The sequence below is a fragment of the Streptomyces sp. NPDC058685 genome, from assembly GCF_042714725.1.
GTDB lineage: Bacteria > Actinomycetota > Actinomycetes > Streptomycetales > Streptomycetaceae > Streptomyces.
In genome coordinates this window covers 1-56,462 of the sequence record NZ_JBHXSL010000047.1, presented here as the reverse complement: position 1 = coordinate 56,462, position 56,462 = coordinate 1, and the positions used below count along the sequence as shown (strand labels likewise).

Annotated in this window: 48 protein-coding genes, 8 tRNA genes and 1 riboswitch (1 of these 57 running past the window's edge); of the genes, 32 read left to right on the top strand and 24 right to left on the bottom strand. The window is 70.9% G+C overall.

The genetic code is table 11. The features are described 5' to 3' along the window. From ACFWU3_RS28960 to ACFWU3_RS28935, 6 genes are all read right to left on the bottom strand, one after another. On the bottom strand, positions 1 to 25 hold the 5' end (the start) of the coding sequence (locus ACFWU3_RS28960) for a sensor histidine kinase (protein ID WP_384443581.1). 1,184 nt of this gene lie to the left of the window's left edge; only the first 25 of its 1,209 coding nucleotides appear in the window; the start codon lies at positions 23 to 25; its stop codon lies beyond the left edge, outside the window. 20 nt (positions 26 to 45) lie between these two features. Further along, positions 46 to 810, bottom strand: coding sequence for an ABC transporter permease (locus ACFWU3_RS28955; protein WP_384443574.1), 765 nt, complete (start codon positions 808 to 810; stop codon positions 46 to 48). Position 811: 1 nt separating this feature from the next. Beyond that, the gene (locus ACFWU3_RS28950) at positions 812 to 1,729 is read right to left on the bottom strand and encodes an ABC transporter ATP-binding protein (protein ID WP_384443572.1); all 918 of its coding nucleotides are present in this window, start codon (positions 1,727 to 1,729) and stop codon (positions 812 to 814) included. A gap of 181 nt (positions 1,730 to 1,910) precedes the next feature. Further along, positions 1,911 to 1,983 (bottom strand) — tRNA-Gly (locus ACFWU3_RS28945). 78 nt (positions 1,984 to 2,061) lie between these two features. Continuing rightward, positions 2,062 to 2,133, bottom strand: a tRNA-Gly gene (locus ACFWU3_RS28940). A 100-nt stretch (positions 2,134 to 2,233) separates the two neighbouring features. Further along, positions 2,234 to 2,569 (bottom strand): Lsr2 family protein, encoded by a 336-nt coding sequence (locus ACFWU3_RS28935; protein WP_352209516.1) that lies wholly within the window; start codon positions 2,567 to 2,569, stop codon positions 2,234 to 2,236. A gap of 292 nt (positions 2,570 to 2,861) precedes the next feature. Here ACFWU3_RS28935 and purS point away from each other — a divergent pair, with 292 nt between their 5' ends. The 9 genes from purS (at position 2,862) to purM (ending at position 12,054) form a co-directional block, all read left to right on the top strand. Further along, positions 2,862 to 3,107: a phosphoribosylformylglycinamidine synthase subunit PurS gene (gene purS / locus ACFWU3_RS28930; RefSeq protein WP_147987130.1), complete on the top strand. Its 246-nt coding sequence runs from the start codon at positions 2,862 to 2,864 to the stop codon at positions 3,105 to 3,107. Next, entirely contained in the window at positions 3,104 to 3,784 is a 681-nt protein-coding gene (purQ, locus tag ACFWU3_RS28925) for a phosphoribosylformylglycinamidine synthase subunit PurQ (RefSeq protein ID WP_340473961.1), read from the top strand. The genes purS and purQ overlap by 4 nt, the downstream gene beginning before the upstream one ends. Beyond that, positions 3,781 to 6,030 carry a phosphoribosylformylglycinamidine synthase subunit PurL gene (gene purL / locus ACFWU3_RS28920; RefSeq protein ID WP_384443569.1) on the top strand — a complete coding sequence of 750 codons (2,250 nt, stop codon included), beginning with the start codon at positions 3,781 to 3,783 and terminating at the stop codon, positions 6,028 to 6,030. The genes purQ and purL overlap by 4 nt, the downstream gene beginning before the upstream one ends. 113 nt (positions 6,031 to 6,143) lie before the next feature. Beyond that, positions 6,144 to 6,644, top strand: a complete 501-nt coding sequence (locus tag ACFWU3_RS28915) for an ArsR family transcriptional regulator (RefSeq protein WP_327682650.1) — start codon at positions 6,144 to 6,146, stop codon at positions 6,642 to 6,644. 60 nt (positions 6,645 to 6,704) lie between these two features. Continuing rightward, positions 6,705 to 7,589: a M23 family metallopeptidase gene (locus tag ACFWU3_RS28910; RefSeq protein WP_384443567.1), complete on the top strand. Its 885-nt coding sequence runs from the start codon at positions 6,705 to 6,707 to the stop codon at positions 7,587 to 7,589. A gap of 13 nt (positions 7,590 to 7,602) precedes the next feature. Beyond that, on the top strand, positions 7,603 to 8,394 hold the full coding sequence (locus tag ACFWU3_RS28905) for a sterol carrier family protein (RefSeq protein ID WP_384443565.1): 792 nt from the start codon (positions 7,603 to 7,605) through the stop codon (positions 8,392 to 8,394). A gap of 120 nt (positions 8,395 to 8,514) precedes the next feature. After that, positions 8,515 to 9,330: an META domain-containing protein gene (locus ACFWU3_RS28900; protein ID WP_384443580.1), complete on the top strand. Its 816-nt coding sequence runs from the start codon at positions 8,515 to 8,517 to the stop codon at positions 9,328 to 9,330. Between the two features lie 72 nt (positions 9,331 to 9,402). Then, on the top strand, positions 9,403 to 10,920 hold the full coding sequence (gene purF, locus ACFWU3_RS28895) for an amidophosphoribosyltransferase (RefSeq protein WP_384443563.1): 1,518 nt from the start codon (positions 9,403 to 9,405) through the stop codon (positions 10,918 to 10,920). 33 nt (positions 10,921 to 10,953) lie between these two features. Next, a complete protein-coding gene (gene purM / locus ACFWU3_RS28890) occupies positions 10,954 to 12,054 on the top strand; it encodes a phosphoribosylformylglycinamidine cyclo-ligase (RefSeq protein ID WP_384443561.1) in 1,101 nt (366 codons plus the stop codon). Between the two features lie 54 nt (positions 12,055 to 12,108). Here purM and ACFWU3_RS28885 read toward each other — a convergent pair whose 3' ends face one another. Beyond that, the gene (locus ACFWU3_RS28885; RefSeq protein WP_313945468.1) at positions 12,109 to 12,372 is read right to left on the bottom strand and encodes a DUF3073 domain-containing protein; all 264 of its coding nucleotides are present in this window, start codon (positions 12,370 to 12,372) and stop codon (positions 12,109 to 12,111) included. Positions 12,373 to 12,649: 277 nt separating this feature from the next. Next, complete coding sequence (locus tag ACFWU3_RS28880; protein ID WP_328861082.1) at positions 12,650 to 13,747, bottom strand: Glu/Leu/Phe/Val dehydrogenase dimerization domain-containing protein; 1,098 nt, start codon at positions 13,745 to 13,747, stop codon at positions 12,650 to 12,652. A gap of 185 nt (positions 13,748 to 13,932) precedes the next feature. Here ACFWU3_RS28880 and ACFWU3_RS28875 point away from each other — a divergent pair, with 185 nt between their 5' ends. Both ACFWU3_RS28875 and bldC read left to right on the top strand, forming a co-directional pair. Beyond that, positions 13,933 to 14,772, top strand: coding sequence for a hypothetical protein (locus tag ACFWU3_RS28875; RefSeq protein ID WP_384443559.1), 840 nt, complete (start codon positions 13,933 to 13,935; stop codon positions 14,770 to 14,772). Positions 14,773 to 15,257: 485 nt separating this feature from the next. After that, positions 15,258 to 15,464, top strand: a complete 207-nt coding sequence (gene bldC / locus ACFWU3_RS28870; protein WP_003949541.1) for a developmental transcriptional regulator BldC — start codon at positions 15,258 to 15,260, stop codon at positions 15,462 to 15,464. Between the two features lie 357 nt (positions 15,465 to 15,821). Here the strand turns inward: bldC and ACFWU3_RS28865 are convergent, their stop codons facing one another. From ACFWU3_RS28865 to hrpA, 3 genes are all read right to left on the bottom strand, one after another. Further along, positions 15,822 to 16,118 (bottom strand): DUF6274 family protein, encoded by a 297-nt coding sequence (locus ACFWU3_RS28865; protein ID WP_384443557.1) that lies wholly within the window; start codon positions 16,116 to 16,118, stop codon positions 15,822 to 15,824. Positions 16,119 to 16,297: 179 nt separating this feature from the next. Continuing rightward, positions 16,298 to 16,372: transfer RNA gene (locus tag ACFWU3_RS28860), tRNA-Asp, on the bottom strand. A 143-nt stretch (positions 16,373 to 16,515) separates the two neighbouring features. Then, positions 16,516 to 20,445 carry an ATP-dependent RNA helicase HrpA gene (gene hrpA, locus ACFWU3_RS28855; RefSeq protein WP_384443555.1) on the bottom strand — a complete coding sequence of 1,310 codons (3,930 nt, stop codon included), beginning with the start codon at positions 20,443 to 20,445 and terminating at the stop codon, positions 16,516 to 16,518. A 110-nt stretch (positions 20,446 to 20,555) separates the two neighbouring features. Between hrpA and ACFWU3_RS28850 the strand changes: the two genes are divergently transcribed. From ACFWU3_RS28850 to ACFWU3_RS28840, 3 genes are all read left to right on the top strand, one after another. Further along, positions 20,556 to 20,918: a hypothetical protein gene (locus ACFWU3_RS28850; RefSeq protein WP_384443553.1), complete on the top strand. Its 363-nt coding sequence runs from the start codon at positions 20,556 to 20,558 to the stop codon at positions 20,916 to 20,918. Positions 20,919 to 20,997: 79 nt separating this feature from the next. Then, positions 20,998 to 21,735, top strand: a complete 738-nt coding sequence (locus ACFWU3_RS28845) for a DsbA family protein (RefSeq protein WP_384443551.1) — start codon at positions 20,998 to 21,000, stop codon at positions 21,733 to 21,735. Continuing rightward, entirely contained in the window at positions 21,732 to 22,556 is an 825-nt protein-coding gene (locus tag ACFWU3_RS28840) for a cytochrome c biogenesis CcdA family protein (RefSeq protein WP_384443549.1), read from the top strand. The genes ACFWU3_RS28845 and ACFWU3_RS28840 overlap by 4 nt, the downstream gene beginning before the upstream one ends. 42 nt (positions 22,557 to 22,598) lie before the next feature. Here the strand turns inward: ACFWU3_RS28840 and ACFWU3_RS28835 are convergent. From ACFWU3_RS28835 to ACFWU3_RS28820, 4 genes are all read right to left on the bottom strand, one after another. Then, positions 22,599 to 22,675, bottom strand: a tRNA-Phe gene (locus ACFWU3_RS28835). Between the two features lie 24 nt (positions 22,676 to 22,699). Further along, positions 22,700 to 22,774 (bottom strand) — tRNA-Asp (locus tag ACFWU3_RS28830). A 38-nt stretch (positions 22,775 to 22,812) separates the two neighbouring features. Continuing rightward, positions 22,813 to 22,885: transfer RNA gene (locus tag ACFWU3_RS28825), tRNA-Glu, on the bottom strand. Positions 22,886 to 22,965: 80 nt separating this feature from the next. Then, the gene (locus tag ACFWU3_RS28820; protein WP_384443547.1) at positions 22,966 to 24,519 is read right to left on the bottom strand and encodes a metallophosphoesterase; all 1,554 of its coding nucleotides are present in this window, start codon (positions 24,517 to 24,519) and stop codon (positions 22,966 to 22,968) included. Between the two features lie 135 nt (positions 24,520 to 24,654). Here ACFWU3_RS28820 and ACFWU3_RS28815 point away from each other — a divergent pair, with 135 nt between their 5' ends. The 6 genes from ACFWU3_RS28815 (at position 24,655) to ACFWU3_RS28790 (ending at position 29,321) form a co-directional block, all read left to right on the top strand. Beyond that, complete coding sequence (locus ACFWU3_RS28815) at positions 24,655 to 25,005, top strand: metallopeptidase family protein (protein WP_313945477.1); 351 nt, start codon at positions 24,655 to 24,657, stop codon at positions 25,003 to 25,005. Beyond that, the gene (locus ACFWU3_RS28810; RefSeq protein WP_384443545.1) at positions 25,002 to 25,565 is read left to right on the top strand and encodes a fluoride efflux transporter FluC; all 564 of its coding nucleotides are present in this window, start codon (positions 25,002 to 25,004) and stop codon (positions 25,563 to 25,565) included. The genes ACFWU3_RS28815 and ACFWU3_RS28810 overlap by 4 nt, the downstream gene beginning before the upstream one ends. Further along, positions 25,562 to 25,924, top strand: coding sequence for a fluoride efflux transporter FluC (locus tag ACFWU3_RS28805; protein ID WP_384443543.1), 363 nt, complete (start codon positions 25,562 to 25,564; stop codon positions 25,922 to 25,924). The genes ACFWU3_RS28810 and ACFWU3_RS28805 overlap by 4 nt, the downstream gene beginning before the upstream one ends. A 138-nt stretch (positions 25,925 to 26,062) precedes the next feature. Then, positions 26,063 to 26,623 (top strand): hypothetical protein, encoded by a 561-nt coding sequence (locus ACFWU3_RS28800; protein WP_384443541.1) that lies wholly within the window; start codon positions 26,063 to 26,065, stop codon positions 26,621 to 26,623. 205 nt (positions 26,624 to 26,828) lie between these two features. Further along, complete coding sequence (locus ACFWU3_RS28795) at positions 26,829 to 29,006, top strand: DEAD/DEAH box helicase (protein WP_384443539.1); 2,178 nt, start codon at positions 26,829 to 26,831, stop codon at positions 29,004 to 29,006. Positions 29,007 to 29,245: 239 nt separating this feature from the next. Continuing rightward, a tRNA-Lys gene (locus ACFWU3_RS28790) sits at positions 29,246 to 29,321 on the top strand. Positions 29,322 to 29,436: 115 nt separating this feature from the next. On the opposite strand, the gene ACFWU3_RS28785 is transcribed toward ACFWU3_RS28790, so the two are convergent. Next, positions 29,437 to 30,369, bottom strand: a complete 933-nt coding sequence (locus ACFWU3_RS28785) for an N-acetylmuramoyl-L-alanine amidase (RefSeq protein WP_384443537.1) — start codon at positions 30,367 to 30,369, stop codon at positions 29,437 to 29,439. A gap of 50 nt (positions 30,370 to 30,419) precedes the next feature. Here ACFWU3_RS28785 and ACFWU3_RS28780 point away from each other — a divergent pair, with 50 nt between their 5' ends. From ACFWU3_RS28780 to ACFWU3_RS28760, 5 genes are all read left to right on the top strand, one after another. After that, positions 30,420 to 31,112, top strand: coding sequence for an endonuclease VII domain-containing protein (locus ACFWU3_RS28780; RefSeq protein ID WP_384443535.1), 693 nt, complete (start codon positions 30,420 to 30,422; stop codon positions 31,110 to 31,112). 441 nt (positions 31,113 to 31,553) lie between these two features. Then, positions 31,554 to 31,763: a hypothetical protein gene (locus tag ACFWU3_RS28775; RefSeq protein WP_384443533.1), complete on the top strand. Its 210-nt coding sequence runs from the start codon at positions 31,554 to 31,556 to the stop codon at positions 31,761 to 31,763. Between the two features lie 184 nt (positions 31,764 to 31,947). Then, positions 31,948 to 32,364: a YciI family protein gene (locus ACFWU3_RS28770; RefSeq protein WP_384443531.1), complete on the top strand. Its 417-nt coding sequence runs from the start codon at positions 31,948 to 31,950 to the stop codon at positions 32,362 to 32,364. Next, the gene (locus ACFWU3_RS28765) at positions 32,361 to 33,593 is read left to right on the top strand and encodes an RNA polymerase sigma factor (RefSeq protein WP_384443529.1); all 1,233 of its coding nucleotides are present in this window, start codon (positions 32,361 to 32,363) and stop codon (positions 33,591 to 33,593) included. The genes ACFWU3_RS28770 and ACFWU3_RS28765 overlap by 4 nt, the downstream gene beginning before the upstream one ends. A gap of 182 nt (positions 33,594 to 33,775) precedes the next feature. After that, on the top strand, positions 33,776 to 34,525 hold the full coding sequence (locus tag ACFWU3_RS28760; protein WP_384443527.1) for a MerR family transcriptional regulator: 750 nt from the start codon (positions 33,776 to 33,778) through the stop codon (positions 34,523 to 34,525). Between the two features lie 81 nt (positions 34,526 to 34,606). Here ACFWU3_RS28760 and ACFWU3_RS28755 read toward each other — a convergent pair whose 3' ends face one another. Next, positions 34,607 to 35,197 (bottom strand): hypothetical protein, encoded by a 591-nt coding sequence (locus ACFWU3_RS28755; RefSeq protein WP_384443525.1) that lies wholly within the window; start codon positions 35,195 to 35,197, stop codon positions 34,607 to 34,609. Between the two features lie 99 nt (positions 35,198 to 35,296). Here ACFWU3_RS28755 and ACFWU3_RS28750 point away from each other — a divergent pair. The 3 genes from ACFWU3_RS28750 (at position 35,297) to ACFWU3_RS28740 (ending at position 38,391) form a co-directional block, all read left to right on the top strand. Further along, positions 35,297 to 35,370: transfer RNA gene (locus tag ACFWU3_RS28750), tRNA-Met, on the top strand. A gap of 176 nt (positions 35,371 to 35,546) precedes the next feature. Next, positions 35,547 to 36,686 (top strand): PP2C family protein-serine/threonine phosphatase, encoded by a 1,140-nt coding sequence (locus tag ACFWU3_RS28745; RefSeq protein ID WP_384443523.1) that lies wholly within the window; start codon positions 35,547 to 35,549, stop codon positions 36,684 to 36,686. Positions 36,687 to 37,182: 496 nt separating this feature from the next. Next, a riboswitch (cyclic di-AMP (ydaO/yuaA leader) is annotated at positions 37,183 to 37,339 on the top strand. An 11-nt stretch (positions 37,340 to 37,350) separates the two neighbouring features. Next, positions 37,351 to 38,391, top strand: coding sequence for a M23 family metallopeptidase (locus ACFWU3_RS28740; RefSeq protein WP_384443521.1), 1,041 nt, complete (start codon positions 37,351 to 37,353; stop codon positions 38,389 to 38,391). Positions 38,392 to 38,525: 134 nt separating this feature from the next. Here the strand turns inward: ACFWU3_RS28740 and ACFWU3_RS28735 are convergent, their stop codons facing one another. The 4 genes from ACFWU3_RS28735 to ACFWU3_RS28720 all read right to left on the bottom strand — a co-directional run bounded on the left by ACFWU3_RS28735 (position 38,526) and on the right by ACFWU3_RS28720 (position 44,338). Next, entirely contained in the window at positions 38,526 to 39,872 is a 1,347-nt protein-coding gene (locus ACFWU3_RS28735) for a PrsW family intramembrane metalloprotease (protein WP_384443519.1), read from the bottom strand. A gap of 146 nt (positions 39,873 to 40,018) precedes the next feature. Beyond that, on the bottom strand, positions 40,019 to 40,795 hold the full coding sequence (trmB, locus tag ACFWU3_RS28730; RefSeq protein ID WP_384443517.1) for a tRNA (guanosine(46)-N7)-methyltransferase TrmB: 777 nt from the start codon (positions 40,793 to 40,795) through the stop codon (positions 40,019 to 40,021). 815 nt (positions 40,796 to 41,610) lie between these two features. Further along, entirely contained in the window at positions 41,611 to 42,819 is a 1,209-nt protein-coding gene (gene lhgO, locus ACFWU3_RS28725) for an L-2-hydroxyglutarate oxidase (RefSeq protein ID WP_384443515.1), read from the bottom strand. 97 nt (positions 42,820 to 42,916) lie between these two features. Then, positions 42,917 to 44,338: an MFS transporter gene (locus ACFWU3_RS28720; protein WP_313945492.1), complete on the bottom strand. Its 1,422-nt coding sequence runs from the start codon at positions 44,336 to 44,338 to the stop codon at positions 42,917 to 42,919. A 705-nt stretch (positions 44,339 to 45,043) separates the two neighbouring features. Between ACFWU3_RS28720 and ACFWU3_RS28715 the strand changes: the two genes are divergently transcribed. Next, a complete protein-coding gene (locus tag ACFWU3_RS28715; protein WP_384443513.1) occupies positions 45,044 to 47,170 on the top strand; it encodes an asparagine synthase-related protein in 2,127 nt (708 codons plus the stop codon). A 158-nt stretch (positions 47,171 to 47,328) separates the two neighbouring features. Here ACFWU3_RS28715 and ACFWU3_RS28710 read toward each other — a convergent pair whose 3' ends face one another. Together ACFWU3_RS28710 and ACFWU3_RS28705 are read right to left on the bottom strand one after the other, a co-directional pair. After that, positions 47,329 to 49,326, bottom strand: a complete 1,998-nt coding sequence (locus ACFWU3_RS28710; protein WP_384443511.1) for a sigma-70 family RNA polymerase sigma factor — start codon at positions 49,324 to 49,326, stop codon at positions 47,329 to 47,331. Positions 49,327 to 49,554: 228 nt separating this feature from the next. Then, on the bottom strand, positions 49,555 to 50,343 hold the full coding sequence (locus tag ACFWU3_RS28705; RefSeq protein ID WP_384443509.1) for a TetR/AcrR family transcriptional regulator: 789 nt from the start codon (positions 50,341 to 50,343) through the stop codon (positions 49,555 to 49,557). A gap of 326 nt (positions 50,344 to 50,669) precedes the next feature. Here ACFWU3_RS28705 and ACFWU3_RS28700 point away from each other — a divergent pair, with 326 nt between their 5' ends. Beyond that, the gene (locus ACFWU3_RS28700; protein ID WP_384443507.1) at positions 50,670 to 52,154 is read left to right on the top strand and encodes an NAD(P)/FAD-dependent oxidoreductase; all 1,485 of its coding nucleotides are present in this window, start codon (positions 50,670 to 50,672) and stop codon (positions 52,152 to 52,154) included. Between the two features lie 107 nt (positions 52,155 to 52,261). Then, positions 52,262 to 53,911, top strand: a complete 1,650-nt coding sequence (locus tag ACFWU3_RS28695; protein ID WP_384443505.1) for a SpoIIE family protein phosphatase — start codon at positions 52,262 to 52,264, stop codon at positions 53,909 to 53,911. Between the two features lie 27 nt (positions 53,912 to 53,938). On the opposite strand, the gene ACFWU3_RS28690 is transcribed toward ACFWU3_RS28695, so the two are convergent. Beyond that, the gene (locus ACFWU3_RS28690) at positions 53,939 to 55,213 is read right to left on the bottom strand and encodes an MFS transporter (protein WP_384443578.1); all 1,275 of its coding nucleotides are present in this window, start codon (positions 55,211 to 55,213) and stop codon (positions 53,939 to 53,941) included. Between the two features lie 145 nt (positions 55,214 to 55,358). On the opposite strand from ACFWU3_RS28690, the gene ACFWU3_RS28685 reads away from it, so the two are divergent. Beyond that, positions 55,359 to 55,934, top strand: a complete 576-nt coding sequence (locus ACFWU3_RS28685; RefSeq protein WP_384443503.1) for a MarR family winged helix-turn-helix transcriptional regulator — start codon at positions 55,359 to 55,361, stop codon at positions 55,932 to 55,934. The last annotated feature ends 528 nt before the right edge of the window (positions 55,935 to 56,462 follow it).

Below are 56,462 nucleotides of genomic sequence, written 5' to 3'. Positions count from 1 at the left end.
CGCTGCGTTTGCTCCATGCCTTCACCGGCACACGTACTCCCGAGGTCAGCGACGGGGTTCCCAGCGGAACCACCGTTGCACAGCGAACACCGAGACCACGACCCAGGCCAGGGCGGTCATCGCGGCGCCCAGCAGTTCCCCGGAGCCGGTGTCGCCGAGCCAGCCCGCCCGTACGAGCGTCATCGCTCCGGTGAGTGGCAGCAGTTCACAGACCGAGGCGATCCTGTCCGGCAGGACGTCCAGCGGAAACAGCAGGCCGGAGCCCGGCAGGGAGATCAGGAACATTGGCATCGTGGTGATCTGCGAGCTCTCCACGGTGCGGGTGAACGCGGAGGTGGCGGCGGCGAGGGCGGCCATCAGCAGTGTCCCCAGCAGGATGCCGACGACGAGCAGGTCGGGCCGCCGGGGTGCCCCGAGATCCAGCAGGGCCATGCCGGCGATCACGATCAGCAGACACTGCGCGAGCGCGAGCCCGACGGCGGGCAGCGCGGTCCCGGTGAGGATCTCGTGGTCCGGCACCTCTCCGGTGCGCAGCCGCTTGAGCACCAGTTCCTCGCGCCGGGCCACATAGGCCGAGACCAGGTTGAGATGGACGACGAGGATCAGCACCATCCCGATCCCGCCGGTCATCGTCGCTTCGCCGATGCTCATCCCGGTCGGGCCGAGGTCCATGCCGTCCAGCGTCGACGCCATCAGCATGATCATCGCCGGGGGCATGAGCAGGGCCACGAAGAGGGTGGTCCGGTTGCGTACGAGGAGGGTCAGCTCCGCGCGCCCGAGCGCGTTGAGCCTGCGTGTGGTGGCGTTCATGTCACACCCCTGCCGTTTCGGTCTGCGCGATGTCGAGGAAGGCGTCCTCGAGGGAGGCGGAGCGGGCGTCGAGCGCTTCGAGGCGTACGTCCGACTCCCGTGCCCAGCGCAGCAGTTCGCCGAGGTCGTCCTGGAGTTCGTGCGTACGGATCTCGACGCGGCGGCCCATGGCCCCGGCCTGGAGGGACAGCGGCAGCCGTCCGGCCGGGAAGCCCTCGGGGAGGAGGAAACGGATCCTGGCGGGCCGGGACGCGGTCACCTCGGCGGGGGTGCCGCCGGTCACGATCCGTCCCTGGTGCATGATCGCCAGCCGGTCGGCCAGCGACTCGGCCTCCTCCAGATAGTGCGTGGTCAGCAGCACGGTGGTGCCGCCCTCCCGCAGGGCGCGCACCAACTCCCAGGTGTCGCGCCGCCCCTCGGCGTCCAGGCCGGTCGTCGGCTCGTCGAGGAAGAGCACCTCGGGCCGTCCGAGCAGCGCCAGCGCCAGATCCAGCCGCCGCCGCTCACCGCCGGAGAGCTGCTTGACGCGGACGCCGGACCGCCTCCCGAGCCCGACGAGCTCCAGGGCTTCCGGGACGGGCCGTGCTCCGGTGGTGCAACCGGCCCACATGCGGGCGGTCTCGGCGACCGTGAGATCGGAAGGGAAGCCGCCTTCCTGGAGCATGACCCCGATCCGGGGCCGCACGGCGGAGCGGTCGCGGTACGGGTCGTGGCCGAGGACCCGCACGGACCCGCCGGTCGGCCGGGCGAGTCCTTCGAGCAGTTCGACGGTGGAGGTCTTGCCGGCGCCGTTCGTCCCGAGCAGCGCGAAGATCTCGCCGCGCGGGACGGAGAAGGAGATCCCGCTCACGGCCTCGAAGCCCCCGGTGTAGGAGCGCCGGACCTGCTCGGCCCGGATCACGTGGTCGTCTGTGGTCATGTCTCAAGGCTTCCGCCCGTACGGGCCGCCGAGCAGTGCGCCCTGTCATCGGCCCCGATGACAAATGTCATGGGCGCGGCAGCCGGTCCGGTCCGGGTCGGCAGGGGTACGGGAATCCGGGCCGGCAGGGGTGCGGGAAAACGACGAAGGCCCTGGTCGATGACCAGGGCCTTCGTTCCGGAGCGGACGACCAGGTTCGAACTGGCGACCTCAACCTTGGCAAGGTTGCGCTCTACCAACTGAGCTACGTCCGCATTGCTCCCGCTCAGCTCTCACTGGGCGGTGCCGCATCACCTTACCCGATCCCCGTGAGAGGACGGTAAAGCGATGAGAGCGGGTGACAGGAATTGCACACTGCGCCTTCCCCCTGGAAGGGGGATGTTCTACTACTGAACTACACCCGCACGCTGCGTGAGGTGGGGCCTTGCGGCCTCGCCCCTCGGCGTGCTCCAGACTCTAGCCGAACAGCAGGGGTGCTGTGCAACTCGGATCGGCGCGCGGCGCTCAACTGGCTTCGCGGAACGCCTCGTAGACCGCCTTCGGGATGCGTCCGCGCGCGGGCACGTCCATCTTGTTGGACTGCGCCCAGGCCCGTACGGCTGCCGGGGCCGGTTCGAGCGAGGTGTGCGTGTAGGCGGTGCGGGCCCTGCCGCGTCTGCCGGTGTCCCTCTGCTTCCGGCCGGCCGCGACGTACGGGGCGAGCGCCTTGCGCAGTTTCTTTGCATTGGCGGGATTGAGGTCGATCTCGTACGACTTCCCGTCCAGGGCGAACGTGACCGTTTCCGCCGCTTCTCCGCCGTCGATGTCGTCGAAGAGCGCGACCACTACTCGCTGAGCCACGGATATCGGTCCTTTCCCTGCGGTGTCACCCGTTCTGACATGCGGTGCCACCGGCTTTCCGGCTGCCGAGGGGCAAAGATGCTTTCCTCTGTATTCCTTTGTACAGCGGCCGACGACACATTGTGAAGCCCACTCAATTACATGCGCGTGTCCGGAGCAATGACGGGCGGGATATTTTTCCTGGATTTTCTCCCTGCGTTACCCAGGATGTTCTCGGGATATCTACGCGAGTAGATTTTCCGGCCGGGTACGCTGAGGGAACCGCCCTCGCAACACACCACCGGGAGTGCCCGTGGCACGCGTCGTAGTCGACGTCATGCTCAAGCCCGAGATCCTCGACCCCCAGGGACAGGCAGTTCAGCGCGCACTGCCCCGTCTCGGATTCGACGGCATCGCGGACGTACGTCAGGGAAAGCGTTTCGAGCTGGAGGTGGACGGGCCGGTCGATGACGCCGCCCTCGCCCGCATCCACGAGATGGCCGAAACGTTCCTCGCCAACACCGTCATCGAGGACTTCGTCGTAAAGGTGGAGTCGTGACAGCTCGCATCGGAGTCGTCACTTTCCCCGGAACGCTGGACGACCGGGACAGCCTGCGCGCCGTGCGTCTCGCCGGCGCCGAGCCCGTCTCCCTCTGGCACCGCGACAAGGACCTCAAGCAGGTCGACGCCGTGGTCCTCGCCGGAGGTTTCTCCTACGGGGACTATCTGCGCGCCGGAGCCATCTCCCGGTTCTCGCCGGTGATGGAGACGCTCATCGAGCAGGCCAGGGCGGGACTTCCGGTCCTCGGTATCTGCAACGGCTTCCAGATCCTCACCGAGTCGCATCTGCTGCCGGGCGCGATGCTGCGCAACAACCACCTCCACTTCATCTGCCGCGACCAGAAGCTCCGGGTGGAGAACGCGACGACCGCGTGGACCGCCGATTACGAGGCGGGCCAGGAGATCTCCGTACCGCTGAAGAACATCGACGGCCGCTACGTCGCCGCCGAGCGTGTCCTCGACGAGCTCGAGGCCGAGGGCCGGGTGGCCTTCCGCTACCTCGACGGGAATCCGAACGGCTCGCTCCGTGACATCGCCGGCATCACCAACGCCGAGGGCAACGTCGTCGGCCTGATGCCGCACCCCGAGCACGCAGTCGAGCCGCTGGTCGGCACCGGCCGCACCGACGGCCTCGCCTTCTTCACCTCGATCATCAAGAAGCTGGTCACCGTATGACCCTCGACACCGTCAAGCACGCCACCGAGACGCCGGACGTCGACCAGCCCTGGGCCGAACTGGGCCTGAAGCAGGACGAGTACGCGCGGATCAACGAGATCCTCGGCCGCCGTCCCACCGGCGCCGAGCTCGCCATGTACTCCGTCATGTGGTCGGAGCACTGCTCGTACAAGTCCAGCAAGGTCCATCTCAAGCAGTTCGGTGAGAAGGTCCCCGAGAACGACGCCATGCTCGTCGGCATCGGCGAGAACGCCGGCGTCGTCGACGTCGGCCAGGGGTACGCGGTCACCTTCAAGGTCGAGTCGCACAACCACCCCAGCTACATCGAGCCCTACCAGGGCGCGGCCACCGGCGTCGGCGGCATCGTCCGCGACATCCTCGCGATGGGCGCGCGCCCCGTGGCCGTCGTCGACCCGCTGCGCTTCGGCGCCGCCGACCACCCCGACACCAAGCGGGTGCTGCCCGGTGTCGTCGCGGGCATCGGCGGCTACGGAAACTGTCTGGGCCTGCCGAACATCGGCGGCGAAGTCGTCTTCGACTCCTGCTACCAGGGCAACCCGCTGGTCAACGCCGGCTGCATCGGCGTGATGAAGCACGAGGACATCCACCTCGCGCAGGCCTCGGGCCCCGGCAACAAGGTCATCCTCTACGGCGCCCGCACCGGCGGCGACGGCATCGGCGGCGTCTCGGTCCTCGCGTCCGAGACCTTCGACGCGACCGGCCCGGCCAAGCGCCCCGCCGTCCAGGTCGGCGACCCCTTCCAGGAGAAGCTCCTCATCGAGTGCACCCTGGAGATCTTCCGCGAGCACCTCGTCGCCGGCATCCAGGACCTCGGCGGTGCCGGGCTGTCCTGCGCCACCAGCGAGCTGGCGAGCGCCGGCTCCGGCGGCATGCGGGTCGAGCTGGACACCGTGCCGCTGCGCGACTCCTCGCTCTCGCCCGAGGAGATCCTCATGAGCGAGTCGCAGGAGCGCATGTGCGCGGTGGTCGAGCCGGACAAGGTCGACCGCTTCCTGGAGATCTGCGAGAAGTGGGACGTCATCGCCACCGTCATCGGTGAGGTGACCGAGGGCGAGCGGCTGGAGATCTTCTGGCACGGCGAGCAGATCGTGGACGTGCCCCCGCGGTCCGTGGCGCACGACGGCCCGGTCTACCACCGGCCGTTCGCCCGCCCGGAGTGGCAGGACGCCCTCCAGGCCGACGACGCGGGCAAGCTGCCCCGTCCGTCGACCTCGCAGGAGCTGCGCGAGCAGGTCCTGAAGCTGGTCGCCTCGCCGAACCAGGCCTCGAAGGCATGGATCACCGACCAGTACGACCGCTTCGTGCAGGGCAACACCGTCCTGGCGCAGCCCGAGGACGCGGGCATGGTCCGGATCGACGAGGAGTCGAACCTGGGCGTGGCCATGGCGACCGACGGCAACGGCCGGTACGCCAAGCTCGACCCGTACACCGGTGCGCAGCTCGCGCTGGCGGAGGCGTACCGCAATGTCGCCGCCTCCGGTGCCAAGCCGCTCGCCATCTCCGACTGCCTGAACTTCGGTTCGCCCGAGGACCCGGCCGTCATGTGGCAGTTCGCCGAGGCCACCCGCGGTCTCGCGGACGGCTGCCTGCAGCTCGGCACCCCGGTCACCGGCGGCAATGTGTCGCTCTACAACCAGACCGGTGAGACGGCGATCCACCCGACGCCGGTCGTGGCGGTGCTCGGTGTGATCGACGACGTCACGCGCCGTACGCCCATCGCGTTCGCGGAGGAGGGGCAGCTGCTGTACCTCCTCGGGGACACGAAGGAGGAGTTCGGCGGGTCGGCCTGGTCCCAGGTCGTCCACGACCACCTCGGCGGCATGCCGCCGGCCGTGGACCTGGACCGCGAGAAGCTGCTCGGCGAGATCCTGATCTCGGCCTCCCGCGACGGCATGATCGACGCGGCGCACGACCTCTCGGACGGCGGTCTGATCCAGGCGGTCGTCGAGTCCTGCCTGCGCGGCCGGACGGGCGCGCGGCTGGTCGTCCCGGACGGTCTGGACGCCTTCACCTTCCTGTTCAGCGAGTCGGCGGGGCGCGCGGTTGTCTCCGTGCCGCGCAGCGAGGAGCTCCGCTTCACCGACATGTGCGGTGCGCGGGGCCTGCCGGTGACCCGTATCGGTGTCGTGGACGGTGACGAGATCGAGGTCCAGGGCGAGTTCGGTATCGCGCTGAGCGAGCTGCGCACGGCGCACGAGGAGACGATCCCGGGTCTGCTGGTCTGACCGCGGCATCCGCCGAGCCCCTGCCCCCTTCCCGGGGGCGGGGGCTCCGTCGTGTCCGGACACCGCACCGCTGCACCGTTGCGCGTGATTACGTAATTACGTATGTTGGCATCATGGAACTGGAAGAACGGGTCGCCGCGCTGGAACGCCGGCTCGCCGCCTTGGAGCAGGCGGACCGCGCGGCTCCCCGGCTGGGCGAGGGCGACTTCTGGGCGCTGGAGGGCCTCAAGGAGCAGCTCGCCGAGGCCGGTGCGCAGACCGGCGGCGTGCTGTTCACCGGGGCCGTACGGCTGCCGACGCAGGAGCAGTACGAATGGCAGTACGGCCTGCTGAGCGAGCAGCTGCTCGACGGCGACTGGTCGGACGCCGCTGACTCCTTCGCCGCTCTCGGCCATGCCGTACGGCTGCGGCTGCTGCGCGAGATCCTCGGCGGCCGGCGCACCGCGGCCGAGCTCACCGAGCTCGAAGGACTCGGCACGACCGGCCAGATCTACCACCATCTGCGCCAGCTGACCGCCGCGGGCTGGCTGCACACCGCGAGCCGTGGCCGCTACGAGGTACCGGGAGCACGGGTGGTGCCCCTGCTGGTCGCGCTTGCCGCGGCCCGCCCCTAGCGCCCCGTCCGATTCCCGGAACCGCCCCGACCGCTCCGAGAGCCCTGAGAGGTGACGACGATGTCCGTCCGGAAGCTGTTGACCGTGGCCCAGCGCGTCTGCTGGGTCGTCTTCTTCGCGCTGGTTGTCACGAGCCTCGTCACCGAGCTGCCCTTCTCCCCGCACTGGGTCTGGCTGCCCGCCGTCCTCGCTCTCGCCATCGTCGTGGAGCTGAGCCGCCGCGCGCGCCGCGCCCACGCCCACCGGCCGCCCGCCGTCGAGGTGGGGCCCCCGGTCGCGGGCCGGTGGACGGCGCTCAACAGCCCCGCGGACAAGGTGCCGAGCCACGGGGTCCACGCCTACGGGCAGACGTACGCCATCGACATCGTCGCCGAGCCCGAGAAGGGCGCGCGCCCCGCGTTCGCGTGGCTCTGGCCCCTCGCCCGCCGCAACAGCGCCTTCCCGGCCTTCGGCGCACCGCTGTTCGCGGTCGCGGACGCCACCGTCGTGCACGCCTCGGACGGACGGCGCGACCATCTGAGCCGCAACTCTCTCGCCATGCTGGTCTACATGCTGCTGGTGGAGGCGAGCGTGCGGGACATCGGCGGTGCCTCCTGGGTCGTGGGCAACCACATCGTCCTGGACCTGGGCGACGGCACCTACGCGATGTACGCCCACGTCCAGCGCGGTTCGCTGAGCGTCCGCGCGGGCGACACCGTCCGTGCCGGGCAGCAGATCGCCCGCTGCGGGAACTCCGGCAACTCCAGTGAGCCTCACGTCCACTTCCAGCTGATGGACGGGCCGGACCTGGACACCGCCCGGGGCGTCCCGTTCGCGTGGCGCGGCATCGGTGTCCCGCGCAACGGCGAGACGTTCACGGCCGACGCTTCCCCTGCCACCTCCCCGGACCCTTCGCGGGCCGCTTCCCCGGCTGGAGAAACAGCCCTGCCGACGCAGGGTGATTGATTACCCTCGGGCCATGCCACCAGCCAGGAAGCGCACCCGCAGCTACGACCCCGCCAAGATCCGTACGGCCGTGCTGACCCAGTTCGGCCACGTACGCGACGGGGTGTCGAAGCTCACGCCGGAGCAGCAGGAGCTGCCCACCCGGCTGGGGGACTGGACCGTACGCGAGCTGGCCGCCCATCTGTCCATGGCCGTCGCCGTCGTCGCCCGCAACCTCGCCCTGCCGGAGCCCGCACGGCAGGAAGTCGCCCTGCTGGACTGGCCGTTCGCCACGGCCTCGGCCGCCGGCCAGGTCGACGAGGACGTCCGCGCACTGGTGGCCGGCGCCACCACCGACGAGCTGTACGAGCAGGCGGCCGTCCGTATCGAGGAAGCGCTGGCGGGTGTTCCCGACGACCGGCTGATCCCGACCCGGTTCGGAGCCATGCGCCTCGGCGACTTCCTCGTCACACGGACCGTCGAACTCATCGTCCACACCGACGATCTGAACGACGCGGCCGGGACGGCGATCCCGTACGACCGGCAGGCGCTCGCCGCCTGCACCCGGCTCCTGGCCGACGCGCTCGCCGTGAAGGCGCCGGGGGGTTCGGTCGAGGTCCGGGTGCCGCCCTACGCGGTCGTCCAGTGTGTCGAGGGCCCCCGGCACACCCGGGGCACCCCGCCCAATGTCGTCGAGACCGACCCGCTGACCTGGATCCGGCTCGCCACCGGACGCACCGGCTGGGCCGATGCACTCGATGCCGCGAAGGTGAGCGCCAGCGGGGAGCGGGCCGACCTCGCCGCGCTGCTGCCGGTCCTGGGCTGATCCGGACAGGCATCCCGCGCCCGGTGTACGGACAGGCATCCCGCGCCCGGTGTACAGACAGGCATCCCGCGCCCGGTGTACGAGCGGGAACCGGAGCGCGGTGTGCTCCGTCACATCGGTATGCGTAACCAGCTGAGCATCCCTGTCACTGCCCTGGCCCTCCTCGCGCTCGCAGCCTGCGGCACGGAATCGGGATCCGGTTCCGGGTCGGGCGGCGACGGGGGCGGATCGGTCACGACCGACCTGCCCCTGACCGGCGTGCACTGGAGCGTCGACAGCGTCACCGTCGACGGCAAGAAGTCCGCGGCCCCGAACGGCGCGCATGTCGAGATCACCGACAAGGGCCGCGCCCAGGGCAACTACGGCTGCAACCAGTTCGGCGCGGCCGTGAAGGTCGAGGGCGACACCGTCACCGTCGGCAAGGGCGAGATGACCGAGATGGGCTGCGCCGAGGACATCCAGGGCTTCGAGGAGGCGATGAAGGACGCCTTCACCGGGAAGCTCAAGGCCAAGCTCGTCGACAAGAACCTCACCCTGACCACCCCGAAGGGCGATTCGATCACCCTGACCTCCGAGCCGGCCGCACCCCTCGCGGGGACCAAGTGGACGGTGAACTCGCTGCTCACGGGCGATGTCGCGACCTCCCTGCCGGCCGGCACCGAGAAGAACGCCTATTTCACCCTCGCCAAGGACGGCTCCGTGCGCGGCAGCCTCGGCTGCAACACCTTCAGCAGCACGGCGAAGGTCTCCGGCTCGATGATCACCTTCGACCGCCTGGCCAGCACCCGGAAGATGTGCGCCGGCACCGCGGGCACGGTGGAGAACCACATGCGCAAGGCGCTCGAGGGAAAGGTGACGTTCACCCTTCAGCACCGCGGTCTCACCCTCACCGCGGCGAATGGAAAAGGCATCTCCGCGAACGCCACCACCGGGTGACCGTGCGGTCACCGAGAGGCCCGGGTACTCCCCAATTCGGACCAGTGGTCGATCTCGCCTACACTCGGTGCCGTGCCACGTGGTGACGGTCGACTCAGTCATGATCTTCTCCCCGGTGAGAAAGGCCCCCAGGACGCTTGTGGCGTCTTCGGTGTCTGGGCTCCGGGCGAAGAGGTCGCAAAGCTCACTTACTTCGGGCTCTACGCCCTTCAGCATCGAGGTCAGGAATCCGCGGGAATCGCGGTGAGCAACGGTTCCCAGATCCTCGTCTTCAAGGACATGGGCCTCGTTTCGCAGGTCTTCGACGAGACGTCCCTCGGATCTCTCCAGGGACACATCGCGGTCGGTCACGCCCGCTACTCGACGACCGGCGCCTCCGTGTGGGAGAACGCGCAGCCGACATTCCGGGCCACGGCCCACGGCTCCATCGCGCTCGGCCACAACGGCAACCTGGTCAACACCGCCGAGCTCGCCGGGCTCGTCGCCGATCTGCCCCGGCAGGACGGACGCTCCACCCAGGTCGCGGCGACCAACGACACCGACCTCGTGACCGCGCTCCTCGCGGGCCAGGTCGACGACGACGGCAAGCCGCTGACCATCGAGGAAGCCGCCGCCAAGATCCTCCCCGACGTCAAGGGCGCCTTCTCGCTCGTCTTCATGGACGAGGGCACCCTGTACGCGGCCCGGGACCCGCAGGGCATCCGCCCGCTCGTCCTCGGCCGCCTGGACCGCGGCTGGGTCGTCGCGAGCGAGTCCGCCGCCCTCGACATCTGCGGCGCGAGCTACGTCCGCGAGATCGAGCCGGGCGAGCTCGTCGCCATCGACGAGAACGGTCTCCGCACCCAGCGATTCGCGGAAGCGAAGCCCAAGGGCTGTGTCTTCGAGTACGTCTACCTGGCTCGCCCCGACACCGACATCGCCGGCCGGAACGTCTACCTCTCCCGGGTGGAGATGGGCCGGAAGCTCGCCAAGGAAGCGCCGGTCGACGCGGACCTGGTGATAGCGACGCCGGAATCCGGCACCCCCGCGGCCATCGGCTACGCCGAGGCCAGCGGCATCCCCTACGGCTCCGGCCTGGTGAAGAACGCCTATGTGGGCCGCACCTTCATCCAGCCCTCACAGACCATTCGCCAGCTGGGCATCCGACTCAAGCTGAATCCCCTCAAGGAAGTCATCCGGGGCAAGCGCCTGGTCGTCGTGGACGACTCGATCGTCCGCGGCAACACCCAGCGCGCCCTGGTCAAGATGCTCCGCGAAGCCGGCGCCGCCGAGGTCCACATCCGGATCTCGTCCCCGCCGGTGAAGTGGCCCTGCTTCTTCGGCATCGACTTCGCCACCCGCGCGGAGCTCATCGCCAACGGCATGACGGTCGACGAGATCGCCACCTCGATGGGTGCCGACTCGCTCTCCTACATCTCCATCGACGGCATGATCGAGGCCACGACCATCGACAAGCCGAACCTCTGCCGCGCCTGCTTCGACGGCGAGTACCCGATGGACCTCCCCGACCCCGAGCTGCTCGGCAAGCAGCTTCTGGAGACCGAGCTTGCGGGCGGCGCCGACGCCGCCGACGCGCTCCGTCGCCCGTGAGACCCAGCTCAACGACACGAAAGTTCTCCAGCAATGTCTGCTGAATCTTCCGAGCGTGCCCCGCACGCGGGCACCGGTGCCAGCTACGCGGCCGCGGGTGTCGACATCGAGGCCGGCGACCGCGCCGTCGAGCTGATGAAGGAGTGGGTGAAGAAGACGCAGCGCCCCGAGACGGCGGGTCTCGGCGGCCTCGGCGGATTCGCCGGCCTCTTCGACGCCTCCGCCCTCAAGCGCTACGAGCGTCCGCTGCTCGCCTCCGCCACGGACGGCGTCGGCACCAAGGTCGATCTCGCCCGGAAGATGGGCGTGTACGACACGATCGGCCACGACCTCGTGGGCATGGTCGTCGACGACCTCGTCGTCTGCGGTGCCGAGCCGCTGTTCATGACCGACTACATCTGCGTCGGCAAGGTCCACCCCGAGCGGGTCGCCGCGATCGTCAAGGGCATCGCCGAAGGCTGTGTGCTGGCCGGCTGCGCCCTGGTCGGCGGAGAGACGGCCGAGCACCCCGGTCTGCTGGGCGAGGACGACTTCGACGTCGCCGGCGCCGGCACCGGAGTGGTGGAGGCCGACCGGGTGCTGGGCCCGGATCGTATCCGTAAGGGTGACGCCGTGATCGCCATGGCGTCCTCGGGCCTTCACTCGAACGGGTACTCGCTCGTCCGTCATGTCCTTTTCGACCGGGCGAACATGTCGCTGGACCAGCAGGTCGAGGAGTTCGGCCGCACGCTCGGCGAGGAGCTGCTGGAGCCCACCAAGATCTACTCGCTGGACTGCCTGGCGCTCACCCGGACCACCGAGGTGCACGCCTTCAGCCACGTCACCGGCGGCGGACTCGCCAACAACCTGGCCCGCGTCGTGCCGGACGACCTGCACGCGGTCGTGGACCGGTCGACCTGGACGCCCGGTCCGGTCTTCGACCTCGTCGGCAGGGCCGGCCAGGTCGAGCGGCTGGAGCTGGAGAAGACGCTGAACATGGGCGTGGGCATGATCGCCGTCGTCCCCGAGGCATCGGTGGACGCGGCGCTGACCACGCTCGCGGACCGCGGTGTGGACGCCTGGGTGACCGGAGAGATCACCGAGCGCGGCGACCGGACCACCGGGGCGGAACTCACCGGCGACTACGCGAGCTGAACAGCACAGAACCCGGTCCGGGGCGAGCCCCGGACCGGGTCGGTGGGTACGACGTCAAGCGCCGCGGCGCTGTGACGACGGGCCGGACTCTTCGTCCTCGTCCTCGTCGTCGTTGTACAGGTCCGCGTACCGTGCGTACGGGTCGTCTTCCTCGTCGTCGTCCTCGAACGGCTCGCTGTTCGGCGGCTGGCTCGAAATCGGACTCGGAGTTGAAGCGCCCAGCTCGTTGGCCAGACGCGACAGGTCAGTCCCGCCGCTGTTGTACTTCAGCTGGCGGGCGACCTTTGTCTGCTTGGCCTTGGCCCGGCCGCGCCCCATGGCTCGACCCCCTCGGTGACGGGGCTCGACGGCCCCAGAGTCTTGACACGCGTTCATGAGTCGGAACGGGCTCTCCGTGGAGAGACCGGTCCGTAGAGCTTCAACGGTACCTGCTTCCGCGGCCATACGGTACGCCGCCCGCATGAGGTGCCACTTCACAGGACCCGCGAGGAGCCCCGTCCTCGCTGGTCAACTGCGATTTTAACCTCTTCTTGGCGGTCGACCCGCCGACCGGGGTGAGTCTTGTCTCCCGAGCGGCGGGCCGGCGTCCGTGCGATCAGCTCCGGCGGGCGTCCGCCATGCGCTGCTCGGCGATCCGGTCGGCTGCGGCAGCCGGCGGAATGCCGTCCTCCTTCGCACGTGCGAATATTGCCAGCGTGGTGTCGAAGATCTTCGACGCCTTGGCCTTGCAGCGGTCGAAGTCGAAGCCGTGGAGCTCGTCGGCGACCTGGATCACTCCGCCGGCGTTCACCACGTAGTCAGGGGCGTAGAGGATGCCGCGGTCCGCGAGGTCCTTCTCGACACCCGGGTGGGCGAGCTGGTTGTTGGCCGCGCCGCAGACCACCGTGGCGGTCAGCGCGGGGACCGAGCCGTCGTTCAAGGCACCACCGAGCGCACAGGGCGCGTAGACGTCCAGGCCCTCGGAGCGGATCAGCGTGTCGGTGTCCGCGACGGCGGTGACCTGCGGGTGCTTGTCACGGATGCGGCGTACGGACTCCTCGCGGACGTCCGTGATCACGACCTCGGCGCCGTCCTCGATCAGATGCTCCACGAGGTGGTGGCCGACCTTGCCGACGCCGGCGATGCCGACCCGGCGGCCGCGCAGCGAGGGCTCGCCCCACAGGTGCTGGGCCGAGGCGCGCATGCCCTGGAAGACGCCGTAGGCGGTGAGGACGGAGGAGTCCCCGGCGCCGCCGTTCTCGGGGGAGCGGCCTGTGGCCCAGCGGGTCTCACGGGCGACGACGTCCATGTCGGCGACATAGGTGCCGACGTCGCAGGCGGTGACGTAGCGGCCGCCGAGCGAGTCGACGAACCGGCCGTACGCCAGCAGCAGCTCCTCGCTCTTGAGGGTCTCGGGGTCACCGATGATGACCGCCTTGCCGCCGCCGTGGTCGAGACCGGCCATGGCGTTCTTGTACGACATCCCGCGGGAGAGGTTCAGCGCGTCGGCGACGGCCTCCGCCTCCGAGGCGTACGGGTAGAAGCGGGTGCCGCCCAGGCCGGGGCCCAGGGCGGTCGAGTGGAGGGCGATGACGGCCTTCAGGCCGGAGGCGCGGTCCTGGCACAGCACGACTTGCTCGTGGCCGCCCTGGTCCGATCGGAACAGAGTGTGCAGCACATCGACGGGGACGGGCGCGCCGGTCAGATCGGTCACTGTGGTGACTCCCAAGTACGAAGCGGCGGATGTGGAGGACCCCCTTGGGGTCTCCCCGTCGCTTGTGGCAGGGGAAGGGGTGGGGAGGTCCGTTTGGGCATGAGGGTAAGTCCTACGTCAGGGTAGATCCGACGCAGTGCCGAGGATCACCCCCTGGCGGAGTACGGGCGTGGAAGGATCGCGGCATGCCAGCGCTGTCCTCGGTCCCCGTTCCCTACGCGGCCTACCTGCGGGTCTACGAACCGCTGGCGGCCTTCCCGGACGCCGAACGGGCGCACTGGACCCGTTACGCCAAGCGGGAGAGCACCCCCACGGCACAGGACGAACTGCGGCGCTCGCTGGCGGACTTGCTGCCCACCCCGCCCGTCCCGGTGCCCGTCCACGAGAGCGGCGACGCCTTCGTCACGGAGATCGACGGCGTGATCTGTGTCTGCCCCTGGCGGACCCGGCTGCGCGGCTGGCTGGCGCTGGAGGAGCTGACCGAGCAGTTGCCGGCGGCGCTGCTGGACGCGGCGCTTCCGCCGGTCGTGCGCGGACAGGCAGCGGCCGACTACGAACAGTGGCGGGAGCGGAATCCGGACGCCCGGCCGTGGATCAGGACCGCGGTCTGGCAGGTGCCGGTGCGCTGGTTCGCGCTGTTCTCGGACGAGGAGCGCGTCTACGAGCCGGCCGGGCCCGAGGCCGCCGTGCTGCGCTACCGCACGCCGATGGTGCAGGCGCGGCGCCGGGTGGCCCGGTCGCTGCGGACGCTGCGGGAGTCGGCCGACGGCGGTCTGCTGACCGACGGGCTGGTGGACGTCGGCAAGTGGCTGGAGGAGTTCCATCCGCGCTCCCTGGTCGAGCTGGACTACGGCGGCCTGGTGCACGCGCTCGGCGGAGCGCACCTGGAGGAGGACCGCTCGGCGGCGGATCTGGCCGCGGGGATCACGGCGTTGGGGGAGGGCGACGGCGACGGCGCGAGCGCGGCGTACGCCCGTCTCGTGGAACGCTGGCGGGCCGTGAGGGACCTTCAGTTCGCAAACTGATCGGTTCTGGGGCTCGATGAGATCGCCGAGCCCCTCCGTCCAGGACGTAGGTCCCGATCCGGGCCTTTGTCTCAAGCGTGACGGACTGCACTAACTGGGCCCTTGCGCCTATCGCCTACCCTCGTGTCAAAATAGGACAAGGAGTCCGGGGAGGGCTCCTTCCGTCCAACTTCGGGCGGATTTCTCGGTATTGCGCTCTATGGGGGGTCTGGTGACTCCTGATCGCTCTGTGACTGATCGTCACTGTGGCGTGACTGTCCGTTATGGCATGGTCCATCGGCTTCCGCCACTGATGAACACCTCAGAGGGCAATTCCATCGGTTTGGCCGACGTGGCTGGACAGATGGTGTAGTTGTAGTGCCGAGGACAAGCCGTTCGTCCTATAACCGACTCGGCCCGCGTCCGCCATTTCGGGCAACGCGGGTCAAGGTGCAGAATTTAGAGGAAAGAACCGAGAAGGTTCGGTTCTCCCGAGGAGGCCGCTCATGACCGCTCGCACCCCTGATGCCGAGCCGCTGCTGACCCCGGCAGAGGTTGCCACGATGTTCCGCGTGGACCCGAAGACGGTCACCCGCTGGGCGAAGGCAGGCAAGCTCACGTCCATCCGAACCCTCGGTGGACATCGCCGGTACCGCGAGGCTGAGGTCCGCGCACTGCTTGCGGGTATCCCGCAGCAGCGCAGCGAGGCCTGAAAGCCCCGTTGAAACGGGCGTATTCGGGACCCCCATCCCGGTAAGCCCACCCATAGCTCCACATGACGGGCTCTGCCCCAACAGACTTCGTCATCGATCGCGCTGGACTCCGCCGGGTCCAGCGCGATCTTTTTGTGCGCTTCTTCGGGGGCCGGCATCTCCCCTGCACAGGGCGCTCCCGGAGGGTGCGGGAGACGCTTCCGGGGCAGTGCAATGGCACATATTAAATTGGTCGGTTGTAGGGAGGGGTTAAGGAGGGGGGTTCTGAAAACCCATGCGGTGACTCCCGTCACACTGCACGACTCTTGCCAACTCCCCGCCCCACGCCCCCGGAACGGGCCACAACCGGGCCCGGTGTCACATGTCGGGGGTGCCTCCGCCTTCCGCGCCGACGGGTGTCGCGGGCAGCTCGGGAGCCTCGGAGGCCCGTCGGGCCCCGGACCCCTCGGATGTCTCGGCGGTCTCGGGCGGCCCGGACGCCACGGACGGGCGGAGGCCGGCGGGTTCGTTGTCCGCCGACGGCTCCATGGCGAGCCTCAGGAGGCGATGACAGATGGGGCAGTTACGGGTGCGGTGCCGATAGCCGGAAGCCGCCGCCAGATGGGCTCGCAGAAGTGCCCTCGTCTCGTGCCGCCTCGCCGTGGACGCCGCCATGCACGTCACCTCCGGTGTGTGCCGTCCCCGCCCGCCCCGCCTGCCCCGTCCGCCTTGTTCGGGCGACGGGCCGGCAACAGGCCCCTAGTCAGTGGGTACCGGCGGCGGATGGCGTCGTCAAGACGGCGAGAACGACGAAGGCCCCGCACCGTGATGGTGCGGGGCCTTCGTCGTCTGTGCGGTCCTGACGGGATTTGAACCCGCGGCCTCCACCTTGACAGGGTGGCGAGCACTCCAAACTGCTCCACAGGACCAGGTTTTGCAGCTCCGAATCGTGCGCTGTGCTGCGAGAAGAGACTCTACAGCAGGCCGGGCCCGCCGGTCGAACTCACCGTGAGCGACGGCCTTGTCACGGCGGTCGCCACGGGCTTCGTCAGGGCGATCGCCCCAGGGTTCGTCACGGCGCGGCCGCGTCGATCGCCTTCACGATCCGCTTGTCGGAGACCGGGTACGCGGTGCCCAGGGCATGGGCGAAGTAGCTCACCCGCAGCTCCTCGATCATCCAGCGGATGTCCAGGACCTCCTGCGGCACCGGCCGCCCCTGGGGCAGCTGCTCCAGGAGCCACGCGTACTCGTCCTGCATGTCGTGGACCTTCTCCATGCGCGTGGTGTCGCGCTGCACCGACGTCGGCATCTGCTGGAGCCTGCGGTCCACGGCGACCAGATACCGCATCAGGTCCGGAAGGCGGCGCAGACCGGTGAGGGTCACGAAGCCCGCCGGCATCAGGGCTGCCAGCTGGGTCCGTACGTCCTGGACATTGGCGACGAGGGTGAGGCTCCTGGTGTCCTTCAGCCGGCGCTCGCACGCCTGCCATGCGGCCAGGATCTGCTGCACCTGGCCCACCGTCCGTACGGTCGCGTCCACGAGGTCGGCACGCACCTTGTCGTAGAGCTTCCGGTACGACTCCTCGTCCCACGCCGGTCCGCCGTGGTCCGCGACCAGCTTGTCCGCGGCGGCGGTGGCGCAGTCGTCGAACAGGGCCTGCACCGAACCGTGCGGATTGCCCGACAGAGCGAGCTTCTGCTGGTTGCTCAGCTTGTCCGAAGCGAACTTGGCGGGGTTGACCGGGATGTTGAGCAGGATCAGCTTCCGCGTCCCCCGCCACATGGCCTGCTGCTGCTCCGCCTCGGTGTCGAAGAGGCGTACGGCGACGCTGTCCCCCTCGTCGACGAGCGCGGGATACGCCTTCACCGGCTGGCCCGCCCGCCGGGTCTCGAAGACCTTCGTCAGCGTCCCGATCGTCCAGTCCGTCAGACCGGTGCGCTCCAGGGACTCGCCCGAGCCCGAGGGGCCCGCCGTGGCGGCCGCTGCCGCCTTGGACAGCGCCTGCCGGGCCTTCGGCTTCAGCTGGAGCTTCAGCGCCTCCAGGTCCTTGTCCTCGGCGAGCTTGCGGCGCCGCTCGTCGACGATGCGGAACGTGATCTTCAAGTGGTCCGGGACCCTGGTGAGATCGAAGTCCTCGGCGCCGACCGGCACGCCCACCATGCGCTTCAGCTCACGCGCCAGCGTCACGGGCAGCGGCTCCTGAAGGGGCACGGCCCTCTCCAGGAACGCCTTCGCGTAGTTCGGCGCGGGTACGTAGTGGCGGCGGACCGGCTTCGGCAGGGAGCGGATCAGCTCGATGACGACCTCTTCGCGCAGGCCCGGGATCTGCCAGTCGAAGCCCTCGTCCGTGACCTGGTTGAGCACCTGGAGGGGGATGTGGACGGTCACACCGTCCGCGTCGGCCCCGGGCTCGAACTGGTACGTCACCCGGAACTTCAGCGGGCCCTGCCGCCAGGAGTCCGGATAGTCGTCCTTCGTGACCCCGGCGGCCTTCTCGTTGATGAGCATCTCGCGCTCGAAGTCGAGGAGTTCGGGCTCCTCGCGCTTCTTGTGCTTCCACCACGAGTCGAAGTGCGCGCCCGACACCACGTGTTCGGGGATGCGCTGGTCGTAGAAGTCGAACAGCGTCTCGTCGTCCACGAGGATGTCGCGCCGGCGGGCCCGGTGCTCCAGCTCCTCGACCTCGGTCAGCAGCTTGCGGTTGTCCGCGAAGAACTTGTGGTGCGTGCGCCAGTCGCCCTCGACCAGGGCGTTGCGGATGAACAGGTCGCGGGAGGTCTCCGGATCGATGCGCCCGTAGTTGACCTTCCGCTGGGCGACGATCGGCACGCCGTACAGGGTGACCTTCTCGAAGGCCATCACCGCCGCCTGGTCCTTCTCCCAGTGCGGCTCGCTGTAGGTGCGCTTGAGCAGATGCTGCGCGAGCGGCTCGATCCACTCCGGTTCGACCTTGGCGTTGACCCGCGCCCACAGCCGGGACGTCTCCACCAGCTCGGCGGACATCACGAACCGCGGCGGCTTCTTGAACAGCGCCGAGCCGGGGAAGACCGCGAACTTGGCGCCGCGCGCGCCCAGGTACTCGTTCTTGTTGTCGGTGTCCTTCAGGCCGATGTGCGAGAGCAGGCCGGCGAGCAGCGAGATGTGGACGCTGGTCTCGGGCGCGTCGTCCTCGTTCACCTGGACGCCCATGGACTTGGTGACCTGGCGCAGCTGGGCGTAGATGTCCTGCCATTCGCGGATGCGCAGGAAGTTCAGGTACTCCTGCTTGCACATCCGGCGGAAGCTGGAGGAGCCGCGCTCCTTCTGCTGCTCGCGGACGTAGCGCCAGAGATTGAGGAAGGCGAGGAAGTCGGACGTCTCGTCCTTGAAGCGTGCGTGCTGCTGATCGGCCTGCGTCTGCTTCTCGGCGGGGCGCTCGCGCGGGTCCTGGATGGAGAGCGCCGCCGCGATCACCATGACCTCGCGTACGCAGCCGTTCTTCTCGGCCTCGACGACCATCCGGGCCAGCCGCGGGTCCACGGGCAGCTGCGAGAGCTTGCGGCCGAGCTGGGTCAGCTTCTTCTTGGGGTCCTTCTGCGCCGGGTCGAACGCGCCCAGCTCCTGGAGGAGCTGCACACCGTCGCGGATGTTGCGGTGGTCCGGCGGGTCGATGAAGGGGAACTTCTCGATGTCCCCGAGGCCGGCGGCGGTCATCTGGAGGATGACGGAGGCCAGGTTGGTCCGCAGGATCTCGGCGTCCGTGAACTCGGGACGGGACTCGAAGTCGTCCTCGGAGTACAGCCGGATGCAGATGCCGTCGGAGGTACGGCCGCAACGGCCCTTGCGCTGGTTGGCGCTGGCCTGGCTGACCGCCTCGATCGGCAGCCGCTGGACCTTGGTGCGATGGCTGTAGCGGGAGATACGGGCGGTGCCCGGGTCGATCACGTACTTGATGCCCGGGACGGTCAGCGAGGTCTCGGCGACGTTCGTGGCGAGCACGATCCGGCGGCCGGTGTGCGGCTGGAAGACGCGGTGCTGCTCGGCGTGCGAGAGCCGCGCGTACAGGGGGAGCACCTCGGTGAATCGGTACTGCTTCTTGTTGAGCGCGTCCGCGGTGTCGCGGATCTCCCGCTCGCCGGAGAGGAAGACCAGGATGTCGCCCTTGCCCTCGCCCTGAAGCTCCTCGACGGCGTCCGTGATCGCGGTGATCTGGTCGCGGTCGCTGTCGTCGCCCTCTTCCTCGAGAAGGGGCCGGTAGCGCACCTCGACCGGGTACGTACGCCCGCTGACCTCGACGATCGGCGCGTCCCCGAAGTGACGCGAGAAGCGCTCGGGATCGATGGTCGCGGAGGTGATGACGACTTTGAGGTCGGGGCGCTTGGGCAGCAGCTGGGCCAGATAGCCGAGCAGGAAGTCGATGTTGAGGGACCGCTCGTGGGCCTCGTCGATGATGATCGTGTCGTAGGCGCGCAGCTCGCGGTCCGTCTGGATCTCCGCGAGGAGGATGCCGTCCGTCATCAGCTTGACGAAGGTGTTGCCGCTGACCTGGTCCGTGAAGCGGACCTTCCAGCCGACCGCCTCGCCGAGCGGGGTGTTCAGTTCCTCGGCGACCCGTTCCGCGACCGTCCGGGCGGCGATCCGTCTCGGCTGCGTATGGCCGATCATGCCGCGCACGCCCCGGCCGAGCTCCATACAGATCTTGGGGATCTGCGTCGTCTTTCCCGAACCGGTCTCGCCCGCGACGATCACGACCTGGTGGTCCCGTATCGCCTCCAGGATCTCGTCCCGCTTCTGGCTGACGGGCAGCTGCTCGGGATACGTGATCGCGGGCACGCGCTCCGCGCGCCGGGCGGTGCGGGCAGCGGACTGCTCGGCCTCGGCGGCGATCTCGTCCAGCACGGCCTGCCGCGCCTCGGGCTTACGGATGCGGCGGGCGCCTTCGAGACGACGTCCCAGCCGGTGGGCGTCGCGCAGCGATGCCCCGGCCAGGAGGGTCTGAAGGTCGGCGAAGGAAGTAGACATACGGATCCCAGGATCGCACCCCCGGGAAAGCACTGGCGAACGCATTTCGCCCACAAGCTGGTGCAGTATGGAGCAGATCCGTTCACCTCCCCACGAAGGGCCGCGCGTTCATGCCCATCGGCCGCCACCGCCGGTACCGCTCCGCGGTGACCGCGACCGCGCTGCTGGGCATGCTGTTCGCGCTGCTGCTGTGCTCCCCGTCGTACGCGAACCCCACCGACGACGTGATCGTTATGACGGCGCAGGGGCAGCCGCCCGGCTGCGGCGAGGGGGCGCCGGACGGGGACCGGGGCGCGCACCCCGCGACCCCGCCGCGTGGTTCGGCGGCGTACGAACTACTGCCCGCGCCGTATGCCGCGCCCTGCTTCACCGGGCCCGCCCCGAGCGCCGCGCCCCTGGCCATCACCCCCGACCGGGCCCCGCCGCCACCCGCACCGCCCACCCCGGTGGACTTGTCCGTCCTGCGCGTCTAGAAGGCGACGGGCCGCTCGCGCGTGTCCGTTCACGGCGTCCTTCTCGCTGTTCCTTCTCGCTCAGGAGTACCGAACCACCATGCCTTCCTCCCTCTCCGCCCGGTCGTCCCGGCCGTCCGGCACGACCGTCGCCATCGCCGCGGGTGTGCTCGTCGCCGCCCTGCTGCTGGGCTTCGCCTCGTACAGCGCGACCCGGCCTCAGACGCCGTCGAAGTCCGGCCCCGCCGCCGAGGTGTCCGCCGAACCGGGCGCCGGCACCTATCCCGAACTGGTGAAACTCGCCCGCCGCGACGCCGGTGACCCCCTCGCCCTGGGCCGCACGGACGCGCCCGTCGTGATGGTCGAGTACGCCGACTTCAAGTGCGGCTACTGCGGCAAGTTCGCCCGCGACACCGAACCGGCGCTGGTGAAGAAGTACGTCGACGCGGGCGTCCTGCGCATCGAGTGGCGCAACTTCCCGATCTTCGGCGCGGAGTCCGAGTCCGCCGCCCGCGCCGCCTGGGCGGCCGGACAGCAGGGCCGGTTCTGGCAGTTCCACGCCGCCGCGTACGCCGAGGGCGCCAAGGAGAAGGGCTTCACCGGCGACCGGCTGGAGGCGCTGGCGCGCGAGGCCGGGGTGAAGGACCTCGCCCGCTTCGGCCGCGACGTGGACAGCGCCGCCGCGAAGAAGGCGGTCAAGAAGGACCAGGACGAGGCATACGGTCTCGGCGCCACCTCGACGCCGTCCTTCCTGATCAACGGCCGGCCGATCGCGGGCGCGCAGTCGGAGCGGACGTTCACCGAGGCGGTCGACGCGGCGGCGAAGGCCGCCCGATGACCGACCTCGGCTATCTGGCCGCCTTCCTCGGCGGCCTGCTCGCTCTGGTGAGTCCGTGCAGCGCCCTGCTGCTCCCGGCGTTCTTCGCGTACTCCCTCGACTCCGCCGGCAGGCTGCTCGCGCGCACCGCGATCTTCTACGCGGGCCTGGCGACCACCCTCGTCCCGCTCGGCGCCGCCGGCTCCCTCGCGGGCCGCTTCTTCTACGGCAACCGCGATCTGCTGGTCACCACCGGCGGCTGGCTGATCATCGTGCTGGGCATCGCCCAGATCCTCGGCCTCGGATTCGCCTCCCGCCGGATGGCCGCGCTCTCGGGCCGCATCCGCCCGACGACGGCCCTCCCGGTCTACGCCCTGGGCCTGGTCTACGGCCTCGCCGGCTTCTGCGCGGGCCCGATCCTCGGCAGCGTGCTGACGGTGTCGGCCCTCAGCGGCAGCCCGGCCTACGGCGGACTGCTGCTCGCGGTCTACGCCGCGGGCATGGCGGTCCCCCTGTTCCTGCTCGCCCTGCTGTGGGACCGCTACGACCTGGGCGGCAGACGCTGGCTCCGCGGCCGCGCACTGACCATCGGCCGCCTGCATCTGCACACCACCTCGCTGGCGTCGGGCCTGTTCTTCGTCGTCCTCGGCACCCTGTTCCTGATCTTCGACGGCGCGACGGCCCTGCCCGGCCTGCTCTCGGTCGACGACTCGTTCGCCGCGGAACAGTGGGCGGGCGACGTGGGCCGTGCGGTCCCGGACTGGGCCCTGCTGATCGCGGTGGTCGCGATCGCGGCGGTGGTGCTGGGGGTACGGGGGTGGCGGAGGCGGGAGGAGGCGTAGGGGAACGACGAAGGCCCCGATCCGGGGATCGGGGCCTTCGGGTGGTGGCTGGGGCCGGGGTCGAACCGGCGACCTATCGCTTTTCAGGCGATCGCTCGTACCAACTGAGCTACCCAGCCACGCGATCACTCGCGTGACCACAGCGGTCCTGACGGGATTTGAACCCGCGGCCTCCACCTTGACAGGGTGGCGAGCACTCCAAACTGCTCCACAGGACCAAGCAATGTGCGAGACAAGTCTCGCACAGGGTGATGCGTGCCCCCAACGGGATTCGAACCCGTGCTACCGCCTTGAAAGGGCGGCGTCCTGGGCCACTAGACGATGAGGGCTAAAGGCCCGCCTGGGCGCCTCTCAGCGCGTCGGGGACGTGAGAAGCATATGGGATGCAGGGAGGTATCGCCAAAACGGTTTAGGGGGTCGCCGAGGGGGAGGGGGAGGAGACGCTCGGGGAGGGCACCGCGCCCGGCTGGTTGTCCTCCGGGAGATGGCGGCTGACCTCGGCCGTCGTCAGTCCCAGGCCGCCCAGCGTGATCTCGTCCCACGCCTGGAGCTTCCTCGTGGAGCGGTCCAGATAGAGCACCGACGCCCGCACCTTCTCCGGCTTCTCGTTCTGCACGGCCCGCAGGCCGCCGCCGCCCGTCGAGCCCTCGATCTTCAGCCGGGTGCCCAGCTTCATCACCTCCGTCTGGCGGCGGTGGACATGGCCGGCCAGGACGAGCGGGACCGTGCCGTCGGTCTGGCGGGCCGCGACCGGGTTGTGGGCGACCGCGATGTCCACCGGGGTGCCCGCGCGCTCCTGGTCGCGCAGGGCGGAGGCGAGGCGGATGCCCGTCATGCGTTCGGCCGGGTCGCCCTGGGCGACGACCGAGCGGTCCGGGGTGAACTGCGGGTCCCCGCTGCCCGCGATCCGGACCCCGGCGACCGTGACCGCCTTGCCGTTGTCGAGGACGTGGACGTTCTTCATCCGGGACAGGTACGCCTGCGTGACGTCGGAGTCGTGGTTTCCGCGGACCCACACATAGGGGGCGCCGAGATCCCGGATGGGGTCCAGGAAACCGTTCTCGGCCGCTGTTCCGTGGTCCATCGTGTCGCCGGAGTCGATGATCACGTCGATGCCGTACTGCTCCACGAGCGAGCTGATGATGTGCCACGACGCCGGGTTGAGATGGATGTCCGAGACATGCAGCACCCGCATGCTCAACGGGTCCGGCTGGTACGTGGGCAGGGTCGACGTCGCGTCGTACAGCTTGGTCACGTTGGTGACCAGCCGCGCCAACTCTTGCTGGTAGACGTCGAATTCGGTGACGATCGAGCGGGCGTTGCCGACCAGCGAGGGGGCGCTGGAGAGCAGCCCGGAGAACTTCGGCTCCAGGACGGACTTCGGGTTCCAGGTGGCGTACGCGGAGACACCGGAGGCCGCCAGCAGCGCCAGGGCCAGGCCGCCGGCGGCGAGGGCGCGGCGCGGGCGGCGGTAGACGGCGAGGCCGAGTGCGGTGGCGCCGGAGACGACGGCGACGCAGGAGCGCACGGCCAGTTCGGTGGTGCCGTCGGCCACGTCGCGGGCCACCTCGTCCTGGAGACCGGCGAGCCGCTCGGGGTGTTCGACCAGTGCCTGGGAACGGGCCGGGTCGAGCTGGTCCACGTCCACGTCCAGGCGGATGGGTGCCACATGGGAGTCGAGTTCCAGTGCGCCCAACGGCGAGACGTTGATCTTCGTGCCGCCGGTCAGGTCGGGGCGCAGCGTCATGCTCGTGTTCATCGGCCCGACCGGGGTGCGGACGCTGCCGACGATCAGCAGGCCGAGCCAGGCGCCGAACAGCACGACGACGGTCAGTCCCAGTGCGCGGGCCCACGGGTGCGGCGTATGGACGAGGGCGCTGGTCGGTTCGGTGTGGCGGGAGCGATAGAGGCGTTGCAGCCGTGTCGTCGCGGCTCGGACCGGTTCCGGGACCTTGCGTGCCATTGGGCGCGTATGCCCAGTGGTGCGGGGCGTCATGCCGGGCCGGCCGGGCGTACGGGGAGGGCTCGGAGGCACACGGGCAGGCGGAGCGGCCCGGCCCGGGGCGACCGGCCGGACGGCGTACGTGACAATGGCCACGTGCTGGAGATGACGCGCGAGGAGTTCGAGGAACTGGTCGCCGAGGCCCTGGACAGGATCCCGCCGGAGCTGACGCGGCTGATGGACAACGTCGCGGTGTTCGTCGAGGACGAGCCGCCCGCGGACGACCCCGAGTTGCTCGGGCTGTACGAGGGGACGCCGCTCACCGACCGCGGCGAGTGGTACGCGGGGGTGCTGCCGGACCGGATCACGATCTACCGGGGGCCCACACTGCGGATCAGCGAGACCCGGCAGGACGTGGTCGAGGAGACCGAGATCACCGTCGTGCACGAGATCGCGCACCACTTCGGCATCGACGACGAGCGGCTGCACGCGCTGGGGTACGGGTGAGCGAGGACCCGCCCTCCGGGGCGCGAGGCGCCGATGCGGGAGACGCCGATGCGACGTCCGGTACGCCTGACGCGTCCGCCGAGGCGATCGACCCGGATGTCGACCTGCACGTGCCCGAGCAGCGCGCGGAGACCGCGCGGGGCCACCGTCTTCCCGTCCTCCTGGCCATCTCCGCGGGCGGAGTGGCCGGGGCGCTCGCCCGCCACGCGGTGAACCGGCAGTGGCCCGCGGCCGACGGCACCTTCCCGTGGGCCACGTTCTGGATCAACGTGCTGGGGTCCGCACTGATCGGCGTCCTGATGGCGCTGATCGCCGAGGGCGGCCGGCGCGCCCATCCGCTGGTCCGGCCGTTCGTCGGAGTCGGGGTGCTCGGCGGTTTCACCACCTTCTCGACGTACGCCCTGGACCTCCGGAACCTCCTGGAACGCGAGGAGGCCGGGCTCGCGCTCGCCTACGCCGGCGGCACCGTGGCCGGCTGCCTCGGCGCCGTGTGGCTCGCCGCGGTGACGACCAGGGCGGCAGCGGCCAGGGCTGCCGCGAGCAGAGCGGTGCCGAAGTGACCTGGCTGCTGGTGGCCCTCGGCGCGGCGGTCGGCGCACCGCTGCGCTATCTGACGGACCGTGCGGTGCAGGCCCGAAGCGACTCGCTGTTCCCGTGGGGCACCTTCGTCGTCAACGCCGCCGGCAGCCTGGTGCTGGGCGCGGTCGCGGGCGCGTCGGTCTCCTCGGGCACCTACGCCTTGCTGGGTACGGGCCTGTGCGGGGCGCTCACGACGTATTCGACCTTCTCCTACGAGACGCTGCGGCTGGCCGAACGCGGCCGGGGGTTCCTCGCCGTGGCGAACGTCGGCGCATCGGTGCTGGTGGGGCTCGGATCGGTGTTCCTGGGCGCGGAGTTGGCGCGCGCCTGGGCGACCTAGGGGGCGACCCGGGACCGCACCACACGGCACCGGACCGCCGGGACGGGTCGTGTACTTGTCAGGCGTCGGGGCGTGTCCCTTGTGGGGCACAGGGAGTTGGGCACGGAAACCGTGCCCTGTGTCCCGGAGGTGCCCCTCGTGCGCCAGTTGTCCGCCCCCCGCCGTCTGGCTGTCGCCATGGTCACCTCGCTGGCCGTCGCAGCCTCGGCCGGCTGTATGAGCGTGAGCGACGATCCGGACGGCAAACCGGCGCCCGGCAAGTCATCCCACCGCCCCGGTGCGGTGGCCGAACCGGACGGCGGGGACGGGGTGTCCGGAGGCCGTCACGCCGACGGCGGACGGAACGGTTCCGGCAAGGCCGGCGACAAGGGCGACGGCCCGGACGCCCCGCCCAGCGCCAGCGGTACGGCCGCGCCCTCGGCGCAGCCCCCGCGCGGCGGTCAGCAGCCCCGGCCGCCCAAAGGGCCCGACCCGACACGAGGCGGATCGTCTCCTTCCGTGCAGCCGTCGCAGCCGCAGCCCCCGGTCGAGCCGTCCGAGCCGCCGCCGGTCGACCCGCCCACCCTGCCGCCGAGCGAGCCCACCGACGTGCCGTCGGCGTCGTCCGCGCCCGAGGTGCACGCCGGTGCGATGCGGCTGGTCGACGGACAGGGCACACTGGAGGTACCCACCGCATCACCGCAGATGGGGCCGATGTAACGGGGGTCACCCCCCGGCGGTTTGCCTTGGGCGGGGGAGGGTGCGTATGGTGGTAGATCGTTTGATCCCATTGCCCGGCGCCGAAAAAGAAGAGCGCCGCGTGGCGCGTACTCTCCCTAGCCGTGGCTGACCGCATCGAGGCGGTCGAATTGCGAATCACGGAGTTTGGGCGCGTGCCGAGACTCCGGAAGGTTTCGCATTTCGCATGTCCACTTTCAGTACTGATCACGCCGTCATGCCCGAGAACGAGTCGGCCGAGGCCGTTGTCGAGACCGTCGAGGTCTCCGACGCCCCCCAGGCCGCGGACGTCTCCGAGGCTCCCTCGACCCCCGAGGTGACGTTCTCCGACCTCGGTCTGCCCGAGGGCGTCGTCCGCAAGCTCGCGCAGAACGGTGTCACCACCCCCTTCCCGATCCAGGCCGCGACCATTCCGGACGCCCTGGCCGGCAAGGACATCCTCGGCCGTGGCCGCACCGGCTCCGGCAAGACCCTCTCCTTCGGTCTTCCGCTGCTCGCGACGCTGGCCGGCGGCCACACCGACAAGAAGAAGCCCCGCGGCGTCATCCTCACCCCGACCCGTGAGCTCGCGATGCAGGTCGCGGACGCCCTCCAGCCGTACGGCGATGTGCTCGGCCTCAAGATGAAGGTCGTCTGCGGCGGTACGTCCATGGGCAACCAGATCTACGCGCTCGAGCGCGGTGTCGACGTCCTCGTCGCCACCCCGGGCCGACTGCGCGACATCATCAACCGCGGTGCCTGCTCGCTGGAGAACATCCAGGTCGCCGTCCTCGACGAGGCCGACCAGATGTCCGACCTGGGCTTCCTGCCCGAGGTCACCGAGCTGTTCGACCAGATCCCGGCCGGCGGTCAGCGGATGCTCTTCTCCGCGACCATGGAGAACGAGATCGGCACCCTCGTGCGCCGCTACCTCGTCGACCCGGTCAGCCACGAGGTCGACAGCGCCCAGGGCAACGTCACGACCATGACGCACCACGTCCTCGTCGTGAAGCCGAAGGACAAGGCGCCCGTCACCGCGGCGATCGCCGCCCGCAAGGGCCGCACCATCATCTTCGTCCGCACCCAGCTGGGCGCCGACCGCATCGCCGAGCAGCTGTGCGACTCGGGCGTGAAGGCCGACGCGCTCCACGGCGGTATGACGCAGGGCGCGCGTACCCGGGTGCTGGAGGACTTCAAGAAGGGCTACGTCAACGCGCTCGTCGCGACCGACGTCGCCGCCCGCGGCATCCACGTCGACGGCATCGACCTGGTCCTGAACGTGGACCCGGCCGGCGACCACAAGGACTACCTGCACCGCTCGGGCCGTACCGCCCGCGCCGGCAAGTCCGGCACGGTCGTGTCGCTGTCGCTGCCGCACCAGCGCCGCCAGATCTTCCGTCTCATGGAGGACGCGGGCGTCGACGCCTCGCGCCACATCGTGGGCGGAGCGGGCGCGTTCGACCCCGAGGTCGCCGAGATCACCGGTGCGCGTTCGCTCACCGAGGTCCAGGCCGACTCCGCGAACAACGCCGCCAAGCAGGCCGAGCGCGAGGCCGCCGACCTGACGAAGCAGCTGGAGCGCGTGCAGCGCCGCGCGGTGGAGCTCCGCGAGGAGGCCGACCGCCTGGTGGCGCGTGCGGCCCGTGAGCGGGGCGACGACCCGGAGACGGCGATCGCCGAGGTGGCCGAGGCCGCCACGGCGGAGGTCGAGGCCGCTGTGGCCGCGGCCGCCGTGCCGGAGCAGACCGAACGCCGCGACGACCGTGGCAACTTCGAGCGTCGTGGCAACGACCGCCGTGACGACCGCGGTGGCTTCAACCGCGACCGTCGCGACGACCGCGGTGGCGACCGTGGCGGCTTCAACCGCGACCGCGGTGGCGACCGTGGCGGCCGTTCCTTCGAGCGTCGTGACGACCGTGGCGGCTTCCGCCGTGACAGCAACGACCGTCCGTCCGGTGGCTTCCGCCGCGACGACCGCCCCTCCGGCGGCTTCAACCGTGACGACCGCGGTGGCGACCGTGGTGGCCGTTCCTTCGAGCGTCGTGACGACCGTGGCGGCTTCCGCCGTGACAGCAACGACCGTCCGTCCGGTGGCTTCCGCCGTGACGACCGCCCCTCCGGCGGCTTCCGTCGCGACAACGAGCGCCGTGACGACCGCCCCTCCGGTGGCTTCCGTCGCGACGACCGTCCCTCCGGCCACCGCGGCAGCGACCGCCCGTTCAACCGTGACCGCCGCGACGACCGCCCCTCCAGCGGCTACCGCGCCGGCTCGGCGGACCGCCCGTACGGCCGCCGTGACGACCACCGCGGCGGCACCGGCACCGGCACGAACACCGGTTCCTTCGGTCGCCGTGACGACAAGCCGCGCTGGAAGCGCAACGGCTGATCCGCCTCCCGGCTCTTGAGCCGGACCCGCTGAACGCTGACAGGGCCCGCACGACACTTCGGTGCCGTGCGGGCCCTGACGCGTTGGGGGGGCGAGGCGCCTCCCGAGGGGGCTGCGCCGAGTGGCACGGCCCACCTCACTGACTCGTGGCACCTCCCAGGAAGAGCGCGACAAGCCGTTGATCGGATACCCGATCGGCTCACGAGTCAGCTCGGGCTATGCTCGGGGTGTCCTGCCGAGGGCCGTTAGCTCAATTGGCAGAGCAGCGGACTTTTAATCCGTTGGTTGTGGGTTCGAGTCCCACACGGCCTACCACCCGGCCGACCGGTCTCCGGTCGGCCACCACCCGAGCGCCCGGACCGGTTCCCCGGCCGGGCGCTTCCGCGTCCGCGGAGGTGGGCACCGGCTTTCCGCCCTCCCCGCCCGTGTCCTACGAGGCCACGTAATCCCCTGTCACCAGCCGGTGGATCAGCGTCACCGGGCTGCCGTCCGGAGTCGTCGCGCAGATCTCGAAGCGCAGGTGCTTGCCCGCCGGGACGTCCACGTTGTGCAGGAACTGGTGGGTCCCCGCACCCCACTTGGTGAGGTCGCCGTAGCCCGAGGGCGACGAGCCGTCCGGGTTGGTGGCGTAGAAGCGGCCGTCCAGGCGGGTGCCCTGCGGGGCGTCGCCGATGGTGAGTTGGACGTAGAGCGGGCCGATCAGTGTGCGGGGGCCGGCGTGGATGACCGCGTCCCGGAAGGCGAGGCCCACCCAGGAGCCGGACGGCAGTTCGACGTCGAAGGCGTTCGACTCGTGCAGTTTGGCGATGGGCATGTCGTCCTCCTCGGGCGGGCTGGGGTTCGCGGCCTCGGCGACGATGCCGGGGAAGACCACCTCACGGAACTGGGTCACCCGGGCGTTGCCGGGGCAGATCGTGCCGCCGACCGCCCATTCCTCGTGCAGCCGGTGGTAGCCGTAGCCGGGGTCGTCGTGGGTGCGGCAGATCCGCAGCGGGATGCCGTGGTGGTGGTGCAGCCAGGCCCCCAACCGGATCAGCCGGTCGACCTGTTCGTCCGTCCACCGGTCGGTGGCACTGGTGTTGCTCGCGGTCTCGATGGAGACCGCGCCGGTCCCGTCGGGGCGCCGGTTGGCCTGATAGTTGGCGTCGGCCCGGGTCTCCGTGCCGATGAACTGGCCGAGGTCGCCGGCGTAACCGAGCCCGAAGTGGGACTCGAGATTCGTAGACTGCCAGTACTCATAGATTCGCTGCGCGTTCCACGGCGCCGCGACGCTGTGGATGATGAATTGCGTCGGCCGGATGGCGGGCTGCTGATCACTCTCTGGCTGAAGCTCCAGCTTCCTCGCGAACGGGCACCAGGCCATCAGGGTGCCTCCTTCTGGTCCAGGAACGTCTTCATGGGGGAAATGACGGCATGGACGGACCGACCTGCACCATCGAGGGGTGCGGCCGCCCAGTGCGCGTGCGCTCTCGGGGGTGGTGCTCCATGCATTACCAGCGGTGGCAGCGCCACGGAGAACCCGGCCCCGGGACCGCGCATCGCCTTCACGGCAGCACGGCGATGGACGCCAGACGGTGCGAGTTTCCCGATTGCACCCGGACATACATCAGCAAGGGGCTGTGTGCGAGCCACAACTGGCAGCGGAATACAGGGCGTGAGCTGACTCCGCTGCTGGACCGGCGGGAGGCCAAGCCCCACGACCGGAACCAGCGGGGCGAGAAGCAGTGCCGCACCTGCCTTCTCTGGCTTGCACCGGACATGTTCAACCGGAACGCCGGTGCCAGGGACGGGCTGCAAGGGAACTGCCGAAGCTGTGGGCGGGACGCGCAGCGCAAGACGCTGTACCGGCTGCCTCCTGACCGCTACGCAGAGATGCTGGCAAGCCAAGGAGGCGTCTGCGCCATCTGCAAGCGGGCCGGTGACACTCGGTTCGGTCTGTCCGTCGACCACGATCACGGCTGCTGTCCAGATGCTGCAGGGTCCTGCGGACAGTGCATCCGCGGCTTGGTGTGCACGGCGTGCAACCACGGACTCGGGAAGTTCCGTGACAGCCCGGAACTCCTGCGCGCCGCAGCGGCGTACCTGGAGGCAAGCACCTCCCGGTAGCCGTTGGGGAACGATCTTCGCCGGTGTGCGGCGACTGCTGGGGGGTCGGACTCCCCGTCACCGAGCGGCACCCGTTCGCACGCCCGCCCGTACTCGTACACCCGCTTCGCCGTCCAGGGCGCCGCGATGCTGTGCAGGATGAACTGCGTTGGCCGGATGGCGGGTTGACTGTCGGACTCGGGCTGAAGTTCGTACTTCGTGGCGTTCGGATACCAGGCCATGCGTCCCCCAATCAGGTCGATGCGTGGGCTCTCACGCCGGTGGACCCTTAGAGGATCTCGGGGGGAGCGGGCCCAGGGATGGTCCAGAACACGCCATAGTCGGCCCGAGTCCTCGTACAGGAGCGCTGTTTCGCCGCTGCGGGGCATCGGTGAGGTCGTCGGTGCGGGTCATCCGGGAGCCGCCCCCGTGACCCCGCGTCCCCTCGGCCGTTGTCCCGGCATGACCAAGACACAGCGCATCCTCGCCGCCGTTGCCCTCGCCGCCGGCGCCACCGCGATGGCCGCCTCCGGTGCCCACGCCTCGGGACACACCGCCGAGCAGGCGGGTTCCGGAGCCCCGTCCCTGAACCAGCTCGACCAGCTCAGCGAGCTGGGACAGCTCACCGGAGTCGTCGCCCCCGTGACCGGTGTCCTGGGCGCCGTCCAGTAACACCGGGGCTCCGGGCGGCACGAGGCGGCTCGCTCGGTGCCGTACGCCCGGCCAGGCGCCCGGCCGGGTGGTCCCGAAAAGATTTCCCGGGATTCCTCCGCGAGGTGTCGAGAACCCTTCACCGGCTCCGACGTCCCCTGTGAGAGTTGCCCACGAGGGTGACCGCGCACCGAGGGAGCGAGTCATGAAGTATCTGGTGATGGTCCAGGGCACGCAGGCCGACTACGAGGCCATGTCCGGCAAGCCTTCCGCGCAGAGCCCCGCGTGGAGCGAGAAGGACATGCAGGCGATGTTCGCCTTCATGGGAGCGATCAACGACGACCTCGCCGAGTCCGGTGAACTCGTGGACGCGCAGGGGCTCACGGAGCCCGCGCAGACCCGGACGGTGGCCGCCGGCAAGGACGGCCGTCCGGTCGTCACCGACGGGCCCTACGGCGAGACCAAGGAGGTCCTCGCCGGGTACTGGGTCCTGGACTGCGAGAGCCTCGAGCGGGTCACCGAGATCGCGGCACGCGTCGCTCAGTGCCCGGCTCCCGAGGGAACGACCGAGTACCCCGTCGTCATCCGGCCCATCCAGGACGCCGCCGGAGGCGAATGTTGAGCCGTACGACCGCTGTCGAGGACCTGCTGCGCCTGCACGCGCCGCAGGTCCTCGGCGCGTTGGTACGCCGTTACGGGCACTTCGACCTGGCCGAGGACGCGGTGCAGGAGGCCCTTCTCGCGGCCGCCGAGCAGTGGCCGGACGCGGGTATCCCGGACAACCCCCGCGGCTGGCTGATCAGGGTCGCCTCGCGCCGGCTGACGGACCAGCTGCGCAGCGAGGAGGCCCGGCGTCGCCGCGAGGAGACGGTCGCGACCCTCACGCCCCGCGACGCATTCACCGTCCCCGCGCCCGGGGAGAGCCGTGCGCCCGCCGAGGACGACACCCTCACTCTCCTCTTTCTCTGCTGCCATCCCGAGCTCACGCCGGCCGCCCAGATCGCCCTGACGCTGCGAGCCGTGGGCGGTCTGAACACCGCGGAGATCGCCCGCGCGCATCTGGTGCCGGAGGCGACGATGGCGCAGCGGATCAGCCGGGCCAAGCAGAAGGTCAGGGGTCTGCCGTTCCGACAGCCGGGCCCAGAGGACCGCGACCGGCGGCTCGCCGCCGTGCTTCAGGTCCTGTACCTGATTTTCAACGAGGGCTACACGGCGACGTCCGGGCGGGCGCTGCACCGCGCCGATCTGGCTCGTGAGGCGATCCGGCTCACCCGGGCCATACGCCGTCTGCTGCCGCAGGAGGGCGCCGTCACCGGTCTGCTGGCGCTGATGCTGCTCACCGACGCCCGCAGCTCCGCGCGGACCGGGCCGGACGGTGAGTTGATCCCGCTCGACGAGCAGGACCGCACCCTCTGGGACCGGGCGGCGATCGACGAGGGATCGGCCCTGGTGGAAGAGGCCCTGGGGCAGGGCCCGGCGGGGGTCTACCAGCTTCAGGCGGCGATCGCGGCGCTGCACGACGAGGCAGTGAACGCTGAGGACACCGACTGGCCGCAGATCCTCGCGCTGTACGACCTGGTCGTACGGCAGGCTCCGGAGCCGATGGCCGAGCTCGGGCGGGCCGTCGCCGTCGCGATGGTGCACGGGCCCGAGGCCGGGCTCGCGCAGCTCGACGGGCTGGAGGACCGGCTGGCGGGCCACCACCGGCTGGACGCCGTACGCGCGCATCTGCTGGAGAAGGCGGGGGATGTCGAGGGCGCACGCGCCGCCTACCAGCTGGCCGCCCAGCGCACGCTGAGCATCCCCGAGGCGCGCTATCTCCGGGCGCGGGCGTCGCGTCTGCTGCCCTGAGCCGCGCCGATCTCCGGGCGCGGGCGTCGCGTCTGCTGCCCTGAGCCGCGCCGATCTCCGGGCGCTGGCGTTCCGGCTGTTGCCCTGAGCCCCGCCCCCTGCCCGGAGGACCGCCACCGGCTCGGGCGCTCCCGAAAACGCCGCTTGACCTTTACGCAGCGTCAAGATTTAGCGTCGGAGTCATGGAGTGGTCGATCCAGGAGATTGCCCGGCGCGCCGGGACGACGAGCCGCACGCTGCGGCACTACGGCGAGCTCGGTCTGCTCGAACCCACCCGGGTGGGCAGCAACGGCTATCGCTACTACGGCCCGGACGCGCTCGTACGGCTGCAGCGGATCCTGCTGCTCCGCGAGCTCGGTCTCGGCCTGCCCGCGATCGCCGAGGTGCTGGAGGGGCAACGCGACACGGGCGCCGCGCTGCGGGCTCATCTGCGCCTCCTGGAGCAGGAACGCGAACGCATCGGGCGGCAGATCGCCTCGGTGCGGACCACTCTCCACAAGACCGAGAGAGGGGAAGAACTCATGGCCGAGGAAGTGTTCGACGGCTTCGACCACACGCAGTACGAACAGGAGGTGACCGAGCGCTGGGGCCGGGACGCGTACGAGAAGGGCGACCGCTGGTGGCGCTCACTGAGCGACGAGGACAAGCGCGCCTTCCAGGACGAGCAGGTCTCCATCGCCCGGGCCTTCGCCCAGGCGCTCCGGGACGGCCGGTCCGCCGACAGCGACGAGGTGCAGGCGATCGCCGCGCGGCAGTACGCATGGCTGTCGACGACCACGACGCCGTCGAAGTCGTACTTCATCGGTCTCGGCGAGATGTACGTCGCGGACCCGCGCTTCACCGCCGCGTACGACCGGCACGGCGAGGGGACGGCCGTCCTGGTCCGGGATGCGATGAAGGTGTACGGGGAACGGCACCTGACCGACGAGTGATCACCGCGGTGCCCGCTCGACGGCCTCCCGCCGCTGCTCAGCGGCTGGTGAGCGGTCGGTGAGCGGCCGGTCAGGGGCCGGTCAGGGGGTCGGCAACGCCCTCGCCAGCTCCTCGTCGGTCGCGGGGCGGGCGGCGGCGAGGGTGCTGCGCAGCCGTTCCACGTCCAGGCCGGGGGCCGTGCGCGCCCGCAGCAGCAGGGTGCCGCGGCGCTGGACCACGTAGTGGGACACCGTGCCGTCGACGTGGCGCTGCTTGACGACGGTGAAGCCGTCCCCGGCGTCGAGGCAGACGATCTGTCCGGGGAGTTCCTCGGGGCATCCCGCGTCGGGCCGTGCGGTGACCTCGTAGTCGAAGCCGGGGACGGAGCCGGGACGGCCGCCGGCGCTGTAGTGGAGACGGAAGTCCGCGTCGAGCCGGCCGCTGCCCGGTTCCGTCTCGAAGCCGCCGGGGGGATCGATGACCAGCAGCTGGGCCCGGGGGAAGGGGCTGTTCGCCAGGGCGCCCGCCAGCCTGTCGTCCTGCGCGCCGGGCTGGAGTACACAAGCGGCTATGCCGACCGCGGGCGCCACCAGCGCGGCGGCGGCCCGGGCGAGCGGGCCGAGCCTTCGGCGCACGATCGGGCGGACGATCGACGGACGCATGTTCGTCGGCACGGACTGTTTCCCCCTCATGCGCGAGATGGTGACCCACCGGAAAGGTGAGCGACAGAGCCGGGGCGCCCTCAATTGGAGTTGATCTTGCTCCGGATGGCGTAGAGTGGTGTTCACCGACGCGGGGTGGAGCAGCTCGGTAGCTCGCTGGGCTCATAACCCAGAGGTCGCAGGTTCAAATCCTGTCCCCGCTACTGACACAGCGGCCCGGCACTCGTCTCGAGTGCCGGGCCGCTGTTGTTTCTCCGTCTGTGGGCCCGCGTTTCGCCCGGTTGGCCGATGGAGAGTCGCTCAGCGGCGCGGCTCCGGACAGCCTGGGTAGGGCGCGGTACCGTCCGCAGCCGTGGGCGGACCGGGGAGGAGAGCACCGTTGGCGCAGTTCCAGCAGAGTCGTGTGTACGGCGCCCGCCGCTTCCTCCGTGCCCTCCCCACCCTGATGATCATCGGTGGGCTGGTCTTCGACCTGGCGACCCCGGCGCAGTTCACGGCCGTGCCGATGTTCGCCGCCGCTCCGCTGGTCGCCGCTCCGTTCTTCTCCTGGCTCACCACGCTGGTGACGGGCATCACGGCGACCCTCGCGGTGCTCGGGCTGCACTTCTACAACCGCACCGTCGACGAGGTCACGGCATACACCGAGGTCTTCACGCTCATCACCGTCTCCGGGCTCGCGCTGCTCATCAACACCGTCGTCAGACGCAGCGGTGAGCGTCTCGCCTCCGCCCGGGTCATCGCCGAGACCGCGCAGCGTGCCGTGCTGCCCACGCCCGCCGACCGGATCGGCGGGCTGCACGTCGCGGCACGGTACGAGGCCGCGCTCGCCGACGCGTTCATCGGCGGCGACCTGTTCGCCGTGCAGGAGACGCCCTTCGGGGTGCGGCTGGTGGTCGGCGATGTGCGGGGCAAGGGGTTGGAGGCCGTCGAGGCGGTGGCCGTCGTCATCGGCGCGTTCCGGGAGGCGGCCGAGCAGGAGAGCTCCCTGGAGGGCGTCGCGCAGCGCCTCGAGCGGGCGCTGGCGCGCGAGGGCACGCGCCGGGACAGCCTGGACGCGGTCGAGGGCTTCACCACCGCCGTACTGGGAGAGATCCCGCGCGGTGCCGGAATCGTCCGGCTGGTGAACCGCGGCCACCCGGAACCGATCCTGCTGCACGCCGACGGCGACCTGGAATTCCTGGCGCCGTCGAGGGCCGCGCTGCCGCTCGGCATGGGCGATCTGGAGGTCTGGCCGGACCAGGCGGTGGAGTATCCGCTGCCGACGGGAGCGACCCTGCTGCTCTACACGGACGGTGTCAGCGAGGCGCGCAACGCGGCCGGTGAGTTCTACGATCCCGGCGCGCGGCTCTCGGGGCGGCTCTTCCCCGGGCCCGACGAACTGCTCGACGCGCTCGTCGACGACGTGCGCCGGTACACCGGAGGTGGTTCGAAGGACGACATGGCACTGCTGGCGGTCGCCCGGCCCGCGGAGGGGCAGCCGGAGCGCCGCAGGACGGTGAAGGTCGTGCCGCCCGCGTGAGGGGCGTCGGCACCTCGGGGCCGGCTGGGACGTCTCGCCGTACGAGGCTGTGTGCGTGGGGGTGGGGTCGGGTACGCCGTGACGATTCTGGCCTCGTTCGCCTGAGCCGGTGGGTGTGCCGAAGACCGTGTTGGTGGGTTGGTTCGGCTTGAGCCGGGTGGGTGCGCCGAGACGTGTCGGTGGGCTTGCCCGGATGAGCTGTGTGGCGGTCGCAGCCCTTCGCGGAACCGAGCGGACGTCTTGCCCGCCCGGTCCGCTCTGGTGGCTGGGCACGCTGCGTAGTGGGAAGATCCCCCTCCGCATACCATGTGACGACCCGTCAGTAATGTTCCGCGGCCCGAAGGGCGATCAAGTCGCCCGAATCCGGCTGCTTGTGTCCCGATTGGTCCCGTGGGAAGTCGTTAACGATCACCCGGAACAGCTTGGAATACGGTCCTCGCGTCTATTAACGTTCGATAACGCAGCGCGGTCGTCCCAGCCGTCGTCAGGACGGCGCCGTGCGCGTGCGCCGAATTCCGCAAGGGAACCGGGGAACCAATCCTTGGGGTGAATCGGGCACCTTCCACCGCGACTTCCGCGGCGGGTGGCGCTCGTAGGAGACCTTCCTGCTCCGAACCCGTCAGCTAACCCGGTAGGCGAGAAGGAAGGAAAGGAGCACGCCTCAGTGGCGTCCAACAGGCCTGCCCCAGAAGCACCCTTCGCCAATGACTTCTTCGGTGCGGAGGGCGCGGAGCGGTCCCTCGAAGAGTGGAACCCCACCGAGGACTCCGTCCGTCCGGTGCGCGGTCGGCACCGTGTCGCCAAGCAGCGCGGCGGACTTGCCCGTAGCTCCACCGTGCTCGGCGTCGGCGTGATCGCCGCGGTCGGCGCGGGCGGCATCGCGACGGCGCAGGACAAACCCGCGGTCTCCATATCCCTTCCCGACGCGCTCTCGGACAATCTGCCCGACGCCAAGTCCCTTCCCGGCGTCGGTTCTTTCATGTCCGACGACTCCTCGGACGTCGTGGACGAGGCGGCCACGTACTCGGCGATGGGCATCGCCTACGCCGACACCGCTTCCGACACCGACCAGGGCGGTGCCGGCGAGGCGCTGCGCTCCCGCATCCTCCAGCAGGCCGAGCAGCAGCAGGCCAAGGCTGAGGAGTCGGCCAGGGCGGCGGCCGCGAAGGCCGCGGCGGACAAGGCCGAGGCCGCGGCGAAGAAGAAGGCGGAAGAGGTGGCCGCGAAGGCCGCCGCCGCGAAGAAGAAGGCAGAGGACGAGGCGAAGGCCAAGGCGGAGGCAGAGCGTCTCGCGCAGCTGGCCAAGAGCTACTCGCTCCCCACCTCCTCGTACACGATCACCTCCACGTACGGCGAGTCCGGCTCCCTGTGGTCCTCCGGCCAGCACACCGGCCTGGACTTCGCCGCCCCGACGGGTACGCCGGTCAAGGCCGTGCACAACGGCACCGTGAAGTCGGCGGGCTGGTCCGGCTCGTACGGCTACCGCATCGTTCTCGAACTCGAGGACGGCACCGAGGTCTGGTACGCGCACCTGTCGTCGATGACCGCGAGCGCCGGCCAGAAGGTCGCGACCGGCGAGACGATCGGCCGCGTCGGCGCCACGGGCAACGTGACGGGCGCGCACCTGCACCTCGAGGTCCACACCGCCGGCGGCTCGGGCATCGACCCGATGGCCTGGCTGCGGGACAAGGGCCTGACTCCCTGATCCTGCGGGACAGTTCCCGCGCATCTCGATCCCCGGCAGTCCTGGCGCTCACCCCCCGACGCCAGGACTGCCGGTTTTTGCTGCGCCCGGTTCTCCCGGGAGCGGGCAGGACGCGGTCGCCCACCGGTGCGCGGTCAGGTCCGGTACGGGTTGTACGCGCCGTAGTCGCGGTGCGGAGGCGGCACACGCACCCGCCCGGTGGCCCGTGCCGCGTACGTCAGCGCCGGTGCGGCCACGTCCCTGCGCTGCCACAGGTGATGCAGCAGCTCCTGCTCGCGCTCCACGAAGTCCGGGTCCGCCGCGCCCCGGTGGGCCCGATGGCGCAGAAACGCCAGCGAGGTCGCGAAATGCTGGTACTCCGACACCGCGTGCGCCGCGGTCGGCCCGTGCATACGCCGCGCGACGTCCCGCGCGAGGGTGCGCGCCCGCATCGACGAGAGGGCGGGCGGCTGGTCCGCCGACAGCCATCCGGCCGCGGCGTAGGCCGGCAACTCGGTGGCTATCGTCCGCAGTTCCCGCTGCCGGCTCCATATCGTGAGCCAGGTCAGCAGCCCGAAGACGGGCACCATGAACGCCCCGTACACGAGATAGAAGCCCCACGGGCCGAACAGGGACGTCGAGCCGTTCCACAGCGCGTGCATGCCCATCGCCAGCGCCAGACCGAGCAGCGGCAGGACGATGCGCCGGACCCGCATGCGCCGTGAGGCCAGTGCCGCGACACCGAAGCCGATGCCGGTCAGCACCGTGAAAAGCGGGTGGGCGAACGGGGACATGACGATCCGTACGAAGAACGTCGCCGCGGTCACGGACGCGATCCCGGAGAAGCCCATCTGCTGGTCCTCGCCGAACGCGTTGCCCAGATAGAGGATGTTCTCCGTGAACGCGAAGCCCGTCGCGGTGAACCCGGCGACCACGACCCCATCGACGATCCCGCGGAAGTCCTGTCGGCGGAAACGGAAGATCAGCAGGATCGCCGCGGCCTTCGCACTCTCCTCGACGACCGGCGCGATGACCGTCGCGCCCAGTGTGTCCGCGCCCGTGGGGTCGGCTGTGGCGGTGGCTATCCACTGCGTCGCGAAGGTGTTCGCGATGATCGCCACGAGGGCGGCGGCGAAGGCGCCCCAGGCGAAGGCGAACAGAAGGTTCCGCCAGGGGCCCGGCTCGACCCGGTCCAGCCAGCGGAACGCGGCGGTGAGCAGGGGGACCGGCAGGGTCGCCAGGCCGAGGCCGACCAGGAAACCCTGGGTGCCGGTCTGCTCCCGTACGAGCGACAGGATGACGAGGCCCGACAGGGCGAGGAGCGTGATCAGCACCCCGGCACGGACGGCCTTGCTGTGCCAGAACCGGGAGACACGGCGGGGCTTGTAGCGCCACCGGGCACGCTCCGGCACGGCGGCGAGCAGCTCGTCGACACGCTGCTGCTCGAACGCCGGGACCGCGGGGTGCGGTGGATGGTGCTGCGGGGGCGACGACTCGGACACCCACTGACCCTAACGAGGGACACCGACAACGGGCGACGGTGCGTGGGGTTGGACGCCGGGCCGGCGCCGGGTGCGCGCCGGCCGAGCGGCGGCCCTTGGCCCGGGCGGGTGGCTGTGCGCCGGGCGCACGCCGCCGTTCGCTCGGGTCAGGCTCCCGCGGTGCGGCGGAACAGCAGGTCGTGCACCTTGTGGCCCTTGTCGATGCCCTGGCCCTCGAACCGCGTGAGCGGCCGGAAGTCGGGGCGTGGCGCGAACCCGCCGTGCTCCTGGGTGTTCTCGAAGTCGGGATGGGCCGAGAGCACCTCGAGCATCTGCTCGGCGTACGACTCCCAGTCCGTGGCGCAGTGCACGATCGCGCCGGGCTGCAGCGAGCCGGCGACGAGGCTGAGGAACTCGGGCTGGATCAGCCGGCGCTTGTGGTGCCGCTTCTTGGGCCAGGGGTCGGGGAAGTAGACGCGCAGACCGTCGAGCGAGCGGGGGGCGAGCATCTCGCGGAGGAGGATGATCGCGTCGCCGTTGGCGACCCGGACGTTGGAGAGGCCGTTGCGCTCGGCGAGGGCGAGGAGGTTGCCCTGGCCGGGGGTGTGGACGTCGACGGCGAGGATGCCGGTGGTGGGGTCGGCCGCGGCCATCTGGGCGGTGGCCTCGCCCATGCCGAAGCCGATCTCGAGGACGACGGGGAGCCCGTCGAACATGGCCTCCAGGTCGAGGACGCGATGCCCGTCGATGTCGAAGCCCCAGACGGGCCAGAGCCGCTGGAGAGCATCGCCCTGCCCGGCGGTGACACGACTGCGCCGCGGCTGAAAACTGCGGATGCGCCGCTCGTGATGGGACCCGGCGGGATCGGGAGTGGGCCCATCGGGGAACCGGGGGGCGCGGCGGTCGCGGATGGGCTGGGGGGCGGGTTCTTGGGACTCAGACACAGTGGGGGTGATTTTACGCGGTGGGTGAGGGTGCGGGTTCTTGTGGCGGGGCGGGTGCTTGGGCCTTGGGTTCTTGTGCGGCGTCGGGACCCGGGGGCGGGGCCTGGGCGCTTGGGGCGCGGGTTCTTGTCGGGCGTCGGGTCCTTCGGGCGGGGCCTGGGTGCTTGGGCCTCGGGTGCTTGTGCGGCGTCGGGTCCCGGGGGCGGGTGCGGGTGCGGGTGCTTGGGGCGTCGGGTTCTTGTCGGGCGTCGGGTCCGGGGGCCCTCCGGGCTCGACTCCTCGGGGTCGGCGGCGTACAGCTGTGTTGTCCAGGTCACCCGGGTGTTGCCGCCGATCCCCTGCGGGGACGACCCTGCACGCCCCCTGCCGGCGGTCGAGGACACGGCCGGTGGCGGTTGCCGGCCGCATGCGAACCCGAGCCGGTTCGGGAGAAGCTGGACAGGGCGCCGGCCGGCGCTCGCGGCGCGAGACCCTAATGAACCTGTCTGGGCTCGGCGGCGCGAAGCTGCGGCGGCATGCGGGGTGTGGGGCGCAGCCCCACATGAACCTCTGCTTCCCACCCCCACCGGACAGGTGGGGGCACCAGGCCTACGCGGCCGGGTGCCACCGGAGCCAGGGGCCGTGGGGGCGCAGCGCCGGAGTCCCTTACCCCGGCGCCGGGAAAGTGCCGGCTCAGCCCTCGCGGCGCGAAGCTGCCGCTCCGGCGGGGCCGTGGGCGCAGCCCCACATGAACCTCTGCTCCCCCGCCGGACAGGTGGGGTCACCCGGTCCAGGCCGGGTGCTGCCGGAGTCAGGGGTCGTGGGGCGCAGCCCCGCTAGTCAGACAGGGCTCGCAGCGCCCTGCGCGCCACCTCGCGGCCGATCGGGAGCGAGGCCGTCGCCGCCGGGGACGGGGCGTTCAGGACGTGGACCGTGCGTGGGGACTCGCGGATCAGGAAGTCGTCCGCCAGCGTGCCGTCCCGCAGGACCGCCTGGGCGCGGACTCCGGCCGGGGCGCGGCGGAGGTCCGACTCCGTCACCGAGGGCAGCAGGCGGCGGACCGCCGTCGTGAAGGCGCGCTTCGAGACCGAGCGGTGCAGCTCGCCCGCGCCGTACCGCCAGTGGCGCCGGGCGATCTGCCAGGAGCCGGGCCAGGTCAGGGTGGTCGCCAGGTCGCGGGGGCGCAGGGTGGACCAGTCGTACCCCTCGCGGGCCAGCGCCGGGACCGCGTTCGGGCCGACGTGGACCCCGCCGTCGATCCCGCGCGTCAGGTGCACCCCCAGGAACGGGAACGCCGGGTCCGGCACCGGGTAGACCAGGCCCCGGACGAGCGAGGGGTCCGCCAGTTCGTAGTACTCGCCGCGGAAGGGGATGATCCGCATGTCCGGCTCGTCGCCCGTCATCCGGGCCACCCGGTCGCACTGGAGACCCGCGCAGTTGACCATCGCCCGCGCTCTGAGCACCGTGCCGGTGGACGTGCGCACCGCGACGCCGAAGGCGCGGCGGTCCACCGCCGTGACCTCCTCGCCGCAGCGGATGTCCGCGTCCGACGCGGCCGCCAGCTGCGCCGCCACCGCGCCGAAGTCGCAGATCCCCGTCGTGCCCACCTGGATCGCCGCGAGCCCGCGGACCTCCGGTTCGTGCTCCATGATCTGCGCGGGGCCCAGCTCCCGTACCGGAATGCCGTTCTCCCGGCCGCGCTGGACCAGGGCGTGCAGCCGGGGCAGTTCGTCGCGGCCGGTGGCGACGATCAGCTTGCCCGTGACCTGGTGGGCGATGCCGTACTCGGCGCAGAACTTGACCATCTCCGCCGCCCCGCGCACCGCGAACCGCGCCTTCAGCGACCCCGGCCGGTAGTAGATCCCGCTGTGGATCACCCCGCTGTTCCGCCCGGTCTGGTGGCGCGCCGTCCCCGGTTCCTTCTCCAGGACGATCACCCGGGTCCCGGGCGCCGCGCGCGTGAGGGCGTACGCCGTCGACAGACCGACGATCCCACCGCCGATCACCAGCACGTCGCAGTCGAAGCTCTGCCCGGACGCCGTCACCGCGTCACCTCCCACCCCGATAGTGCACTGGCCCGCTGACAATGCCGTTAAACCAGCTGAAACGGGGAGGCGTGTACGCAGTCACATCGGCTCGGGTCTACGCGGGTGCCATCAGCAGCGGCCTCGCCCGCTCCCGGAGCTCCACGACCCGCGGTTCGTCGCCGTACGGCTCCAGCCGGTGCAGCAGGTCCCGTACGTACTCCGTGGTCCGCGCCGAGGAGATCCGTCCCGCGACCTCCACCGCGCGCGTGCCCGCCGCGCACGCCGCGTCCAGGTTCCCGGACTCCAGCTCCGCGACGGCGCTCACCACGAGCCGTAAGCCGTGCGAGCGCACGAACTCCTCCGTCGGCCGCGACAGGGCCTGCTCCGTGAACCGGCGTACCTGCCGTGGTGCCTTCAGATCGCGGTAGCACTCGGCCGCGTCGGCGGCGAACCGGTCGTAGGAGTAGAAACCCAGCCACGACGGGTCCGGGTCGCCCTCCCGTGAGCGCTCCAGCCAGCCCTCGGCCGCCTTCAGCGCCCCGCCGGCCGCGGCCGCGTCGTTCGCCTTGGCGTGGGCGCGTGCCTCGACCAGCCGGAAGAAGCTCATCGTGCGGGCGGTCGCCAGGCCACGGTTGCGTTCCAGTGCCGCCTGGGCGAGGTCCACACCTTCGTCGGCGAAGCCGCGGTAGGTGGCCTGGAGCGACATCGAAGCGAGGACGTATCCGCCGAGCGGCACGTCGGCCGCCGCGCGGGCGAGCCGCAGCGCCTGGATGTAGTACCGCTGGGCGGCCTCCTGCTGGCCCGTGTCGAAGGCCATCCAGCCCGCCAGCCGCGTCAGTTCGGCGGTCGCGCCGAACAGCGCGCGGCCGACCTCGTCGGAGTACGAGGCGAGCAGCAGCGGCGCCGCGTCCACCCGGAGGCACTCGGGGACCATCGACGAACGCCAGTCCCCACCGCCGTACTTGGAGTCCCAGCGCCGGGCGTCCTCCGCCGCCTCCCGCAGCTTGGCCACATCGCTGTGGCCCACGCGGGCGGGCGAGTCGTCGGTGAGGGCGTCCAGAGACCGCTCCACCGAGGAGTCGGCAGGGGTTATCAGCCACCGCGACGCGGGCGTCGCATAGGCGCTGACTGCGAAGGAACCGGCCAGCGACTGCCATATGCCTCCGCTCCCGGCCCGCCGTCCCGCCAGGTCGAGGCGGTACAGCTCGGTGGCCGATTTCACCGCCTCGCCCACATCGCGCGGGAAGGCAAGCCCGACCTCGGGGGCCGGGTCGGCGTCCGCGAGACCGATCTCGTGCAGCGGCACCGGGCGGCCGAGCTTCGCGCCGATCGCGGCGGCGATCAGATGGGGCGCGGCGCCCTGCGGCACCATGCCCTTCGACACCCATCTCGCCACGGACGTCTTGTCGTAGCGAAGGGTCAGCCCGCGCTGCGCTCCGAGGTCGTTGACCCGCCGGGCAAGACCGGCGTTGCTGATTCCCGCGAGGGCGAGAACGGTGCCGAGTTTTTCGTTCGGCCCGCGTTGCTCCCTGGACATGCGCCACCCCTCGACACACAGACGGCCGCCGCGTCGCTCTGCAGCGCACGGCATTCGTACTGCGTCCTCCCCGGTTGGCAGCTTCGCGGTCCCGGCTGCAAAAGCACCTGGCCGAGCCCCGCGGAATATGCGCCCCGGCGGAGAACATCAGTAAACACAGCGTAGTTCGCCGCATCCTGACCGTTAAGGGGCGGTGTTCCGTATGGCGAGATTGTTGTGCGGTGGAGCAGCCGGACCGCCGGCGGTGCCGCGCCGCCGTGCTCCGTGCGTGTGGCCGTGCGCCCGTCCGTGCGCTCTGGTCCGGCAGGTGGGGGAGCGCTTCCATGAGTGCTGCGTGGGTCGGCCCACTGCGTACTGGAACCAGTGGGCTGGGGGACACCGCCGCCTTCAATCCCCGCGGGCGGCGGACCGGTCCGGGAGGCGAACAGCGCCTCCCGGACTGTCGTATGCCGGGCCAAAGCCCCCGAAGCGCCCCTGAGAATGGCTGAATGACGACTGTCCCGCTCGTTCCCTTTGCTCTGATTTGGGTATGGGCCACTCGTTCCGCCGCCTGTCGAACCGCCGGCAAATCGCCGACCACGAGGGCGCGTTCACTTTTTGCGCGCGCTACCCGGAGCCCCTCCTGTGCGCTGCCTTCGTGGCAGCATGTTCCCGAACGGCCGGGGCTCGACGGCCATGGTTTGTCCACAGCCTGTGGAGGCGGCGATGCGGTGGTTGGTGGGGTGGAGCAGTATTGCCGCAAACTTCGGTACGGCCGGAGCCGTCGGGGAGTCCGACGAGGGCCGCACCGTCCACCCCGTCGGATCGCAGCTCCTGTGGGGCGACCCGGACCCGCTGTGGGCCGTCGGTGACTGGCGCCCCGACGAGGTGCGCGTCGTCACGGCCGATCCGCCCGCCCATGTCGTCGGCCACGCCCCCATCACCAGACTCGCCGTCCTCGGCTGCTGCGCGGCCGGGGACGACGAGCTGCGGGCCGGACTGCTGTCCGCCCGCGGCGGGGCCCTTCGTCATCTGACCTCATGGGCCGGCAGTTACACCGCGGTCGTCCAGATAGGGCGCCGGATCACCGTCATCGGCGACCTGGCCGGCGCGAGACCCGTCTTCTACACCCCCTGGGCCAACGGCACCGCCTATGCGACCGCCGCCCTCCCGCTCGCCGATCTCATCGAAGCCCAGCTGGACATCGGCCACTTGGCCGCGCTGCTCGCCTGCCCCGAGACACCGGAGGCGCTGCGCGACTCGACCCCGTACGAGGGGGTCAAGCGCATCCCGCCGGGGCACGCGCTGATCCTGCGCGAGGGCTCCCGCGAGATCACCGGCTACGAGCCGGTCGCCTCGCTCGCCGTCGCCGGCCCGCAGATCGAGGCGGCGCGCGCGGTCGACGGCGTACGGGACGCCCTGGTCGACGCCGTACGCGCGAGACTCACCGCCCCCCGGCACGCACCCGAGACGCTGCCCCCGGACCCCGGTCCCGTGCCGGGCATGGGTCCCGCGGAACGCCGCGCCGCCCGGGGCGGACCGGCGCCCGGCATCGGCGCGGACCTGTCCGGCGGCAGCGCGTCCGGCACGCTCGCGCTGCTCGCCGCGGGGCTGCCCGGCGTCCCCGGCACGGTGCTCGGCCACGGCACCGGAGCCGGTGAGCGGCTTCTCGCCGTCACCTTCAACGATCTGACCGAGGACGGCCGCGAGGCCGAACTGGAGCGGGCGCGCGCGATCGCCGAGAACCCGCGCCTGCACCATGTGGTCGTCGCCGCCGGCGAGGAGGGGCTGCCGTACGCCTCCCTGGACAGCGGGCCACTCACCGACGAACCCGCGCCCTCACTCGTCACGGCGGAACGCCACCGCGGCCGGCTGACCGGCGGCAGCGCGGACCACTTCACCGGTACGGGCGCACGGCAGGTGCTGGACGCGCACCCGGCACGCCTCGCGGATCTGCTGCTGGACCGGCGCCGGCGTCATCTGCTGCGGCCGGCCGCCGCGCTGGCCCGGGCCGAAGGGCCTTCGCCGCAGGCGCTGTTCATCCCGGTGACGGTGTACCGGGCGGCGCGGCGGCTGGCGCGCACGCCGTACCGGACGGGCCTGGAGACGGCCGCCGACCTGTTGCTGGAGGCGAACCGCAAAGGCGTGGGAGCGAACGGCACCGGCCCGCTCGGTGCGTCGCTGGCCGCTCTGACCTGGTCGCGGCCCGGCCCGGCCGCGCGGTGGCTCACGGGTGAGGCGTTGGCTGAAGTATCGGTTCGCCTGATGGCCGCCGCGACGCGCCCGGTGATCGTGCAACGTCCCGGTGAAGCCCGCGCCCGGGCCGCGCTGACCCGCCACGCGTCCGACCACCGCATCCTGGAACAGGCGGCCGAGGTCCGCAGTCAGCGCCTGCACGCGCCCTTCCTCGACAACCAGGTCGTCCGCGCCTGTCGCGACCTCCCCGAGTCCCTGCGGGTGCGGCCGGGAGCACGGGCCGAGATCCTGCGCACGGTCCTCGCGGGTGCGGGCATCCACGACCTGCCGCCGGGCTGGGGCGCGACCACCCAGGCCACGTCGACGGCAACAGCACGCAAGGGCCTCCGCGCGGCGCTGCCGACGCTGATGGCCCTCTTCGACGCCCCGCTGCTCGCGGACGCGGGCCTGGTGGAGGCGCGGGTGGTCCGCAAGGCCCTGCGGGCGGCCTCGGAGGGTGAACAGGTACCTCTGGACGGCCTGGCCGACCTGATCTCCACGGAACTGTGGTTGCGGCGGTTGCTGTCCCGTCGTGGCACCTGCTGGACGGGCTCGGCGGCCCCGCGGCAGCGTGCGGTCGCCGGAGGAGTACCACCGCGGCGAACGCTCCAGCCGTAGGCGGCGGTTGGGCCCGTGCGGTCGCGGGTGGACCTCGGTACGGCGTCGGCGCGCGACCTCCGCACGGGGACCGGCATCGGACTCTCCGTACGGCATCGGGCTCTCCGTACGGCCTCGGACGAGGGACGTCTCCGTACGCGTACCGGTACGGGCCGCCGTCAGCCGCAGCTGATCTGCGACTGGGCCCAGTCCGCGAGCGCCACCGAGCCGAACGGGGTGATCGGCTCCACCACCAGCCGGATCCTCTCCCGCCCCCCGATCGCCACATGCACCGGTACGCCCGCCTGCCCGCCGCGGATCACCGGCGAGCGCCACAGCCGCGCACCATCCCCGTAGACGGAGAACCGCACGGCACCGAGCCCCAGTGTCAGGTCGTCGACGCCGACCACCGCGTCATAGCTGGTGCACCGGCGGTTGAGGGCGATGGTGACCGACGAGGGCGCGTGCACCGTCACCCCGTGTCCGTAACGCCGGCCGTCGACCGACATCCCCCAGCGCTGCCAGATCCAACTGCTCTGCCCCAGCAGCACCTCGGGTCCGGTGTGGTCGCCGAACACGCTGTATTCGAGCCGGTTGACCTGGTAGACCCGCGGCTCCGGCGGAGGCGGGGGCGGGGTGGGCCGCGGCTCGGGCGGCGTCGGCGTCGGTGGCTGTGTGGGTGCGGGCGGGTCCGACGGCGCGGGCCGGGACGGCGCGGGTGCGGGAGGCGCAGGCGCCCCCGGTGTCGGCGTGGGCGCCGGATTCGTCTTCGGCGCAGGGTCGTTGGGCCGCACCGACGGCGCCGGTACGGCGGGGTCGCCGGGCGCCGGCGGCCGCGGCGGATCGGGCTGCTGTGGCGGCGTCGGCTGCCGCGGTGCGCCGGGCTGGGTCACGGGAGGCTTGGCGTCCGCCTCCGGTACGGGCTTCGGGTCGCCCGAGAGCGCCCACACCAGTCCCGCTGCCGCCGCGACCGCCACGGCGGCGGCGATACCGGCCTTCACGGGGGCGCCGAGCCCCTCCGACACCGCGGCTCCGCCCGCCGCGCCCGACGTACTGCCGGACGCACCACCGGCCGCGCCCGCCCCCGCAGCGCCGACGGCTCCGCCGGCGACGATCCCGGCGGCCTTGAGCGAGTAGCCGGCGGCGAACCAGCCGATGACCGCGACCGGCAGCAGCGCGGGAATCCCGGCGTTGACGTGCTCCAGCTCGCCCACGGCGAGCCGGCACTTGGCGCACTCCTCCAGGTGCTTGCGCAGACCGCGCTCGGCCCGCATCCGCAGTCCACCGCGGGCGTACGCCCCCAGCCGGTCGGCGTACCGCGCGCAGTCGCCGCCGGAGGTGAGCGTGGTGCTCACATGGGCCTGTAGATAGGCCTGCTTGAGCCCCTCGCGGGCCCGGCTGGCGAGGACCGCCGTCGCGTTGGCGGTCAGCCCGAAGAGCGGTGCGACCTCGCTCGGGGACTCCTCCTCGACGGTGGTGTGCCACAGGACCGCCTGCCAGCGCTCGGGCAGCGACCGGAAGGCCTGCATGGCCAGGGACTGTTCGGCTTCGTGCATGGCGCGGACGTCCGCGCCCAGGTCCAGGGTGTCGTCGGTCGCGGCGTCCGTGCTGCGGGCGGCCTCGACGGCGAACACCGCGAAGTCGTCCACCAGTTGCTCGCGCTTGGCCGTCTTCGTCCAGGAGGCGGCCACCCGGCGCACCGTCGTCATCAGATACGCCCGCACGGCGTGTTCGGGTCCGGCACCCCCGCGGACGGCTTGCAGGGTCCGCGCGAACACCTCGGCCGTCAGGTCGTCGGCGGTGTGCGCGTCCCGGCAGCAGGTGCGCGCGTACCGGCGGACGGCGTCGGAGTGGCGGCGGAACAGCTCCTCGTAGGCGCTGGTCTCTCCCGTGCGCATGCGCTGGAGCAACTCGGCATCGGACACGGGGAGTTCGCGTGGCGGCGGAAGCACCGAGTCGAGGCCGCTGCCGCCTTCGCGCTGGAGCGGCACCGCATGACCGGCCGGCACGGGGCCGGTGGTCCCGATCCCGCCTCCGCTCATGCCCTGGGGCGGAACGCCGGCGGGTGACCCGGAGGACCCCTCGGGCCCGCCCTGGCTCGGCACCTGTCGCGATGGCGGTCCCGCAGCCGCGTCATCCGCACCGTCGAGGGACTCGTCCCGTTCGTCACCGCTCATCGCGGAAGCCCCCGTCAGCACCTTCAGACCCAAACACCGGGCAAGCGTGCCACAGAGCAACAGCGCACCGAACCCGCATGCGCGTCAACCACTCATCCGGGGAGACTTACCGAATCCGAGCACTAATCGTCACTCGTTCGGGGAATGGTCAATCGGCGTTCTGTGATGAGCCGTTGCGGCTGTGGATCGCGATGGTCGGTCGCAGCCCACAGCCGCACACGTCAGTGCTCAGGCCGTCCGCGGACGCAGCCCCTCCAGGAGGATGTCCAGCAGTCGTGACGACGCCGCAGCCTGCTGCGCCGGGTCCGGCAGCGAGGGCGCCGCCGTGGCTATCACGAGCAGCACGTCCGCCACGGTCACATCGCCCCGTAGCTCACCCGCCGCCCGCGCCCGGTCCACGAGCTGCCCCACGACCTCGAGCAGATCCGCCGCGCCCGTGCCCTCGTCCTCGTCCGCGGGCGCCTGACGCTGCCCGACGACCCGCAGTTCGGGCTGTGCCCCGGAGCGCTGATGCGGTACCCGGACCCCGTCGCCGCCGATCGCCGCCGGCTCCTCCGACTCCACGCCGACGCGCAGCACCTGCGGCGGCAGCAGCCGTCCGGCACCCGACGCCACCGACGTACGCAGGAAGCGGGAGAGAGCCGACCAGGGCTCCTCCTCCTGCCCCAGAGCCGTACGCGCCTGCTCCGTCAGCCGGGAGGTCTCCTCCTCGGCAATCCGGCGCACCAGCACGTCCTTGCTCGGGAAACGGCGGTACACCGTCCCGACGCCGACCCTGGCGCGACGGGCCACATCCTCCATCGGCGCGCCGTACCCCAGCTCGCCGAACACCTCACGAGCCGCCCGCAGGACATGCTCGAGATTGCGCTGTGCGTCCACCCGCAGCGGTGCGGAACGGCCGAGGCCGCCCGATCCCGTGCGGCCGTTGCCCTCGCCGCCCGTGTGCCCGCCGTGCACGGAATGCCCGTCCACGGCCGTCGGCACGGCAGCCTGCCAATGAGAATCCTGAATGGTCATACGTGTTCCCCCGGTCACTGAGTCTCCCCCCGGAGACCTCCCCGCCTGGTCTGCCGGGCGCGCCTTGACCAGGCACCCCGACGAGGTACGAACATAGTTGAGCCAGGGTCAATTCAGAAGGGGGTAGTTCCGCACGGAGCGCCCCCCGATCGGAGCAAGGACCGGAAGGCTCCCGATTACGCCCCCTCGCACCACCCCCCTCCCCACCCCTGACCTGCGTACCTTCCGGAATGCGCGGGATGCGCCCGGCGCACCACAACCGGAGGCTTCCGGTCACACAATTTGCCGTGCCTGTGGACAAACGCCTGCCGCCGTTGCCTCATGGGATGGTGAAGGCTGCTAACTCCCGGGGCGCGACCCCCGGCCCACCGTCGGGCACGCGCATCCTCGTCGTCGGCGGCGGCTACGTCGGGATGTACACGGCGCTTCGTCTCCAGCAGAAGCTGAAACACGAGCTGGCGCGCGGCGAGGCGGAGATCCTGGTGATCACGCCCGACCCCTATATGACGTATCAGCCCTTCCTCCCCGAAGCGGCCGCCGGATCGATCTCGCCCCGCCATGTCGTCGTCCCGCTGCGGCGAGTTCTGGACAAGTGCAAGATCCTCATCGGCGAGGCCACGGCGATCGACCATGCCAAGCGCACCGCGACCGTGACCACCCTCGCCACCGCGGAGGAGGGGACCGGCGCCGTCGAGCTGATGTACGACGAACTGGTCCTCGCGCCGGGATCGGTCTCCCGCACCCTGCCGGTCCCCGGCCTCGCGGACTACGCCATCGGCTTCAAGACCGTCGAGGAAGCCATCGGTCTGCGCAACCACGTCATCGAACAGATGGACATCGCCTCCTCCACCCGCGACCCCGCGATCCGCGACGCGGCCCTCACCTTCGTCTTCGTCGGGGGCGGTTACGCGGGCGTCGAGGCGCTCGCCGAGCTGGAGGACATGGCCCGCTACACCTCGCGCTACTACCACAACATCAAGCCCGGCGACCTGAAGTGGATCCTCGTCGAGGCCAGCAACCGCATCCTCCCCGAGGTGGGCGAGGAGATGGGCACGTACGCCATACGCGAGCTGCGCGCCCGCAACATCGACGTACGCCTCGAAACCCGTCTCGAGTCCTGCGAGGACCGCATCGCCGTCCTCAGCGACGGCAGCCGCTTCCCGACGCGCACCGTCGTGTGGACCGCCGGCGTCAAGCCGGCGCCGGTCCTGGCCGCGACCGACCTCCCCCTGAACGAGCGCGGACGCCTGCGCTGCACCGCCGAACTCACCGTCGTCGGCGTCGAGCACGCCTGGGCGGCCGGCGACGCGGCGGCCGTTCCCGACGTCACCGCCGACACACCGGGCACGGAGACCGCGCCCAACGCCCAGCACGCCGTGCGCCAGACCAAGGTGCTCGCGGAGAACATCGCGGCCTCGCTGCGCGGCGCGCCGCTCCAGCAGTACGCGCACAAATACGTCGGCTCGGTCGCCTCCCTCGGCCTCCACAAGGGCGTCGCCCACATCTACGGCCGCAAGCTCAAGGGCTACCCGGCGTGGTTCATGCACCGCGCGTACCACCTGAGCCGTGTCCCGACCTTCAACCGCAAGGCGCGGGTGCTCGCGGAATGGACCCTCGCCGGGCTCTTCAAGCGTGAGATCGTCTCGCTCGGATCGCTGGAGCACCCGCGGGCCGAGTTCGAGCTCGCCGCCGGTGGCAAACGCCCCGGCCACGGCCCCGACGGTGCCCGGCACCGGCCGCAGGGAGGGACCCTCCCGGGGCCCGAGGGCGGGTCGAAGGACGATCAGCAGAGCGACCCCAGAGGGAACTAGCCGGAGGCGGGCGGCAGTCCGTTCGGTCACACTGGACGTGTGACCATAGGTGGGCTCACACCTGCACAGAGTGACCCTTGGCGACAACCATTGAGGCAAGTAAGTCAGTGAACTTCACGCGTTGGAGCTCGAGGCTCCCCGGTACGCAGCGCCGCGGCGCAGCGCGGAGGACCGACCACGGGATCTCCCCCGTACAACGGGGGGAGGGCTCGGTCCCCGCGGCCCGCGGCGAGTACGAACAGCATCCGGAGCCCCTGCCCGACGCGCCCGCCATCGAGGACTTCCCGGTCCGCGAGGTGCTCGGCAGCCTGCCCGCCCTGGTCGCCCTCGTGTACGGCCCCGAGCACCGCATCGCCTACGTGAACGACGCGTACGCCGCGGCCTTCGGCCCCCGTCCGGCCGGCGCCACGGCCGCCGGCGCCTGCCCCGAACTCGCGGAACTGGGCCTGTTCCCGCTCATGGACCAGGTGCTGCGCAGCGGGAAACCGCGGACGGTCAAGTCCCGCAAGGTCCGCGACGGAGGCTCGTACACCGCCACCTGTCTGCCGGTCGACAGCCCCGACGAAGGCGGCGGTGTCCTCGTCTTCGCCGCCGACGTCACCGACCACGCCGAGGCCGCCGAGCGGCTGCGGGCCAGCGAGCGGCGTCACCGCGAGACGGCGGTGACGCTCCAGCGGTCGCTGCTGCCGCAGGAGTTGGAGCAGCCCGACGATCTGCGGATCGCGGCCGACTACCGCCCGGGCGGTACGGACGCGGCGGTCGGCGGCGACTGGTACGACGTCATCACCCTCGGCGCAGGCCGGACCGCGCTCGTCATCGGCGACGTCATGGGCCGCGGGGTGCGTGCCGCCGCCGTCATGGGCCAGCTCCGGACCGCCGTCCGCGCCTACGCCCGTCTCGATCTGCCGCCGCACGAGGTGCTCCAGCTGCTCGACGGCCTGGCCGCCGAGATCGACGCCAGCCAGATCGCCACCTGCGTCTACGCGGTGCACGACCCGAACGAGGGCCGGCTCGTGTACGCGTCGGCCGGCCATCTGCCGATCCTCGTCCGCGACGAGGACGGCTCGGTCCGCCGCGCCGAGGACCCGACGGGCCCGCCGCTCGGCACCGGCGGCTGGATCCACACCTCGGGCACGATCGCCCTGCCGCCCGGCTCCAGCGCCGTCCTCTACACCGATGGTCTGGTCGAGCGCCGGGGCGAGGACATCGACGAGGGAGTGGCCGCCCTGGAGCGTGCCCTGTCGGGAGCGACGGGCACCCCGCAGGTCGTCTGCGACCGGCTGATCCGCTCGCTCGGAGTGACGGCGGAGCACGACGACGACGTCGCCGTCCTCGTCGTCCAGCACCCCACACGTACGGGTGCGGCGGCCGAGCTGTTCCACAACGCGGCACTCGATCTGCTCGGCGGCATCGAAGCGGCCCCGCGCGCCCGCGCGTTCGCCTCCGGTGTCCTCGCGTCCTGGCGCTTCTCTCCGGAACTCCACGACCTGGGCGTGCTGGCCACCAGCGAACTGGTCGCCAACTCCCTCCAGCACGGCACCCCGCCCATGCGCCTCAGACTCCGCCGCACCGACCGCCGGCTGATCGTCGAGGTCACGGACGGCGACGACCACCTGCCGCGCCGCCGCCGTGCGGAAACGGAGGACGAGGCGGGCCGCGGGATCTCCATCGTCGCGACGATCGCCTCGTCCTGGGGGAGCCGTCGCACACCGGGCGGCGGCAAAGCGGTCTGGTGCGAGTTCGCCCTGCCCTCGTAGGGCAGGGATTCCCGCGGGCTCAGCCGCTCAGGCCGGTGTCTCCACCGACTCGGCGGGCCTGTGCACCGCCACCACTCGCGACTTCGACGCGAGCGCGGGCTTGTCCTGCACGGGCGTGAGCTGCTTGCCGAGCCGCAGCGCCAGCACACTGATGCCGAGCGAGAACAGCACGAACGTCACGATGTACGGGCCGTGCAGCGCGGCCCCCATCGGCCCGCCCACGGCCGGACCGACCGCCAGCGCGAGCTGCTTGACCAGGGCGAACGCCGAGTTGTACTGCCCCACCATCGACTCCGGCGCCAGATCGGCGACCAGCGGCGCGACGGTCGGCGACAGCATCGCCTCACCCAGCCCGAAGAGCGCGTACGTCGAGACGAACGCGGCCGTCGCCATCGCCTGGCTGCCGTGCCCGAGGCCCGCGTAGCCCGCGATGAGCCAGGCGACCGTCCAGATCAGCCCGACAGCGGCGATCACCCGGGTGCGGCTGCGGCGCTCGACGAACCTCAGCACGACGAACTGGGCGACCACGATCACCGCGGTGTTCGCGGCCAGCGCGGTGCCGAGCGTCGACGGCTTGATACCGGCGGCCTCGGTGCCGTAGGCCGCGAGCCCCGACTCGAACTGTCCGTAGCAGGCGAAGAAGAGGACGAACCCGAGGACGCACAGCTGGACCATGGCCTTGTGGCCGAGCAGTGCGCGCATCCCGCCGCGGGCCTTGGCCTCGGCGTTCTCGGGCCGCAGCTCGTGCAGGGAGAGGGAGCGCGGCAGCCGCACGGTCAGCGCGATCGCGGCCAGTACCAGGAACATCGCCGCCTCGATGCCGAACAGCAGGAGGAAGCTGCCGGGACGGCTCGCGTCGACGATGTGCCCGCCGATCAGCCCTCCGATGCCGAGGCCCAGGTTCTGCAGGAAGAACTGTGTGGCGAAGGCGCGCGTACGGGTCGTGGAGTCGGAGGTCCACACGATCATGGTCGCCAGCGCCGGCTGCATGATCGCGGTACCGGCGCCCAGCAGGGCGGCCGACAGCACGACGGCGGGCACGTTCCCCGCCAGTCCCATGGACACGGCCCCGGCACCGGCCAGCAGCGCGGCTCCCACGAGGACGGGCAGCGGTCCGCGGCGGTCGATCACACGACCGGTGAAGGGGAGGGCGACGAGGGCGGCCATCGCAAAGACCGCGAGGACAGCCCCCGCCGTCGTCGCGCCGAGATCCCGTACCTGCGCCACATAGACGTACAGATACGGGACCGTGAAGCCGAGTCCGAACGCGCTCAGCGCGTTCCCCGCCTGAATCCGGCGCATCGCAGCGCCCATCGCCCTGGTCACACTCACCTACCTCGAGGTCTTGAAGGACTGAAGCCTGAAGACTTCAACACTAAAGTTAGATCCTCAACAATACACAGTGAAGGACTTCAATGCCAACGCGCCCCATGGGATACTTCGGCGCATGCCAACCGCGAGCCCCGAAGGCCCAGCCGCGCCGGACCCCGCACTCGGCGAGCCGAGCCTCGACGAGCAGATCGCCGCGTACCAGCGCGAGTACGGAGACCTGGACCCCCAGGTCGAGAAGGTCGTCTCCGCACTGGGCCGGCTCAACCGGCGCATGAACGTGGCGTACGGCCGCCAGGTCGCCACCCTCGGCATCAGCAATGCCGAATGGGAGGTCCTCAAGAGCCTGGTGCTCGCGGGGGCGCCCTACCGGATGGGCCCCGGCGAACTGGCCAAGCGCCTCGGCCTCACCCCCGCCGCGATGACCCACCGCATCGACCGCATGGCGAGCGAAGGCCTGGTCACCCGCGACCGGGACGAGAACAACCGCGTGCGCGTCATCGTGGAACTGACCGACGAAGGCCGTACGAAGTGGCTCGAGGCGATGCACATGGCCACGGACTTCGAGGAGGACCTGCTCCAGGACCTCTCGGCGGAGGACCGGGGCATGCTCGGCGAGCTCCTGATCCGCGTCCTGCGCCGGGTGGAACACGCCCAACCGGACGCCGGCGGCCGGCTCACGGACCTGGACTGAGGCTGTCCGGTCAGCCCCGGCACTGATCCACCGGGGGCTGGCGGGACAGTCACCGGCTGACCTGTCGCCCCCTCTCGGGCACGATTTGACGCACACTTCACCCGTCTGTAAGGTTCTTCGAGTTGTCAGGGGCCGGAACGGTCCTTCGGCAGCCACTCAGCCGCTCAAGCGGCACCCAACTCTCGACACGATCTCCCAACCGGGACGAATTTCGGCATGCCGAAATTCATTTCGAAGACTCGATTATGAGTCGGATGGGGAATCCGCTAGAGTTTGGAACGTCGGAACGGCCCAACAGCCGGAATGACAACCCGAGTTCGACCGGGAATCAGGCCCGAAAGGATCTGATAGAGTCGGAATCGCCGGAAAGCCGAAAGGCCGGAAAGCAGCCCCGCCGGCCGGGGAATCGGACACGAAAGAGTCTGATAGAGTCGGAAACGCAAGACCGAAGGGAAGCGCCCGGAGGAAAGCCCGAGAGGGTGAGTACAAAGGAAGCGTCCGTTCCTTGAGAACTCAACAGCGTGCCAA

Coding starts and splice junctions, on each gene's coding strand:
- ACFWU3_RS28685 (WP_384443503.1), top strand. CDS start 55,359: ATGCCAACCGCGAGCCCCGAAGGCCCAGCCGCGCCGGACCCCGCACTC.
- ACFWU3_RS28910 (WP_384443567.1), top strand. CDS start 6,705: ATGTCCGTCCGGAAGCTGTTGACCGTGGCCCAGCGCGTCTGCTGGGTC.
- ACFWU3_RS28955 (WP_384443574.1), bottom strand. CDS start 810: ATGAACGCCACCACACGCAGGCTCAACGCGCTCGGGCGCGCGGAGCTG.
- ACFWU3_RS28780 (WP_384443535.1), top strand. CDS start 30,420: ATGGACGGACCGACCTGCACCATCGAGGGGTGCGGCCGCCCAGTGCGC.
- ACFWU3_RS28875 (WP_384443559.1), top strand. CDS start 13,933: ATGCCAGCGCTGTCCTCGGTCCCCGTTCCCTACGCGGCCTACCTGCGG.
- ACFWU3_RS28720 (WP_313945492.1), bottom strand. CDS start 44,338: ATGTCCAGGGAGCAACGCGGGCCGAACGAAAAACTCGGCACCGTTCTC.
- ACFWU3_RS28755 (WP_384443525.1), bottom strand. CDS start 35,197: ATGAGGGGGAAACAGTCCGTGCCGACGAACATGCGTCCGTCGATCGTC.
- purM (WP_384443561.1), top strand. CDS start 10,954: ATGTCTGCTGAATCTTCCGAGCGTGCCCCGCACGCGGGCACCGGTGCC.
- ACFWU3_RS28850 (WP_384443553.1), top strand. CDS start 20,556: ATGCCCATCGGCCGCCACCGCCGGTACCGCTCCGCGGTGACCGCGACC.
- ACFWU3_RS28775 (WP_384443533.1), top strand. CDS start 31,554: ATGACCAAGACACAGCGCATCCTCGCCGCCGTTGCCCTCGCCGCCGGC.
- ACFWU3_RS28900 (WP_384443580.1), top strand. CDS start 8,515: ATGCGTAACCAGCTGAGCATCCCTGTCACTGCCCTGGCCCTCCTCGCG.
- ACFWU3_RS28785 (WP_384443537.1), bottom strand. CDS start 30,369: ATGGCCTGGTGCCCGTTCGCGAGGAAGCTGGAGCTTCAGCCAGAGAGT.
- ACFWU3_RS28795 (WP_384443539.1), top strand. CDS start 26,829: ATGTCCACTTTCAGTACTGATCACGCCGTCATGCCCGAGAACGAGTCG.
- ACFWU3_RS28905 (WP_384443565.1), top strand. CDS start 7,603: ATGCCACCAGCCAGGAAGCGCACCCGCAGCTACGACCCCGCCAAGATC.
- ACFWU3_RS28820 (WP_384443547.1), bottom strand. CDS start 24,519: ATGGCACGCAAGGTCCCGGAACCGGTCCGAGCCGCGACGACACGGCTG.
- ACFWU3_RS28865 (WP_384443557.1), bottom strand. CDS start 16,118: ATGGCGGCGTCCACGGCGAGGCGGCACGAGACGAGGGCACTTCTGCGA.
- bldC (WP_003949541.1), top strand. CDS start 15,258: ATGACCGCTCGCACCCCTGATGCCGAGCCGCTGCTGACCCCGGCAGAG.
- ACFWU3_RS28950 (WP_384443572.1), bottom strand. CDS start 1,729: ATGACCACAGACGACCACGTGATCCGGGCCGAGCAGGTCCGGCGCTCC.
- purL (WP_384443569.1), top strand. CDS start 3,781: ATGACCCTCGACACCGTCAAGCACGCCACCGAGACGCCGGACGTCGAC.
- ACFWU3_RS28715 (WP_384443513.1), top strand. CDS start 45,044: ATGCGGTGGTTGGTGGGGTGGAGCAGTATTGCCGCAAACTTCGGTACG.
- ACFWU3_RS28885 (WP_313945468.1), bottom strand. CDS start 12,372: ATGGGGCGCGGCCGGGCCAAGGCCAAGCAGACAAAGGTCGCCCGCCAG.
- ACFWU3_RS28690 (WP_384443578.1), bottom strand. CDS start 55,213: ATGCGCCGGATTCAGGCGGGGAACGCGCTGAGCGCGTTCGGACTCGGC.
- ACFWU3_RS28710 (WP_384443511.1), bottom strand. CDS start 49,326: ATGAGCGGTGACGAACGGGACGAGTCCCTCGACGGTGCGGATGACGCG.
- ACFWU3_RS28700 (WP_384443507.1), top strand. CDS start 50,670: ATGGTGAAGGCTGCTAACTCCCGGGGCGCGACCCCCGGCCCACCGTCG.
- ACFWU3_RS28705 (WP_384443509.1), bottom strand. CDS start 50,343: ATGACCATTCAGGATTCTCATTGGCAGGCTGCCGTGCCGACGGCCGTG.
- ACFWU3_RS28840 (WP_384443549.1), top strand. CDS start 21,732: ATGACCGACCTCGGCTATCTGGCCGCCTTCCTCGGCGGCCTGCTCGCT.
- ACFWU3_RS28760 (WP_384443527.1), top strand. CDS start 33,776: ATGGAGTGGTCGATCCAGGAGATTGCCCGGCGCGCCGGGACGACGAGC.
- hrpA (WP_384443555.1), bottom strand. CDS start 20,445: ATGTCTACTTCCTTCGCCGACCTTCAGACCCTCCTGGCCGGGGCATCG.
- ACFWU3_RS28770 (WP_384443531.1), top strand. CDS start 31,948: ATGAAGTATCTGGTGATGGTCCAGGGCACGCAGGCCGACTACGAGGCC.
- ACFWU3_RS28915 (WP_327682650.1), top strand. CDS start 6,144: ATGGAACTGGAAGAACGGGTCGCCGCGCTGGAACGCCGGCTCGCCGCC.
- ACFWU3_RS28845 (WP_384443551.1), top strand. CDS start 20,998: ATGCCTTCCTCCCTCTCCGCCCGGTCGTCCCGGCCGTCCGGCACGACC.